Origin of the sequence: Streptomyces hesseae, assembly GCF_031845785.1 — a bacterium.
Classification (GTDB): Bacteria; Actinomycetota; Actinomycetes; order Streptomycetales; family Streptomycetaceae; genus Streptomyces; species Streptomyces hesseae.
Window position 1 is genome coordinate 114,024 of sequence record NZ_JAVRFI010000008.1, and the last position, 57,112, is coordinate 171,135.

Annotated in this window: 50 protein-coding genes and 4 tRNA genes (2 of these 54 only partly in view); 37 read left to right on the forward strand and 17 right to left on the reverse strand. The window is 72.6% G+C overall.

The window, feature by feature from the left end:
• Positions 1 to 349: the 5' end (the start) of an EamA family transporter gene (locus tag RM609_RS15120; RefSeq protein ID WP_311611220.1), read on the reverse strand. 650 nt of this gene lie to the left of the window's left edge; 349 of the gene's 999 nt are visible here — the first part of the coding sequence; the start codon lies at positions 347 to 349; its stop codon lies off the left edge, out of view.
• Between the two features lie 111 nt (positions 350 to 460).
• On the opposite strand from RM609_RS15120, the gene RM609_RS15125 reads away from it, so the two are divergent.
• From RM609_RS15125 to RM609_RS15135, 3 genes are all read left to right on the forward strand, one after another.
• On the forward strand, positions 461 to 1,366 hold the full coding sequence (locus RM609_RS15125) for a LysR family transcriptional regulator (RefSeq protein ID WP_311611222.1): 906 nt from the start codon (positions 461 to 463) through the stop codon (positions 1,364 to 1,366).
• A 46-nt stretch (positions 1,367 to 1,412) separates the two neighbouring features.
• Positions 1,413 to 2,054, forward strand: a complete 642-nt coding sequence (locus RM609_RS15130; RefSeq protein WP_311611223.1) for a TetR/AcrR family transcriptional regulator — start codon at positions 1,413 to 1,415, stop codon at positions 2,052 to 2,054.
• Positions 2,055 to 2,370: 316 nt separating this feature from the next.
• Complete coding sequence (locus RM609_RS15135) at positions 2,371 to 3,015, forward strand: hypothetical protein (protein ID WP_311611225.1); 645 nt, start codon at positions 2,371 to 2,373, stop codon at positions 3,013 to 3,015.
• 12 nt (positions 3,016 to 3,027) lie between these two features.
• Here the strand turns inward: RM609_RS15135 and RM609_RS15140 are convergent, their stop codons facing one another.
• The 4 genes from RM609_RS15140 to speB form a co-directional block, all read right to left on the reverse strand.
• The gene (locus tag RM609_RS15140; protein WP_311611226.1) at positions 3,028 to 4,458 is read right to left on the reverse strand and encodes a S28 family serine protease; all 1,431 of its coding nucleotides are present in this window, start codon (positions 4,456 to 4,458) and stop codon (positions 3,028 to 3,030) included.
• Positions 4,459 to 4,582: 124 nt separating this feature from the next.
• Positions 4,583 to 8,341, reverse strand: coding sequence for an ABC transporter ATP-binding protein (locus tag RM609_RS15145; RefSeq protein WP_311611228.1), 3,759 nt, complete (start codon positions 8,339 to 8,341; stop codon positions 4,583 to 4,585).
• A 165-nt stretch (positions 8,342 to 8,506) separates the two neighbouring features.
• Positions 8,507 to 10,615 carry a potassium-transporting ATPase subunit KdpB gene (gene kdpB / locus RM609_RS15150; protein ID WP_311611229.1) on the reverse strand — a complete coding sequence of 703 codons (2,109 nt, stop codon included), beginning with the start codon at positions 10,613 to 10,615 and terminating at the stop codon, positions 8,507 to 8,509.
• Positions 10,616 to 10,802: 187 nt separating this feature from the next.
• Positions 10,803 to 11,774, reverse strand: coding sequence for an agmatinase (gene speB, locus RM609_RS15155; RefSeq protein WP_311611231.1), 972 nt, complete (start codon positions 11,772 to 11,774; stop codon positions 10,803 to 10,805).
• Between the two features lie 185 nt (positions 11,775 to 11,959).
• Between speB and RM609_RS15160 the strand changes: the two genes are divergently transcribed.
• The gene (locus RM609_RS15160) at positions 11,960 to 12,745 is read left to right on the forward strand and encodes a phosphatase (protein ID WP_311611232.1); all 786 of its coding nucleotides are present in this window, start codon (positions 11,960 to 11,962) and stop codon (positions 12,743 to 12,745) included.
• On the opposite strand, the gene RM609_RS15165 is transcribed toward RM609_RS15160, so the two are convergent.
• The 4 genes from RM609_RS15165 to RM609_RS15180 form a co-directional block, all read right to left on the reverse strand.
• Positions 12,742 to 12,984 carry a hypothetical protein gene (locus tag RM609_RS15165; RefSeq protein ID WP_311611233.1) on the reverse strand — a complete coding sequence of 81 codons (243 nt, stop codon included), beginning with the start codon at positions 12,982 to 12,984 and terminating at the stop codon, positions 12,742 to 12,744. The genes RM609_RS15160 and RM609_RS15165 overlap by 4 nt on opposite strands.
• 75 nt (positions 12,985 to 13,059) lie before the next feature.
• Positions 13,060 to 13,986 (reverse strand): acyl-CoA thioesterase II, encoded by a 927-nt coding sequence (tesB, locus tag RM609_RS15170; protein WP_311611234.1) that lies wholly within the window; start codon positions 13,984 to 13,986, stop codon positions 13,060 to 13,062.
• Between the two features lie 46 nt (positions 13,987 to 14,032).
• On the reverse strand, positions 14,033 to 15,190 hold the full coding sequence (locus RM609_RS15175) for an acyl-CoA dehydrogenase family protein (RefSeq protein WP_311611235.1): 1,158 nt from the start codon (positions 15,188 to 15,190) through the stop codon (positions 14,033 to 14,035).
• 170 nt (positions 15,191 to 15,360) lie between these two features.
• Positions 15,361 to 15,969: an SACE_7040 family transcriptional regulator gene (locus tag RM609_RS15180; protein WP_311611236.1), complete on the reverse strand. Its 609-nt coding sequence runs from the start codon at positions 15,967 to 15,969 to the stop codon at positions 15,361 to 15,363.
• A 101-nt stretch (positions 15,970 to 16,070) separates the two neighbouring features.
• Between RM609_RS15180 and RM609_RS15185 the strand changes: the two genes are divergently transcribed.
• From RM609_RS15185 to glmS, 7 genes are all read left to right on the forward strand, one after another.
• A complete protein-coding gene (locus RM609_RS15185) occupies positions 16,071 to 17,702 on the forward strand; it encodes a carboxyl transferase domain-containing protein (protein WP_311611237.1) in 1,632 nt (543 codons plus the stop codon).
• A gap of 8 nt (positions 17,703 to 17,710) precedes the next feature.
• Complete coding sequence (locus RM609_RS15190) at positions 17,711 to 19,792, forward strand: acetyl/propionyl/methylcrotonyl-CoA carboxylase subunit alpha (RefSeq protein ID WP_311611239.1); 2,082 nt, start codon at positions 17,711 to 17,713, stop codon at positions 19,790 to 19,792.
• The gene (locus tag RM609_RS15195) at positions 19,789 to 20,727 is read left to right on the forward strand and encodes a hydroxymethylglutaryl-CoA lyase (RefSeq protein WP_311611240.1); all 939 of its coding nucleotides are present in this window, start codon (positions 19,789 to 19,791) and stop codon (positions 20,725 to 20,727) included. The genes RM609_RS15190 and RM609_RS15195 overlap by 4 nt, the downstream gene beginning before the upstream one ends.
• A 9-nt stretch (positions 20,728 to 20,736) precedes the next feature.
• Complete coding sequence (locus RM609_RS15200) at positions 20,737 to 21,900, forward strand: acyl-CoA dehydrogenase family protein (protein ID WP_311611443.1); 1,164 nt, start codon at positions 20,737 to 20,739, stop codon at positions 21,898 to 21,900.
• 63 nt (positions 21,901 to 21,963) lie between these two features.
• A complete protein-coding gene (locus RM609_RS15205; RefSeq protein WP_311611241.1) occupies positions 21,964 to 22,902 on the forward strand; it encodes a DUF4429 domain-containing protein in 939 nt (312 codons plus the stop codon).
• Between the two features lie 87 nt (positions 22,903 to 22,989).
• Positions 22,990 to 23,265 carry a hypothetical protein gene (locus RM609_RS15210; RefSeq protein WP_311611242.1) on the forward strand — a complete coding sequence of 92 codons (276 nt, stop codon included), beginning with the start codon at positions 22,990 to 22,992 and terminating at the stop codon, positions 23,263 to 23,265.
• A 123-nt stretch (positions 23,266 to 23,388) separates the two neighbouring features.
• Positions 23,389 to 25,209, forward strand: coding sequence for a glutamine--fructose-6-phosphate transaminase (isomerizing) (gene glmS, locus RM609_RS15215; RefSeq protein WP_311611244.1), 1,821 nt, complete (start codon positions 23,389 to 23,391; stop codon positions 25,207 to 25,209).
• 463 nt (positions 25,210 to 25,672) lie between these two features.
• Here glmS and RM609_RS15220 read toward each other — a convergent pair whose 3' ends face one another.
• The gene (locus RM609_RS15220) at positions 25,673 to 26,194 is read right to left on the reverse strand and encodes a universal stress protein (protein ID WP_126918008.1); all 522 of its coding nucleotides are present in this window, start codon (positions 26,192 to 26,194) and stop codon (positions 25,673 to 25,675) included.
• Positions 26,195 to 26,528: 334 nt separating this feature from the next.
• Between RM609_RS15220 and RM609_RS15225 the strand changes: the two genes are divergently transcribed.
• From RM609_RS15225 to RM609_RS15265, 9 genes are all read left to right on the forward strand, one after another.
• Positions 26,529 to 26,861, forward strand: coding sequence for a hypothetical protein (locus RM609_RS15225; protein WP_311611246.1), 333 nt, complete (start codon positions 26,529 to 26,531; stop codon positions 26,859 to 26,861).
• A 368-nt stretch (positions 26,862 to 27,229) separates the two neighbouring features.
• The gene (locus RM609_RS15230; RefSeq protein ID WP_311611247.1) at positions 27,230 to 28,567 is read left to right on the forward strand and encodes a helix-turn-helix domain-containing protein; all 1,338 of its coding nucleotides are present in this window, start codon (positions 27,230 to 27,232) and stop codon (positions 28,565 to 28,567) included.
• Between the two features lie 5 nt (positions 28,568 to 28,572).
• Complete coding sequence (gene orn / locus RM609_RS15235; RefSeq protein WP_311611249.1) at positions 28,573 to 29,178, forward strand: oligoribonuclease; 606 nt, start codon at positions 28,573 to 28,575, stop codon at positions 29,176 to 29,178.
• Between the two features lie 125 nt (positions 29,179 to 29,303).
• Positions 29,304 to 29,376 (forward strand) — tRNA-His (locus RM609_RS15240).
• A 146-nt stretch (positions 29,377 to 29,522) separates the two neighbouring features.
• Positions 29,523 to 29,732, forward strand: a complete 210-nt coding sequence (locus RM609_RS15245; RefSeq protein ID WP_311611251.1) for a cold-shock protein — start codon at positions 29,523 to 29,525, stop codon at positions 29,730 to 29,732.
• Positions 29,729 to 31,054, forward strand: a complete 1,326-nt coding sequence (locus tag RM609_RS15250; RefSeq protein ID WP_311611253.1) for an ABC transporter substrate-binding protein — start codon at positions 29,729 to 29,731, stop codon at positions 31,052 to 31,054. Before RM609_RS15245 ends, RM609_RS15250 begins: the two co-directional genes overlap by 4 nt.
• Positions 31,051 to 32,028, forward strand: coding sequence for a carbohydrate ABC transporter permease (locus RM609_RS15255; protein ID WP_311611255.1), 978 nt, complete (start codon positions 31,051 to 31,053; stop codon positions 32,026 to 32,028). Before RM609_RS15250 ends, RM609_RS15255 begins: the two co-directional genes overlap by 4 nt.
• A gap of 9 nt (positions 32,029 to 32,037) precedes the next feature.
• Positions 32,038 to 32,919 carry a carbohydrate ABC transporter permease gene (locus RM609_RS15260; RefSeq protein WP_311611257.1) on the forward strand — a complete coding sequence of 294 codons (882 nt, stop codon included), beginning with the start codon at positions 32,038 to 32,040 and terminating at the stop codon, positions 32,917 to 32,919.
• A gap of 40 nt (positions 32,920 to 32,959) precedes the next feature.
• On the forward strand, positions 32,960 to 34,360 hold the full coding sequence (locus RM609_RS15265) for a GH1 family beta-glucosidase (protein ID WP_311611258.1): 1,401 nt from the start codon (positions 32,960 to 32,962) through the stop codon (positions 34,358 to 34,360).
• Here the strand turns inward: RM609_RS15265 and RM609_RS15270 are convergent.
• Complete coding sequence (locus RM609_RS15270; protein ID WP_311611259.1) at positions 34,353 to 35,222, reverse strand: spermidine synthase; 870 nt, start codon at positions 35,220 to 35,222, stop codon at positions 34,353 to 34,355. The two genes, RM609_RS15265 and RM609_RS15270, sit on opposite strands and share 8 nt — an antisense overlap.
• Positions 35,223 to 35,350: 128 nt before the next feature.
• Positions 35,351 to 35,809, reverse strand: a complete 459-nt coding sequence (locus RM609_RS15275) for a hypothetical protein (protein ID WP_438828449.1) — start codon at positions 35,807 to 35,809, stop codon at positions 35,351 to 35,353.
• A gap of 284 nt (positions 35,810 to 36,093) precedes the next feature.
• Here RM609_RS15275 and RM609_RS15280 point away from each other — a divergent pair, with 284 nt between their 5' ends.
• Positions 36,094 to 37,470: an NsdA family TPR-like regulatory protein gene (locus RM609_RS15280; protein WP_311611261.1), complete on the forward strand. Its 1,377-nt coding sequence runs from the start codon at positions 36,094 to 36,096 to the stop codon at positions 37,468 to 37,470.
• Between the two features lie 69 nt (positions 37,471 to 37,539).
• Here RM609_RS15280 and RM609_RS15285 read toward each other — a convergent pair whose 3' ends face one another.
• Entirely contained in the window at positions 37,540 to 38,133 is a 594-nt protein-coding gene (locus RM609_RS15285; protein ID WP_311611262.1) for a histidine phosphatase family protein, read from the reverse strand.
• A gap of 264 nt (positions 38,134 to 38,397) precedes the next feature.
• On the opposite strand from RM609_RS15285, the gene RM609_RS15290 reads away from it, so the two are divergent.
• The 7 genes from RM609_RS15290 (at position 38,398) to RM609_RS15320 (ending at position 44,886) form a co-directional block, all read left to right on the forward strand.
• Entirely contained in the window at positions 38,398 to 39,390 is a 993-nt protein-coding gene (locus RM609_RS15290) for a phosphatase PAP2 family protein (protein ID WP_311611264.1), read from the forward strand.
• Positions 39,314 to 40,546, forward strand: a complete 1,233-nt coding sequence (locus tag RM609_RS15295; protein WP_311611445.1) for a hypothetical protein — start codon at positions 39,314 to 39,316, stop codon at positions 40,544 to 40,546. Before RM609_RS15290 ends, RM609_RS15295 begins: the two co-directional genes overlap by 77 nt.
• A complete protein-coding gene (locus RM609_RS15300) occupies positions 40,537 to 42,123 on the forward strand; it encodes a hypothetical protein (RefSeq protein ID WP_311611265.1) in 1,587 nt (528 codons plus the stop codon). The genes RM609_RS15295 and RM609_RS15300 overlap by 10 nt, the downstream gene beginning before the upstream one ends.
• Positions 42,120 to 43,472, forward strand: a complete 1,353-nt coding sequence (locus RM609_RS15305) for an AAA domain-containing protein (protein WP_311611266.1) — start codon at positions 42,120 to 42,122, stop codon at positions 43,470 to 43,472. The genes RM609_RS15300 and RM609_RS15305 overlap by 4 nt, the downstream gene beginning before the upstream one ends.
• Before the next feature lie 147 nt (positions 43,473 to 43,619).
• Positions 43,620 to 43,988 (forward strand): DUF8844 domain-containing protein, encoded by a 369-nt coding sequence (locus tag RM609_RS15310; protein ID WP_438828440.1) that lies wholly within the window; start codon positions 43,620 to 43,622, stop codon positions 43,986 to 43,988.
• Positions 43,989 to 44,132: 144 nt separating this feature from the next.
• A complete protein-coding gene (locus RM609_RS15315) occupies positions 44,133 to 44,756 on the forward strand; it encodes a bifunctional DNA primase/polymerase (RefSeq protein ID WP_311611270.1) in 624 nt (207 codons plus the stop codon).
• Between the two features lie 56 nt (positions 44,757 to 44,812).
• Positions 44,813 to 44,886, forward strand: a tRNA-Lys gene (locus RM609_RS15320).
• Positions 44,887 to 44,948: 62 nt separating this feature from the next.
• Here the strand turns inward: RM609_RS15320 and RM609_RS15325 are convergent.
• Complete coding sequence (locus tag RM609_RS15325; protein WP_311611446.1) at positions 44,949 to 46,184, reverse strand: M6 family metalloprotease domain-containing protein; 1,236 nt, start codon at positions 46,182 to 46,184, stop codon at positions 44,949 to 44,951.
• A 418-nt stretch (positions 46,185 to 46,602) separates the two neighbouring features.
• Between RM609_RS15325 and RM609_RS15330 the strand changes: the two genes are divergently transcribed.
• Positions 46,603 to 48,549 (forward strand): putative bifunctional diguanylate cyclase/phosphodiesterase, encoded by a 1,947-nt coding sequence (locus RM609_RS15330; RefSeq protein WP_438828441.1) that lies wholly within the window; start codon positions 46,603 to 46,605, stop codon positions 48,547 to 48,549.
• A gap of 34 nt (positions 48,550 to 48,583) precedes the next feature.
• On the opposite strand, the gene RM609_RS15335 is transcribed toward RM609_RS15330, so the two are convergent.
• Entirely contained in the window at positions 48,584 to 49,693 is a 1,110-nt protein-coding gene (locus RM609_RS15335; RefSeq protein ID WP_311611272.1) for an LLM class flavin-dependent oxidoreductase, read from the reverse strand.
• Positions 49,694 to 49,950: 257 nt separating this feature from the next.
• Between RM609_RS15335 and RM609_RS15340 the strand changes: the two genes are divergently transcribed.
• The 6 genes from RM609_RS15340 to RM609_RS15365 all read left to right on the forward strand — a co-directional run bounded on the left by RM609_RS15340 (position 49,951) and on the right by RM609_RS15365 (position 53,728).
• Complete coding sequence (locus RM609_RS15340) at positions 49,951 to 50,709, forward strand: IclR family transcriptional regulator (RefSeq protein WP_311611273.1); 759 nt, start codon at positions 49,951 to 49,953, stop codon at positions 50,707 to 50,709.
• Positions 50,710 to 50,806: 97 nt separating this feature from the next.
• A tRNA-Lys gene (locus tag RM609_RS15345) sits at positions 50,807 to 50,880 on the forward strand.
• 143 nt (positions 50,881 to 51,023) lie between these two features.
• Positions 51,024 to 51,470 carry a hypothetical protein gene (locus tag RM609_RS15350; protein ID WP_311611275.1) on the forward strand — a complete coding sequence of 149 codons (447 nt, stop codon included), beginning with the start codon at positions 51,024 to 51,026 and terminating at the stop codon, positions 51,468 to 51,470.
• Positions 51,471 to 51,622: 152 nt separating this feature from the next.
• Positions 51,623 to 52,024 carry a hypothetical protein gene (locus RM609_RS15355; RefSeq protein WP_311611276.1) on the forward strand — a complete coding sequence of 134 codons (402 nt, stop codon included), beginning with the start codon at positions 51,623 to 51,625 and terminating at the stop codon, positions 52,022 to 52,024.
• Positions 52,025 to 52,100: 76 nt separating this feature from the next.
• Entirely contained in the window at positions 52,101 to 52,865 is a 765-nt protein-coding gene (locus RM609_RS15360; RefSeq protein ID WP_311611278.1) for a DsbA family protein, read from the forward strand.
• Positions 52,862 to 53,728 carry a cytochrome c biogenesis CcdA family protein gene (locus tag RM609_RS15365; protein WP_311611280.1) on the forward strand — a complete coding sequence of 289 codons (867 nt, stop codon included), beginning with the start codon at positions 52,862 to 52,864 and terminating at the stop codon, positions 53,726 to 53,728. The genes RM609_RS15360 and RM609_RS15365 overlap by 4 nt, the downstream gene beginning before the upstream one ends.
• A 72-nt stretch (positions 53,729 to 53,800) precedes the next feature.
• Here the strand turns inward: RM609_RS15365 and RM609_RS15370 are convergent, their stop codons facing one another.
• Positions 53,801 to 54,391 carry a lytic polysaccharide monooxygenase auxiliary activity family 9 protein gene (locus RM609_RS15370; RefSeq protein ID WP_311611281.1) on the reverse strand — a complete coding sequence of 197 codons (591 nt, stop codon included), beginning with the start codon at positions 54,389 to 54,391 and terminating at the stop codon, positions 53,801 to 53,803.
• A 116-nt stretch (positions 54,392 to 54,507) separates the two neighbouring features.
• Positions 54,508 to 55,284: a C40 family peptidase gene (locus RM609_RS15375; RefSeq protein WP_311611283.1), complete on the reverse strand. Its 777-nt coding sequence runs from the start codon at positions 55,282 to 55,284 to the stop codon at positions 54,508 to 54,510.
• Between the two features lie 173 nt (positions 55,285 to 55,457).
• Here RM609_RS15375 and RM609_RS15380 point away from each other — a divergent pair.
• Positions 55,458 to 55,531, forward strand: a tRNA-Lys gene (locus tag RM609_RS15380).
• 343 nt (positions 55,532 to 55,874) lie between these two features.
• Positions 55,875 to 57,112, forward strand: partial view of a glycosyltransferase family 2 protein gene (locus RM609_RS15385; RefSeq protein WP_311611284.1) — the 5' portion only. It continues 613 nt past the right edge of the window; only the first 1,238 of its 1,851 coding nucleotides appear in the window; its start codon is at positions 55,875 to 55,877; its stop codon lies beyond the right edge, outside the window.

Below are 57,112 nucleotides of genomic sequence, written 5' to 3' on the forward strand. Positions count from 1 at the left end.
GCCTGACGCGGCCGGGGCGTTCGGCCAGGGCGAGCACGGCGAAGAGGGCGGTGAAGACCGCCTGGGCCTGGAGCACCAGCGAGGACAGCCCGGTGGGCATCCCGGCGTGCATACCGACGAACAGCAGCCCGAACTTGCCCACCCCGAGCGCCAGCCCCACCCCGATGATGTACCGCCACTTCACCGGAGGCCGACCGGCGAAGAAGACGGCGGGGACCGCCGCCGCGAGGAAGCGCAGCGCGCAGAAGAGCAGGGGCGGGAAGTGGGCGAGGCCGACGTGGATGACGACGAAGTTGACGCCCCAGAGGGCGGCGACAGAGACGGCCAGGGCGAGGTGCTGAGGACGCATGTGACGAGAATCCGATGCGACGACCATGTAGCACCAGCACACGTTTCTTCATGATGGGATTCAGTGACGCTCAACAATGAGGGGCGCTCAACAATGAGGGGTCGGAAGACCATGCTGGATCTGTCCCGGCTGCGCGCGCTGCACGCCGTCTCCGTGCACGGCTCCGTCAGCGCGGCCGCCATCGCCCTGGGCTACACGCCCTCGGCCGTGTCGCAGTCGATAACCAAGCTGGAGCGGGAGACCCGCACCACCCTGCTGGAGCGCAAGGGGCGCGGGGTCGCGCTGACCGACGCGGCGGTCCGGCTGGCTCAGACGGCGCACGAGCTGCTGTCACTGGTCGAACGGGCGGAGACCGAGCTGGAGGAGCGGCGCGGGCTGCCGACGGGCCGGCTGACGATCGGGGCGTTCGCGTCGGCCGCGCGCGGCCTGCTCCCCGGCGTCCTGGCCGCGCTGGCCCAGGCCCACCCCTCTCTGGACACCCGGCTGACCGAGGTCGACCCGCACCTGTCCGTCGGGCTCGTGGAGCGGGGGGTGCTCGACCTGACCGTCACGTTCGAGTGGGACATCTCGCCGCTGCCCGCGCCGGACGGCCTGGAGCGGCTGCGGATCGGCGCCGACCTCTGCGACGTCCTGGTCCCCCGGGGCCACGCGCTGGCCGGATACGCCCGGCTGTGCCACGCGGACCTGGAGGGGGAGCGCTGGGTCGGCCAGCCGCCCGGCACGGTCTGCCACGACTGGCTCGTACGGACCCTGCGCGCGTCCGGGGACGAGCCGGACCTCGCCTATCAGGCCGCCGAGAACCACACCCACGTCGCGCTCGTCGCGGCGGGCCTGGGCATCGCCGTGGTCCCGCGGCTCGGGCGCGGCCCGCTGCCCCCGGAGGTCGTGGCGCTCCCCCTGGAGCCCGTGCCCGTACGTCACCTGTTCGCCTACTGGCGCAAGGGCGCGGCCCGGCGCCCCGCGATCCGCGAAACGCTGCGCATGCTGCGGGAGCAATGGCCGGACCGATCGTTTTGAGCAACCGCTCAAAACGTATGATGAACGCTCTTCGAGGGGGCGGCGGATGACAGTGGAGACCAAGGAACGGCTGATCACCGCGGCGGGCACGGTCCTGCGCACCCAGGGCTACGGCAAGGCCAGCGCGCGGACGATCGCCAAGGAGGCCGGGGTCAACTCGGCGTTGGTCTTCTACCACTTCGGCGGCGTCGACCCCCTGCTGTTCGCCGCTCTCGACCGCTCCTCCGCCGAGCGGATGACGCGCCACACCGCCACCGTCGCGGACGCGCGCACGCTGGAGGAGCTCGCCGAACGGGCCACCCGCATCTACCGCGACGACCTGGAGGGCGGCCACATCACCCTGCTCTCCGAGCTGGTCGCGGCGGCCGTGGCCAAGCCGGAGCTGCGTGAGGAGATCAGGGTCCGGGTCGAGCCGTGGATGGCGTTCATGGAGGAGACCCTGGAGCGGGTCATCGGCGGCACCCCCCTCGCCCGGCTCACCCCGCCGCGCGACCTGGCCAACGCCGCCGTCGTCTTCTACCTCGGGGTGAACCTCTTCACGGTGCTGGACGCCGACCGCACCCGGACGGAATCGGTCTTCTCGATGGTCCGCCGGCTCGCGCCCCGCGCGGGGCTGCTGGCCCGGCGCGTCCCCGTGCGGTTCGGCAGGGCACGAGGCTTCGGCAGGGCGCGGCGCCGGGCCCGCTAGGCGCCGGGCCCGCCGGCCCGGTGCGCCGCGGCGCGGAACCGCTCCGGCGCGCGGCCCGTCCAAGAGGCGTGCTGCCGCCGGTCCCCGCAGAGCGGTACCGGCCCCGCCGTACCGACGGCGCGGGCCACTCCCTCTCCGCCGCCTGTGGCCGGTAGCGCGCCGTCGCCGGTGACACCCCCTCTACCGCGCCGGTGGCGGACGCCGGCGGGCGGGAGCGGGGCGCGCGGTCACCCTCCGCAAACCCTCCCGCACGCCTGGCGTGCGCCGGTGGCCGTCGGGTAACTCTGGACGCTCGCTCGGTGGGTTGGGGGAGATCATGCGCCATCGCGCGCTACCGAAGGCGCTGTTCGCTCTCGCCATGCTGTGCGGGTCCGGGGCGCTCGCCGGCTGTCAGCTCCAGGAGGGGAACCCAGGAGCGGAGATCGTCACCCAGGGCGAACAGGCCGGGCAGGGCGCGCTCGAGCGGGCCGAGCCGGGCCGGAGCGCCACTTTCCTGGGTCAGGGGTCGTGCGCGGGCCGGGGCAGGACGACGGCCTTCACCGAGCTGGACTGCGCGGACGAGCGCGCCACCGCCAGTGTCCTCGCCCGCTACTACGGCCCGCGGGAGGACGGTCCGCGCTGCCCCGACAGCACCGATTTCGTGCTGCACATCACGGCGGTGAACACCGGCACGTCGGAGTCGGAGAGCGCCCCCGAGGGCTACGCCTGTATGCGCGATCTGCGTCCGCCGCACCCGGGCGACCCGGGCATGGGCGGCGGCCCGCTGACGGTGGCGGGCGACTGCGTGTACACCGAGCGGCACGGGGTCGTGAAGGAGACGGCCTGCGAAGGATCACGGGGCCACGCGCCGGAGTTCCGGGTGGACTCCACGGTGCGCACGCGGGAGGACTGTCCGCCCTCGACGGACCTGTATGTACAGGTGGGCGGCGGGCGCCCCGTGGGGTGCGCCCGCCGCCTCTAGACCGTCAAGCCGTTACGGCCGGAGCGTGGACTGCCGCTCCATGGTCTGCTGGTCGAGCTTGGCGTTGAAGGGCGCCAGCGGCTTGGCCTGCTTGTCGTCCTTCTGGACGGCCGCGGGCGCGACACCCGCCCAGCGCAGCACCTCGGCCGTGGCCACCGTCCGCTCGTCGGCGACGAGCTGGGAGATGTTGGAGCCGTGGTTGCCGCCCGGGGCGTAGAAGCGGTAGTCGTGGCGGGCCGCGGCGTTCCTGCCGAGGCGGAACGGCTCCGAGCTCCACGGGTCGTTCTGCCCGTAGACGAACAGCATGTTCCTGCTCTCCTCGCGCACCCAGCGGTCGACGTCCGCCATGGCGCCCGGCCGGAACTTCATCGGGATGTCACGCGGCACATAGGTGCGCGGCTTGTAGCTGTCGGGGTACCGCAGCAGGCCCTTGAGGTTGGCGAACTTGGGGCTCGGGGAGCCCAGTTCGGTGCCCGCCTGGTAGTAGTACGGCGTGAACTTCTCCAGACCCTGGTCGGTGTAGCCGTCGAAGCCGGAGATGTCGTCGATGAACTTGTACAGCTCGTCCGTCGACGCCTTGGTGGCGGGCACGGTCTTGCAGTCGCTCTGGAGGTGGTACTGCCAGAACGCCCACACCAGGTCCATGACGACGTTCTCGTAGGCCTTGTCGGCGCTGCCCACGGTCTTGAAGGTCTTGCCGTTCTCGCCGGCCCACTTCTGGTAGCGGCCGACGATCTCACCGCGGCGGACAAGGGCCTCGCGCTGCACCGAGTTCAGCTGGGTGCGGCAGGCCTGGTCGCCGACGGTCGCGAAGAACCGGTCGTAGGCGGAGTCCTCGTCGTTGACCACGTCGTTGGGCGCGACGTAGGCGACGGTGCCGTTCATGTCCTTGGGGAAGAAACGGCGGTAGTACGTCGCCGTCATGCCGCCCTTGCTGCCGCCGGTGGCCAGCCAGTTCTTGTCGTAGACCGGCTTGAGGGCCGCGAAGAGGCGGTGCTGGTCGCTGGCGGCCTGCCAGATGTCGAGCTTGGACCAGTCGGCGGGCTGCGGCCGGGACGGGGTGAAGAAGCGGTACTCCATCGACACCTGGTTGCCGTCGACGATCCGGGTCGGCTCGCTGCGCGACGGAGTGGTGTTGACGTTGTAGCCGGAGGTGTAGAAGACCGTCGGCCGGTCGGTGTTCTTGTGCAGCAGCGTGAAGCGCTGCGCGAAGGTGCCCTTCGACGGGTTCCGGTGGTCGACCGGCTGCTGATAGGTCATCACGAGGTAGCGGTAGCCCTCGTAGGGCTTCTCCTCGACGAAACTCATCCCCGGGATCTTCAGGACGCGTTCCTTGATGTCCGGCTCGGTGGCGGTCCCCGCCGCCCCCGCCGCCGCGCTGCCGGCGCCGACCGTGCCGATGGACATGGTCAGCGCCAGCAGGAATCTGACGGCCTTGCGCATACACCCTCCCCTGGTTCGCAAAAGTCGCCGCGAACCTACCGGGGGCAACATCCGCCACGCCAGAGTCAACCCAGGGTGACCTTGCTCCCTCTCTCCGGGCTCCCCTCCCGCGCCGGGCGGTACATCAGGCCGCGACGGCCTCGCCCGTGAACGTCCGCCACAACTCCGCGTACCGTCCGTCCAGCGCCAGCAGTTGGGCGTGGGTGCCGTCCTCGACGACCCGGCCGCGGTCCAGGACCACCACACGGTCCGCGCGCGCGGCGGTCGTCAGGCGGTGCGCCACCACCAGCGTCGTACGGCGCCCGGCCAGCCGCTCCGTGGCCCGGTTGACCAGCGCCTCGGTGGCCAGGTCCAGGGCGGCGGTGGCCTCGTCCAGCAGCAGGACGTCCGGGTCCACCAGCTCGGCGCGGGCCAGCGCGATCAACTGCCGCTGTCCGGCGGAGAGATTGCGGCCGCGCTCGGCGACCTCGTGGAGGTAGCCGTCGGTCAGCGTGGCGATCATCTCGTGCGCTCCGACCGCCCGCGCGGCCGCCTCGACCTCGGCGTCGCTCGCCTCCGGCCGCCCGTAGGCGATCGCGTCGCGCACGGTGCCCGGGAAGAGGTACGACTCCTGGGGGACGACGCCCAGGCGGTGCCGGTAGGAGACCGGGTCCAGCTCGCGCAGGTCGTGGCCGTCGACGAGGACGGCGCCGGAGACCGGGTCGTAGAACCGCGCGACCAGCTTCACGAGCGTGGACTTGCCCGCGCCCGTCTCGCCCACGAAGGCCACCGTCTGCCCGGCGGGGATGGTCAGCCGTATCCCGGCCAGCGCCTCGTCCTTCTCGCCCCCGTACCGGAAGCCGACATTGTCGAAGACGACCTGGCCCTTGAGCTCACGCACCTCGCGCGGCCGCTCGGCCACCGGCGTCGTCGTCGGCTCGCGCAGCAGCCCCTGCACCCGGCCCAGGGACACCGTCGCCTGCTGGTAGCCGTCGAAGACCTGGGAGAGCTGCTGGACGGGCGCGAAGAACAGGTCGATGTAGAGCAGGTACGCCACCAGGGCGCCCGTCGTCAGCGTCCCGTCGCCCACCCGGCCCGCGCCCACGATCAGCACGGCGGCCGCCGCGACGGACGACAGCAACTGGACGAACGGGAAGTACACCGATATCAGCCACTGGCCGCGCACCCGCGCCTGCCGGTACTCGGCGCTGCGGGCGGCGAACCGGCGGGCGCCGGACTCCTCACGGCGGAACGCCTGCACGACGCGCAGTCCGGCGACGCCCTCCTGGAGGTCGGCGTTGACGGCGCCGACGCGCTCACGGGCCAGCTCGTACGCCTTGACGCTCTGCCGGCGGAAGAAGACCGTGCCGAGGACCAGCGGCGGCAGCGTGGCGAAGACGACCAGGGCCAGCTGGACGTCGATGACGACGAGCGCGACGAGGATGCCGAAGAAGGTGAGGACGGAGACGACGGCGGTGACCAGACCGGTCTGGAGGAACGACGACAGGGCGTCGATGTCCGTCGTCATCCGCGTCATGATCTTGCCGGTGAGCTCGCGCTCGTAGTAGTCGAGGCCGAGCCGCTGGAGCTGGGCGAAGATCTTCACGCGCAGGGCGTAGAGGACGCGCTCACCGGTGCGCCCCGTCAGCCGGGTCTCGCCGACCTGTGCCGCCCACTGCCCGAGGACGACGAGCAGCGCGATCCCCGAGGCCGCCCAGACGGCGCCGAGCGCCAGGCGCTGGACGCCCTGGTCGATGCCGTGCCGGATCAGCACGGGCAGCAGCAGGCCCGCGAGCGCGTCGACGGCCACCAGCAGCAGGCTCACCGCCAGCGGCGCCCCGAAGCCGCTCAGCAGCTTCCGCAGCCCGTACGACTCCTCGGCCCGGGCGGCGCGCTCCTCGTCGACGTCCGGGGTGTCGTCGGCCGGGGGCAGCGCGGCCACCTTGGCGAGCAGCTCCGGCGTCGCGGTCGTCCCGGCGAGCGCGCCGTGCTCCCGCGCGGGGTCGTCGGTGTTCTTGCGGACCCACAGGTGCGGGGTGACGCCGTCGACGGGACGACGCTCCGCCTCGGCGTCCGTGCCGAGCGGGGCGACGGGCTCGGCGAGCCCGGTGGCGAGCGCCTCGCCACCGAAAACGGCGCCTGCCGGGTCCTGCGGGACGCCCGCCAGCTCGTCGGGGTCCGTCAGCAGCTCGCGGTAGCGCGCGCAGCGCGCCTCCAGCTCCTCCGCCGTGCCCACGTCGACGAGGCGTCCGCCGTCCAGGACGGCGATACGGTCGGCCAGGGCCAGGGTCGAGGCGCGGTGGGCGATCAGCAGGGTCGTACGGCCCGCCATGACCCCGCGCAGCGCCTCGTGGATCTCGTGCTCCACCCGGGCGTCGACGGCCGAGGTCGCGTCGTCGAGGAGCAGCAGCCGGGGGTCGGTGAGGATGGCCCGGGCGAGCGCGACGCGCTGGCGCTGGCCGCCGGAGAGGGTGAGGCCCTGCTCGCCGACCGTGGTGGCGTATCCGTCGGGCAGCGCGGAGATGAAGCCGTCGGCCTGGGCGGCCCGGGCGGCGGCCCGGATCTGCTCGTCCGTGGCGTCGGGGACGCCGTAGGCGATGTTGTCGCGGATGCTGTCGGAGAACAGGAAGCTGTCCTCCGGTACGAGCCCGATGGCGGCGCGCAGCGAGGGCAGCGTCAGCTCGCGGACGTCCTGCCCGCCGACGCGTACCGCGCCGCCGGTGACGTCGTAGAAGCGCGGCAGGAGCAGCGCGAGGGTGGACTTGCCGCTGCCGGAGGCGCCGACGACGGCGACGGTCTCGCCGGGCTCGATGCGCAGGGAGACGCCGTCGAGGACCGGGCGGCGGGGGTCGTAGCCGAAGGTGACGTCGTCGAACTCGACGGTGGCGGGGGCGTCCGCGGGCAGTTCGCGCGCGTCCGGGCGCTCCCGGACCGCCGGCTCGGTGTCGATGAGCTCCAGGACGCGCTCCACGCCGGCGCGGGCCTGCTGGCCGACCGTGAGGACCATGGTGAGCATCCGTACGGGGCCGACGAGCTGGGCGAGGTAGGTGGAGAAGGCGACGAAGGTGCCGAGGGTGACCTGGCCGCGGGTGGCCATCCAGCCGCCCAGGGCGAGCATGGCGACCTGGCCCAGGGCGGGCACGGCCTGGAGGGCCGGGGAGTAGCGGGAGTTCAGCCGGACGGCGCGCATCCGCCCGGCGAAGAGCCGGTGGCCGGCCTCGCGGAGCTTGCCGGCCTCCTGGGCCTCCTGGCCGAAGCCCTTGACGACGCGTACGCCCGTGACGGCGCCGTCCACGACACCCGCGACGGCGGCGGCCTGGCCCTGGGCGTACCAGGTGGCGGGGAAGACCTTGACGCGGCTGCGCTGGGCGAGGAACCAGAGGGCGGGTGCCACGGCGAGCGCGACGACGGTGAGCAGCGGGGAGAGGGCGACCATCACGGCGAGCGAGATGACGAAGAGGAGGATGTTGCCGATCATCATCGGCAGCATGAACAGCAGGCTCTGCACGAGCTGGAGGTCGCTGGTGGCCCGGCCGACGACCTGGCCGGTGGAGAGCTCGTCCTGCCGCTTGCCGTCGAGGCGGGCGATGGCCGCGTGCATCTCGGTCCGCAGGTCGTGCTGGACGTCGAGGGCGAGCCGGCCGCCGTAGTAGCGGCGGACGTAGGTGAGGCCGTAGACCACCAGCGCCGCGACGATCAGAAGGATCGCCCAGGGGGTGAGGGGGCGCTGGTGGCTGCCTATGACGTCGTCGATGATGAGCTTGGGTATGAGGGGGACGAGCGCCATGACGGCCATCCCGGCGAGGGAGGAGCCGAGCGCCAGCAGCACCGCATCGCGGTAGCGCCAGCAGTACCCTGCGAGCCGCCTGGCCCAGCCCTGCCCGGTCGATTCCGTCGCGGCCACCCGAGACCTCCGCTGTCTCCCGCTCCCTGTTCTGACGGAAGCCCCCAACGCTCTGGGCTGCGGATTTCATCCCGCTGCAATGAAACGGGCATGTTTTCGGGCGCCCGGAGGGGGCGCGCGGCGTCCTGTGGCGCGCGCTCCTCACCCGGGTACGGCGTATGCCCGTCACATGCCGGGGACGAACTGGAGCAGCAGATCGATGAGCTTGATGCCGAGGAACGGGGCGATCAGCCCGCCCAGGCCGTAGACGCCGAGGTTGCGGCGGAGGAGCGCGTGGGCGGACGAGGGGGCGTAGCGCACGCCGCGCAGGGCGAGCGGGATGAGGGCGATGATCACGAGCGCGTTGAAGACGATCGCGGAGGCGATGGCGGAGGTCGGGCTGTGGAGGCCCATGACGTTGAGCTTCTCCAGGCCCTCGTAGCCGGCCACGCCGCCGAACATGGCGGGGACGATCGCGAAGTACTTGGCGACGTCGTTGCAGATGGAGAAGGTGGTGAGCGCCCCTCGGGTGATCAGCAGCTGTTTGCCCACCTCGACGATCTCGATGAGCTTGGTGGGGTTGGAGTCCAGGTCGACCATGTTCCCGGCCTCCTTGGCGGCGGAGGTGCCGCTGTTCATGGCCACGCCGACGTCGGCCTGGGCGAGGGCGGGGGCGTCGTTGGTGCCGTCGCCGGTCATGGCGACGAGGCTGCCGCCCGCCTGCTCGGCCCGGATGCGGGCGAGCTTGTCCTCGGGGGTGGCCTCGGCGATGAAGTCGTCGACGCCGGCCTCGGCGGCGATGGCCTTGGCGGTGCGCGGGTTGTCGCCGGTGACCATGACGGTCTTGATGCCCATGGCGCGGAGTTCGGCGAATCTCTGGGCGATTCCGGGTTTGACGACGTCCTTCAAATGAACGGCGCCCAGGACCCGGATGCCGTCCGGGTCCTCGACCGCGACCAGCAGCGGGGTGCCGCCTTCCGCCGCGATGTGGTCGGCGATCCAGTGGGCCTCCTCGGGCACCTGTCCGCCGCGCCGGGCGACCCACTCGGTGACCGCGCTCCCGGCGCCCTTGCGGATGCGGCAGAAGTCCTCCTCGAAGGAGAAGTCCACCCCGCTCATCCGCGTCTGCGCGGAGAAGGGCACGAACCGGCCGTGGGCGAAGTCGCCGCTGTGGTGCTGGATCCCGTACTGCTTGGCGAGCTCGACGATGGAGCGGCCCTCGGGGGTCTCGTCGGCGAGCGAGGAGAGCTGGGCGGCGTCGGCGACGAGCTCGTGCGTGACGCCCTTGACGGGGATGAAGGCGGCGGCCTGCCGGTTGCCGTGGGTGATGGTGCCGGTCTTGTCCAGCAGCAGGGTGCTGACGTCGCCCGCCGCCTCGACGGCGCGGCCCGACAGCGCGATGACGTTGCGCTGGACGAGCCGGTCCATGCCGGCGATGCCGATGGCGGAGAGCAGCGCGCCGATGGTCGTGGGGATCAGGGTGACCAGCAGGGCGACGAGCACGGTGATGCTCTGCGGGGCGCCCGACCAGCTCGCCATGGGCTGGAGCGACACCACCGCCAGGATGAAGATCACGGTGAGCGAGGCGAGCAGGATGTTGAGCGCCAGCTCGTTGGGGGTCTTCTGCCGGCTGGTGCCCTCGACCAGGGCGATCATGCGGTCGAGGAAGGTGTTGCCGGCGCGGGAGGTGATCCGTACGACGATCCGGTCGGAGAGCACCGTGGTGCCGCCGGTGACACCGGCCCGGTCGCCGCCGGCCGCGCGGATCACCGGCGCGGACTCGCCGGTGATCGCCGATTCGTCCACGGCCGCGACGCCGTCGACGACCTCGCCGTCGCCGGGCACGAGCTCGCCGGCCTCGACGACCACGAAGTCGTAGGGCCGCAGTTCCGCGGCCGGGACCCGCTCTTCCTCCCAGTCGCGGCGGTCCATGCTCACCCGCCAGGTGCGCAGCCGCCGGGCCACGGTGGTGCCCCGGGTGCGCCGCAGCGACTCGGCCTGGGCCTTGCCCCGGCCCTCGGCGACGGCCTCGGCGAGATTGGCGAAGACGACGGTGAGCCAGAGCCAGACGCTGATCAGCCAGGTGAAGACGGACGGGTCGAGGACGGCGGAGAGCGTGGTGAGGACGGAGCCGACCTCGACGACGAACAGCACGGGGTGCCGGACCATCACCCGGGGGTGCAGCTTGCGGACGGCGTCCGGGAGACTGGCGACGAGCTGCTTGGGGTCGACGAGACCGCCGCCGACGCGGCGGTGGCGGTGGTGGGTGGCTCGTCCGGGGGCGCGGTACAGCATCTGGGGGCGGCCTTCGACGGTTTCGGGGGAGGTGAACGATCACTTCACCCAACCGTCCGGGTACGCACCGTGGCCGCGCCCTTACGCGCCTTTGTCGCGGCCGTGGCCGGGACTTACGCGGTCTTTACGCTCGAACGCCGGGCGGGCCGACACAGTCGGCCCGCCCGGCGTTCGAGGACGGAGCGGATCAGCCGCGGGAGGCGGCGATCTGCCGCGACATGATCGTCGTCAGCTCGTACGCCGCGTGCGACGCCGCGACCGAGGTGATCTCGGCGTGGTCGTACGCCGGGGCGACCTCCACCAGGTCGGCGGAGACCAGGTTGCAGGAGGACAGCCCGCGGATGATCTCCAGCAGCTCGCGGGAGGTCAGGCCGCCCGCCTCCGGCGTGCCGGTGCCGGGCGCGTGGGCCGGGTCCAGGACGTCGATGTCGATGGAGATGTACAGCGGGCGGTCGCCGACGCGCTGGCGCAGCTGGTCGGCGATCTCGTCGACGCCGCGGCGCATGACGTCCGCCGAGGTGACGATGCCGAAGCCCATCTTCTCGTCGTCGGTGAGGTCCTTCTTGCCGTACAGCGGGCCGCGCGTGCCGACGTGGGAGAGCGCGGAGGTGTCGAGGATGCCCTCCTCGACGGCCCGGCGGAACGGCGTGCCGTGGGTGTACTCGGCGCCGAAGTAGGTGTCCCAGGTGTCCAGGTGGGCGTCGAAGTGCAGCAGGGCGACGGGGCCGTGCTTCTTGGCCACCGAGCGCAGCAGCGGCAGCGCGATGGTGTGGTCGCCGCCGAGGGTCATCATGCGGGCGCCGGTGCCCAGGAGGTCGTCGGCCGCGGCCTCGATGGTCTCGACGGCCTCGTCGATGTTGAACGGGTTCGCGGCGATGTCACCGGCGTCCGCGACCTGCGCGAGGGCGAAGGGCGAGGCGTCCTGGGCCGGGTTGTACGGGCGCAGCAGGCGCGAGGCCTCGCGGATGGCGTTGCCGCCGAAGCGGGCGCCCGGACGGTAGGAGACGCCGGTGTCGAAGGGCACGCCGACGACGGCGACGTCGGCGGTGCCGACCTCGTCCAGGCGGGGCAGCCGGGCGAAGGTGGCGGGACCGGCGTAACGCGGGATGCGGGAGGAATCGACGGGTCCGCGCGGCTCACGGGGGGCGGGGGTGCTCATGCTGGGGGCCTCTCGGATCACGGACGGAGCGCCGACGGGTCACGGTCGCGTCAACGTCGGAGCGGACGGTCTGGACGTACCCGAGGGTAGGCAGGGAGGCGGATTCCGCACATGTACGGAACTGAAGGTCCGGCCTCTCCATATGGACACGGCGTCCATCGCGCTTCCCGGGGGAGAATGAGCCCATGCCGATACCACCCAGCCCCGCCGAACTGATCGATCACCTCGTCCGTACGCGTATCGCGGGGAATGTCGCCACCCCCCGCGAGAACAACCTCGATCACTACCGCAAGCTCGCCCAGGGCGACCGGCACTACTGGTTCGGGCTGGAGTTCGGCGACCGCTGGACGGACGAGCAGGACGTGCTGGCGGTCATGGCGGAGCGCTGCGGCGTCAACGACGACCTCGAGCACCGGATGGGCCAGGACACGATCGACCCCCGGCTGACCGTGGCCGCGCTGGAGCGGATGGCCGCGTTCCTGCGGAAGGCGGCGGAGGGCCGGCAGCGGGTGCTGTTCGCCACCGGGCACCCGGGCGGACTGCTGGACGTGCACCGCGCGACGGCGGCCGCGCTGCGGGCGGCGGGCGGCGAGATCGTCGCCATCCCCAGCGGGCTGCGCGCCGACGAGGGCTCGGTGTACCAGGTCGCCGACGTGGCCGTCTTCGAACGCGGGGCGACGCTCTGGCACACCCACTCCCCCGCGCCCATGGCCGCGATCCTCGACGGGCTGCGGCAGGCGGGCCGCCCGCTGCCCGACCTGGTCGTCGCCGACCACGGCTGGGCGGGCTGCGCGGCTCAGCAGGGGATCGACGCCGTGGGCTTCGCGGACTGCAACGACCCGGCGCTCTTCCTCGCCGAGGCGGAGGGCACGCTCCAGGTGGCGGTGCCGCTGGACGACCACGTCGCCGACCCGCGCTTCTACGAGCCGATGACGGCGTATCTGCTGGCGACGGCGGGGCTGGCGGGCTAGGCCCGGGCCCGGGGCCCGCCGTTCCAGCCGCGGACGACCAGCCAGGAGCCGCCGTAGAGCGCGGCGGCTTCACCGGCCCGCATGGCGAGCACCGCCGCCCACCGGTACGAGCCTTCGAAGTCGACGATGCGGCTGTGCCAGACGAACACCCAGGCCACGCCGAGGCCGATGACGGTGACGCCTACGGCCATCAGGAGTGCCCGTACGACATTGGGTACGGGCGTGTTCGTGCGCGGCATGGGGTCCCCTCCCGGTGGATCGCCTTCGATCAGCCTCATGAGGGTAAAGGGCGGGTCATCTCCGGGGTACCCGGATCAGCCCCTCCTGGCGCGAGGAACGCGAATCAGCCCCTCCTGGATCACCGACACCGCCAGCCGCCCGTCCTGGGTGAAGATCCGTCCTCTCGCCAGGCCCCGGCCGCTCTGGGAGGTGGGGCTCTCCTGGTCGTAGAGCAGCCATTCGTCGGCGCGGAAGGGGCGGTGGAACCACATGGCGTGGTCCAGGCTCGCGCCGACGACGTCCCCGACGGCCCAGCCGCCGCGCCCGTGGGCGAGCAGCACGGAGTCCAGGAGCGTCATGTCGGAGACGTATGTGGCCAGGCAGATGTGCAGCAGCGGGTCGTCCGCCAGTTTGCCGTTCGTCCGGAACCAAACCTGCGACTTGGGTTCGCGCGGCTCGCCCACGCGGGCGAACGTCGGCTCCTCCGCGTAGCGCAGGTCGACCGCGCCGCGCGCCTCCAGGATGCGCTCGACGACGTCCTGGCCGCCCAGGTGAGGGGCGTACCGCGACAGCATCTCGGCGGCCGTGGGCAGGGCCGAGGGGTCCGGCGCCGGAGGCATCGGCTCCTGGTGCTCCAGCCCCTCCTCGTACGTCTGGAAGGACGCGGAGAGGTGGAAGATCGGCTGCCCGTGCTGGACGGCGACGACGCGGCGGGTGGTGAAGGAGTAGCCGTCGCGGATGCGGTCGACGGTGTAGACGATGGGCACCGCCGGATCGCCGGGGCGCAGGAAGTAGGAGTGCAGGGAGTGCGCGTGCCGGTCGGCCGGGACCGTGCGCCCCGCGGCGACCAGTGCCTGGGCGGCGACCTGGCCGCCGAAGACGCGCGGCACGAGGACGGGCTGTGAGGTGGTGCCGCGGAAGATGTCCTCCTCGATCCGCTCCAGGTCGAGCAGGCCGAGGAGTTCGTCGAGGGGAGTGGGGGGTTCGGGGGTGGGCGGTTCGGAGGTGAGGGGTTCGTTCATGGTGCCGGTGGTCCTTAAGGAAAGTGTCCTGCCGTCGCGGCGGGCCCTACAGGCCCATCGACTTGGCGATGATCGAGCGCATGACCTCGCTCGTGCCGCCGTAGATGCGGGTGACGCGGGTGTCCGCGTAGAGGCGGGCGATGGGGTACTCCATCATGTAGCCGTAACCGCCGTGGAGCTGGAGGCACTTGTCGACGACGACGGCCGCCCGCTCGGTGGTGAAGAGCTTGGCGGAGGCGGCGTCGGCGGCGGTGAGCTCGCCCGCGTCGTGCGCCTCCAGGGCACGGTCGACGACCGCCTGCATCGCGTCCACCTCGGAACGGCAGTCGGCCAGGACGAACTTGGTGTTCTGGAACGAGGCCACCGACCGCCCGAAGACCGTGCGGTCGCGGACGTACTCCGTGGCGAACCCGACGGCGGCGGCCGCCTGGGCGTACGCGCCGACGGCGATGCCGAGCCGCTCCTGCGGGAGGTTGTGGGTGAGATAGCCGAAGGCCTTCCCCTCCTCGCCGAGCAGGTCCGTAACCGGCACCTTGACGTCGGTGAAGGAGAGTTCGGCGGTGTCGGAGGCCTTCAGGCCGAGCTTCTCCAGCGTGCGGCCGACCGCGTAGCCCTCCGAGGAGGTGTCCACGACGAGGATGGAGATGCCGCCGCGCCGGTCCTCGGCGGTGGCGGGGGCGGTACGGGCGCAGACGAGCACCCGGTCGGCCTGAACGCCGCCGGTGATGAAGGTCTTCGCGCCGTTGAGGACGTAGTGGGTGCCGTCCTCGGAGAGCCGGGCGGTGGTCCGCATACCGGCCAGGTCGGAGCCGGTGCCGGGCTCGGTCATGGCGATGGCGGTCATCAGCTCGCCGGAGACGAAGCCGGGCAGCCAGCGGCGCTTCTGCTCCTCGGTGCCGTATTCGAGGAGGTAGGGGAGGCAGAGGGCGGTGTGCGCGCCGGCGGCGCCGAAGCCGACGCCCGCACGCGCGCACTCCTCGGTGACGACGGCCTGGAACTTGAACGAGCGCTGTCCCGCGCCGCCGTACTCCTCGGGGACCTCGATGCCGAAGACGCCGAGCTCGCCGAGCCTCTTGTAGAACTCACGGGGAACGGCCCCCGCCGCGCGCCACTCGTCGAAGTACGGCACCACCTCGGCGGCGATGACGTCGCGGATCGTCCGCCGGAAAGCCTCGTGGTCCTCGGTGAAGACAGTGCGTCGCACAGCGGCCTCCCCGCTCGGCTGTGTCAGCGCTCGCTCGCGTCGGCGCTCGCTGCATCAGCGCTGCTGTATAAGCGCTTGCTCAGCGGAAGCTACCCGCCGGTCACCGGGGCTGTCCAGATCCGTTCGGCGTGATCTCGCCGGCCCGCGCCGGGTCCCGTCGGCCCGGCCCGTCAGCCCGCCAGGGAGCCGAGCGCGCCCAGCGTCAGGCGGCGCAGCAGCGCGGCCGTGGCCGTCCGGGCGGGGCGAGCGCCCGTGGGGCCGAGGTGGGGGGTGGAGTTCAGCAGACCGAAGACGGCGTGGACGGCGGCCCGGACCTCCACTTCGAGGGTGCCGGGGCACAGCTTGCGGACGACGTCGACCCACAGCTCCACGTACTGGCGCTGGAGCGAGCGCACCAGCTTGCGGTCGCTGTCGCGGAGCTGGCCGAGCTCCCGGTCGTGGAGGATGATCAGCGCCCGGTCGTCCAGGGCGAAGTCGATGTGCCCGTCGATGAGCGAGTCCAGCACCTCGGCCGGGGCCGCGCCCGCCTCCGCCGCCTCGGCGACGCGCTGCCGGCCGCCCGTGAGGAGCCGCCCGCTGATGCCCACCAGCAGCTCGGCGAGCATCGCGTCCTTGCCGGCGAAGTGGCGGTAGAGCCCGGGGCCGCTGATGCCGACCGCCGCCCCTATCTCGTCCACGCCCACGCCGTGGAAGCCGCGCTCGGCGAAGAGCCGCGCGGCCTCCCGCAGGATCTGCTCCCGGCGGGAGAGGGCGGCCGGGGCCGTTCGGGCGGTGCTCACAGCGTCTTCCACAAAGGTAATTGTAGACAGCGGGCGTTAGTGGTCGTTAACCTGAAGGCACTGTGTTAACGCTCATTAACCGAGCAAGGGAGCTCGAGTCCATGCAGCAGGCACCGGTGCTGGGGAGCGCCGCGGATCCGGCGTCCGAGGCCTGGCGGGCCAACGAGGCCGCCCATCGCGAGCTGACGGCGGAGCTGCGCGGCAGGCTCGCCACCGCCCGGCTGGGCGGCGGCGAGAAGGCCCGCGCGCGGCACACCGCGCGCGGGAAGCTGCTGCCGCGCGATCGCGTCGACGCCCTGCTCGATCCCGGCTCGCCCTTCCTGGAGATCGCCCCGCTGGCCGCCGAGGGGATGTACGGCGGGTCCGCCCCGGCCGCGGGCGTGATCGCGGGCATCGGCCGGGTCTCCGGCCGCGAGACGGTGATCGTCGCCAATGACGCCACGGTCAAGGGCGGCACGTACTACCCGATGACCGTCAAGAAGCATCTGCGCGCCCAGGAGATCGCCCTGGAGAACAGGCTCCCGTGCCTGTATCTGGTCGACTCCGGCGGCGCCTTCCTGCCCATGCAGGACGAGGTCTTCCCCGACCGCGACCACTTCGGCCGGATCTTCTACAACCAGGCCCGGATGTCCGGCGCCGGCATCCCGCAGATCGCGGCGGTCCTCGGCTCCTGCACGGCCGGCGGCGCCTACGTCCCGGCGATGAGCGACGAGGCCGTGATCGTGCGCGGCCAGGGCACGATCTTCCTGGGCGGCCCGCCGCTGGTGAAGGCCGCGACGGGCGAGGTCGTCACCGCCGAGGAGCTGGGCGGCGGCGAGGTCCACTCGAAGGTCTCGGGCGTCACCGACCACCTCGCCGAGAACGACGAGCACGCCCTGCGCATCGTGCGGACCATCGTCTCCACCCTCCCCGAGCGCGGCTCGCTGCCTTGGTCGGTGGAGCCGGCCGAGGAGCCCAAGGCCGACCCGGCGGGGCTCTACGGCGCGGTCCCGGTGGACTCCCGCACCCCGTACGACGTGCGCGAGGTCATCGCCCGGATCGTCGACGGCTCGCGGTTCGCCGAGTTCAAGGCGGAGTTCGGGCAGACGCTGGTGACCGGCTTCGCCCGGATCCACGGCCACCCGGTGGGCATCGTCGCCAACAACGGCATCCTCTTCTCCGAATCCGCCCAGAAGGGCGCCCACTTCATCGAGCTGTGCGACCAGCGCGGCATCCCGCTGCTCTTCCTCCAGAACATCTCCGGCTTCATGGTCGGCCGGCAGTACGAGGCGGGCGGCATCGCCAAGCACGGCGCCAAGATGGTCACGGCCGTCGCCTGCACCCGCGTCCCCAAGCTGACGGTCGTCATCGGCGGCTCGTACGGCGCGGGCAACTACTCCATGTGCGGCCGGGCCTACTCCCCCCGCTTCCTGTGGATGTGGCCCAACGCGAAGATCTCGGTGATGGGCGGCGAGCAGGCGGCCTCCGTCCTCGCCACCGTCAAGCGCGACCAGCTGGAGGCGCGCGGCGAGGAGTGGGGCGCGGAGGACGAGGAGTCCTTCCGGGCGCCGATCCGCGAGCAGTACGAGACCCAGGGCAACGCCTACTACGCGACCGCCCGGCTGTGGGACGACGGAGTCATCGACCCCCTGGAGACCCGGCAGGTGCTGGGCCTGGCCCTGACCGCCTGTGCCAACGCCCCGCTTCCCGCCAGGGACGGCGCGGCGCCCGGCTACGGCGTCTTCCGGATGTGAGGCGGAGCATGTTCGAGACAGTCCTTGTCGCCAACCGGGGCGAGATCGCCGTACGCGTCATCCGTACGCTGCGCGCGCTCGGCATCCGGTCCGTCGCCGTGTTCAGCGACGCGGACGCCGACGCCCGGCACGTCCGCGAGGCCGACACCGCCGTACGCATCGGCCCCGCGGCCGCCACGGAGAGCTATCTGTCCGTGGAGCGCCTGCTGGACGCCGCCGCCCGCACCGGCGCGCAGGCCGTCCACCCCGGCTACGGCTTCCTCGCGGAGAACGCCGCCTTCGCCCGCGCCTGTACGGACGCGGGGCTCGTCTTCATCGGCCCGCCCGCCGGGGCGATCGAGCTGATGGGCGACAAGATCCGGGCGAAGGAGACGGTCCAGGCGGCGGGCGTGCCCGTCGTGCCGGGCTCGTCGGGCAGCGGCCTGACCGACGCCGAACTGGCCGACGCGGCGCACGCGATCGGGATGCCGGTCCTGCTGAAGCCCTCCGCGGGCGGCGGCGGCAAGGGCATGCGGCTGGTGCGCGACGCGGCGCTGCTCGGCGAGGAGATCGCCGCCGCGCGGCGCGAGGCACGCGGGTCCTTCGGCGATGACACCCTGCTCGTCGAGCGCTGGATCGACCGCCCCCGGCACATCGAGATCCAGGTGCTGGCCGACGGCCACGGCGGCGTCGTCCACCTGGGCGAGCGCGAGTGCTCGCTCCAGCGACGCCACCAGAAGATCATCGAGGAGGCCCCCAGCGTCCTGCTGGACGAGGCCACGCGCGCCGCGATGGGCGAGGCCGCCGTGCAGGCGGCGCGCTCCTGCGGCTACACGGGCGCCGGGACGGTGGAGTTCATCGTCCCGGGCGGCGACCCGTCCGCGTACTACTTCATGGAGATGAACACCCGTCTCCAGGTCGAGCACCCGGTCACGGAGCTGATCACCGGGCTGGACCTGGTCGAGTGGCAGATCCGGGTCGCGGCCGGCGAGCGGCTGGGCTTCGCCCAGGAGGACGTGACGCTCACGGGCCACGCGGTGGAGGCGCGCCTCTGCGCCGAGACCGCCCGGGTGAGCGGCGACCGCGTCGACTTCCTGCCCTCGGCGGGCACGGTCCTGGCCCTGCGCGAACCGGCGGGCGAGGGGATCCGGGTGGACTCCGGGCTCGTGGCGGGCGCGGAGGTCGGCACGTCGTACGACCCCATGCTCGCGAAGATCGTCGCCCACGGCCCGGACCGGGCCACGGCCCTCCGCCGCCTACGGGCCGCCCTCGCGGAGACGGTCGTCCTGGGCGTGGACACGAACGTGGGCTTCCTGCGGCGACTGCTGGCCCACCCCTCCGTCGTCTCGGGCGACCTCGACACGGGGCTCGTCGACCGCGACGCGGCGACGCTCGTTCCGGCGGAGGTGCCGGAGGAGGTGTACGTGGCGGGTGGGTTGCTGCGCCGGCAGGGGCTGAGCGCGGGGCAGGCCCCCCGGCCCCCGGCCGAGTGGGTGGACCCGTTCTCGGTGCCGAGCGGCTGGCGCCTCGGCGGCGAAGCCGCCTGGACGGCCCACCACTTCCGCGCCCCGGGCCACGCCCCGGTCACGGTCCGCGTGCGCGGTGACGTCGACGGGGCGGAGTTCCTGCTGGCCCCGTCGGACGAGACCGCGCCCACCGTCCCCGGCAGCGCGAAGCTGCTGCCCTCCCGGGGGCCCGGGGAGCAAACCACCCTCCAGCTCGACGGCCTCACCCACCCCTTCGCCATCACCACCACCCCGCAGGGCATCTGGCTCGCCCGCCAAGGCGACACCTGGCATCTGCTGACGCACGACCCCGTCGATGTCGGTGGCGGCGGCGCCGGTGCCCACGCCGGCACCCTCACCGCCCCCATGCCCGGCACGGTCACCGTCGTCAAGGCCGCCGTAGGGGACGAGGTCGAGGCCGGGCAGAGCCTCCTCGTCGTGGAGGCGATGAAGATGGAGCACGTCATCGCCGCCCCCCACGCCGGCACCGTCACCGAGCTCGATGTGACGCCCGGCAGCACGGTGGCGATGGACCAGGTCCTGGCCGTCGTCACACCAGTCGTCTCACCCGACGTCACCCCCGCCGCGCCCCTGGAGGAGTCATGATCGGCGGACTGCCCATGGCCGTCCCGGACCCCGCCCTCCCCACCCGGGTGCGGATCCACGAGGTGGGCCCCCGCGACGGTCTCCAGAACGAGAAGACGATCGTCCCGACCGAGGTCAAGGCGGAGTTCATCCGCCGGCTGGCCGCCGCCGGCCTGGACACCGTCGAGGCGACGAGCTTCGTCCACCCCAAGTGGGTGCCCCAGCTGGCCGACGCCGAGGAGCTGCTGCCGCTGCTCGAGGGCGTCCCCGCCCGGCTCCCCGTGCTCGTGCCCAACCGGCGCGGGCTCGACCGCGCCCTCGCCCTCGGCGCCCGGGAGATCGCCGTCTTCGGCAGCGCCACCGAGTCCTTCGCCCGGGCCAATCTCAACCGCTCCGTCGACGAGTCACTGGAGATGTTCGCCCCCGTCGTGGCGACGGCCCGGGAGGCGGGGCTGCGGGTGCGCGGCTATCTCTCCATGTGCTTCGGCGACCCCTGGGAGGGCGCCGTCCCCCTGGAGCGGACCGTCCGGGTCAGCCGCCGCCTCCTCGACCTGGGCTGTGACGAGCTGAGCCTCGGCGACACCATCGGCGTCGCCACGCCCGGCCATGTCACGGCGCTGCTCACCGCGCTCAACGAGGCGGGGGTGCCGACCGACCGGCTCGCCGTGCACTTCCACGACACCTACGGGCAGGCGCTCGCCAACACCCTCGCCGCCCTGCGCCACGGCGTGACCACGGTCGACGCCTCCGCCGGCGGTCTCGGCGGCTGCCCGTACGCCAAGAGCGCCACCGGCAATCTCGCCACCGAAGACCTCGTCTGGATGCTCGACGGCCTCGGCATCGCCACCGGGGTCGATCTCGGCCGTCTCACCGCCACCAGCGTCTGGATGGCCGGCCACCTGGGCCGACCCAGCCCGTCCCGCACCGTCCGTGCCCTCTCCCACCAGGAGCCCTGAGCCATGTCCCTGGACCACCGCCTCTCCCCCGAGCACGAGGAACTCCGCCGCACCGTGGAGGAGTTCGCCCACGAGGTCGTCGCCCCGAAGATCGGCGACTTCTACGAGCGCCATGAGTTCCCGTACGAGATCGTGCGGGAGATGGGCCGCATGGGCCTGTTCGGGCTGCCGTTCCCCGAGGAGTACGGCGGCATGGGCGGGGACTATCTGGCCCTCGGGCTGGTCCTGGAGGAGCTCGCCCGGGTGGACTCCTCCGTGGCGATCACCCTGGAGGCCGGGGTCTCGCTGGGCGCGATGCCCATCTTCCGCTTCGGCACCGAGGAGCAGAAGCGCGAGTGGCTGCCGAAGCTCTGCTCCGGCGAGATGCTGGGCGCGTTCGGCCTGACGGAGCCCGACGGCGGTTCCGACGCCGGGGCCACCCGCACCACGGCCCGCCTCGACGAGACGACGAACGAATGGGTGATCAACGGCACCAAGTGCTTCATCACCAACTCCGGCACCGACATCACCGGCCTGGTCACCGTCACCGCCGTCACCGGCCACGCCGAGAACGGCAAGCCGCTGATCTCCTCGATCATCGTGCCGTCCGGCACCCCCGGCTTCACGGTCGCCGCCCCCTACTCCAAGGTCGGCTGGAACGCCTCGGACACCCGGGAGCTGTCCTTCTCCGACGTCCGGGTGCCGGCCGCCAATCTGCTGGGCGAACAGGGCCGCGGCTACGCCCAGTTCCTGCGGATACTGGACGAGGGCCGGATCGCGATCTCCGCGCTGGCCACCGGGCTCGCCCAGGGCTGTGTCGACGAGTCCGTCGTCTACGCCCGGACCCGGGAGGCCTTCGGCCGGCCGATCGGCGCCAACCAGGCCATCCAGTTCAAGATCGCCGACATGGAGATGCGGGCGCACACGGCCCGGATCGCCTGGCGCGACGCCGCCTCCCGGCTGGTGCACGGAGAGCCGTTCAAGAAGGAGGCGGCGCTGGCCAAGCTCTACTCCTCCGAGATCGCCGTCACCAACGCCCGTGAGGCCACCCAGATCCACGGCGGCTACGGCTTTATGAACGAGTACCCCGTGGCCCGGATGTGGCGGGACTCCAAGATCCTGGAGATCGGCGAGGGCACCAGCGAGGTGCAGCGGATGCTGATCGCCCGCGAGCTGGGCCTGCCCGGCGCCTGACGTCCCCCGATACGCCCCCACTCCCCGCCCCGCGCCCCCGGCCCTGCTGCGAGAATTCAGCCCATGGCAGAGATCCTCCAGAAGGACGGGACATGGACCTTCGACGGCGACACGATACGCATCGTGCCGGGCCGGGAGCGGGGAGTGCACCCGCTGCGCCAGACCCTGGGTGAGCTCGCCGTTCCGCTGAGCGCGGTGGCGGGCGTCGCCTTCGAGCCGGCCCGCCGGGGCGGACGGCTCCGGCTGCGGCTGCGCGACGGGTCCGACCCGCTGACCCAGGCCGCCCGCGGCCGGCTTCCGGAGGCGGCGGATCCGTATCAGCTCGCGGTCGAGCAGGACCGTACGGGCGTCGCGGAGTACTTCGTGGACGAGGTGCGCCACGCCCTGCTGCTGGAGCAGCTGCCGGACGGCCCCACCGGCCGCTATCTGATGCCGGGCCCGGCCGTACCACTGTCGGTGAGCGCGGGCGACGGCACCGCCTCCTTCGACGGCGAGAGCGTCCGCCTCGAATGGAACTGGGTCACCGCCGAGGGGAAGAAGTCCGCGGGGACGCGTGTCCTGCCCGTCTCCGACATCGCCTCGGTGGAGTGGCAGCCCTCCGCGGGCCTGGAGAACGGCTACCTCCGCTTCACCGTCCCCCAGGCGCCCACGAAAGCGCCGCCCAAGCACGACCCGCACGCCATCGAGCTCTACGGCTTCAAGAAGGACCCGCTGATGGCGCTGGTGGCCGCCGCCGTGACCGCCCGGCTGCCGCACCCCTCCGCCGCCGGAGCCGCGCGGTCCGCCGTCACCTCGCCGGGCGTCCCGGCCCCCGGCGCCCCGAAGGCCCTGGAGGGCACGCCCCCGGCCGGGCCCGCCGCCCCGGAGCAGGGCGACCCCGCCGCCGACGATCACGACACCCTGCTGCGCCGGCTGCGGGAGCTGGGTGAGCTGCGTCACGCCGGGATCCTCACGGACGAGGAGTTTGCCGCGGCGAAACAGGCCGTCCTGCGCCGTTTCTAACCCTTTCCCCCTCACATTCCCCCGCGCCCCTGCCCGATATCGGGCAGGATTCTTGCGAAAGGCTCGACTTCCCCTCACTATCGACGGGTGCTCGAACGCCGCATGTCCCATGACGACCTGGTCGACCACCTGGTGCGCAGCACGCCGCTACAGCGCGGCGAGGCCGCCCGGGTGGTGCTGGACGTGCTGGCGTACTTCGACGAGACGGCCGAGGAATTCGTGCGCCGCCGCCACCGCGAGCTTCAGTCCGGCGGACTGAACAACGCGGAGATCTTCGAGCGCATCGCGACGGAGCTGCCGCACCGCGCGGTGGCGCCACCCGAGCTCTCACTGCGGCAACTGCGCCGCATCGTCTACGGCTGAGCCGCCGGGACGTCGACGGGCCGGGGCCGGCTCCGCACCGCCGCCCCGTTCCGTCCTCGCAACCGCCACCGAGTGCCGCCGTAGTGCCGGGCACCACGAACGCTTTACCTGGGAGGGTCATCTATGTGTGGAATCGTCGGATACATCGGCAAGCGTGATGTCGCACCGCTGCTGCTGGAGGGTCTCCAGCGCCTGGAGTACCGCGGCTACGACTCCGCCGGCATCGCCCTGCACGCGACCGGCAAGACCGGCGGCCTGAAGTCCGCCAAGGCCAAGGGCCGCGTCCGCGAGCTGGAGTCCCGGCTGCCCAAGCGCTTCAACGGCACCACCGGCATCGCCCACACCCGCTGGGCCACCCACGGCGCGCCGAACGACGTCAACGCCCACCCCCACCTCGACGCCGAGGAGAAGGTGGCCGTCGTCCACAACGGCATCATCGACAACGCCTCCGACCTGCGCGCCAAGCTGACGGCCGAGGGCTTCGTCTTCGTCTCCGACACCGACACCGAGGTGCTCGCCCACCTCATCGCCCGCTCCGAGGCCGGCACGCTGGAGGAGAAGGTCCGCGAGGCCGTCAAGCACATCGAGGGCACCTACGGCATCGCCGTCCTCCACGCCGACTTCCCGGACCGCATCGTCGTCGCCCGCAACGGCTCCCCCGTGGTCCTGGGCATAGGCGAGAAGGAGATGTTCGTCTCCTCCGACGTCGCGGCCCTGGTCTCCCACACCCGCCAGGTCGTCACCCTCGACGACGGCGAGATGGCCACCCTGCGCGCCGACGACTACCGCACGTACACCACCGAGGGCTCCTCCACCTCCGCCCAGCCGACCACCGTCGAGTGGGAGGCCGAGTCCTACGACATGGGCGGCCACGACACGTACATGCACAAGGAGATCCACGAGCAGGCCGACGCCGTGGACCGCGCGCTGCGCGGCCGCATCGACGACCGCTTCTCCACCGTGCACCTCGGCGGCCTCAACCTGGACGCCCGTGACGCCCGCGCCGTGCGCCGGGTGAAGATCCTCGGCTGTGGCACCTCGTACCACGCCGGCCAGATCGGCGCCCAGATGATCGAGGAGCTCGCCCGCATCCCCGCGGACGCCGAGCCGGCCTCCGAGTTCCGCTACCGCAACCCGGTCGTCGACCCCGACACCCTCTACATCGCGGTGTCCCAGTCCGGTGAGACCTACGACGTGCTCGCCGCCGTCCAGGAGCTCAAGCGCAAGGGCGCCCGCGTCCTGGGCCTGGTGAACGTGGTCGGCTCGGCGATCGCCCGCGAGACCGACGGTGGCATCTACGTCCACGCCGGCCCCGAGGTCTGCGTCGTCTCCACCAAGTGCTTCACCAACATGGTGGTCTCCTTCGGCCTGCTCGCCCTCCACCTGGGCCGCACCCGCGACCTGTCCGTCGCCGACGGCAAGCGGATCATCGAGGGCCTGCGCAAGCTGCCCGGCCAGATCGAGGAGATCCTGGCGAACGAGGCGCAGATCGAGGAGCTGGCCAAGGAGTACGCCGAGGCCAAGTCGATGATGTTCATCGGCCGTGTGCGGGGCTACCCTGTGGCCCGTGAGGCCTCGCTGAAGCTCAAGGAGGTCTCGTACATCCACGCCGAGGCCTACCCGGCCTCCGAGCTGAAGCACGGCCCGCTGGCCCTGATCGAGCCCGCGATGCCGACCGTCGCGATCGTGCCGGACGACGAGCTGCTGGAGAAGAACCGCGCCGCGCTCGAGGAGATCAAGGCCCGCAGCGGCCGCATCCTCGCCGTCGCCCACCAGGAGCAGGAGAAGGCCGACCACACGATCGTGGTGCCGAAGAACGAGGACGAGCTGGACGCCATCCTCATGGGCATCCCGCTCCAGCTCTTCGCGTACTACACGGCGAAGGCCATGGGCCGCGACATCGACAAGCCGCGCAACCTGGCGAAGTCCGTCACCGTCGAGTAGTCCGCCCCCGGGCCCGCCCGGCCGACCGGCCGCGGGCCCCGCAAGCCCTCTCGGACCTGTCCGCACCTGTCCGCGACAGGTACGAGAGAACGGCCCTCCCCACGCGTGCCACCACGCGCGCGGGGAGGGCCGCCTCCTTATCTCGCCGGCGTCGCCCTCACACCGGCGGTGATGCCACCGGCCCCGGGAACCGTCACCTCCCGTCCGGCGGCACGCCCTGGGGGACGTGCTGCCGGAGTTGTACCCATCCGGGATGCTCCCGGCACCCCTACGCGCGAGTAGATTCCGGGGGAAGTCAAGGGATCGGCGGGGCCATTCCCCTACGGCGCACGGCAGTTGACGTTCCGCCAGTTCCTGTCGCACCCCTCGCACCAGCGGCATCGCACGGCCGCATGCGTCACCGGGGGAACGGCCGAGAACTCATGACGCCCCCGGGAAACCGCCGGCGGCCTTCGCCCGGCCCTTACGGGATGACGACCACCGGCCGCTGCGCCCGGCGCGCCAGCCGGCCCGCCACGGAACCGAAGATCCGGCCGACCAGGCCATGGGTGGAGCCCACCACGATGGCGTCGGCGGCGTATTCGCGCCCGACTTCTTCAAGTTCGTGGCAGATGTCCCCGCCGCGCTCCACCAGGATCCAGGGCACCTCGGAGAGATGGTCGGCGCAGGCCAGTTCCAGGCCCAGGACCTCCGTGCGGTGGTCGGGGACGTCCACGAAGACCGGCGGCTCACAGCCCGCCCAGACGGTCGTCGGCAGCCGGTTGGCCACATGGACGATGATCAGCCCCGAGCCCGAGCGCCGGGCCATACCGATTGCATACGCAAGCGCCCGCTCACTCGACATGGAACCGTCGAAGCCCACCACGACGCCGTGCCGGAACGCCGGATCGCAGGAATGACGTGTTTCTTCCGCCGCTTCGGGATTCGCCGCCTGATCGGCGATCCGCTTGCGGTCCGCGGGTTCGGAGAATTCGTGACCGGCCATCGGTGTCTCGGCGAAGGAAGCCTCTGGTCGAGGGGATCGGCGGTGGACTGGTTGGAGTTGTCGAGGGGCGCCCGCTGATGGATCTTGGACGGCCAAATCCGTCCGGGATTCATCTTTTCAAGTGCTTACCCCCCAGGGTACGGCGACAGTCGTTGCCTGCCCAGAGGCCGCCCGCCGGGCCGGCGGCCCGTGGGCGGTTCCCCGGAGCATGCACGAGCGCGGCGCGTAGCGCAATGGCCCGGGCTCACACCCCCTGCTACCCACTCCCCAGTGACCCACGCCCCCGGCCGGCCGTTGTTAGTACCGCCATCAGCCGCCAGCAGGGAGCCCTTCCGTGCCCGGAACCCATGATTTCGCCCGCGAGGAGAAGCCCGAGGGGCCGTCCCCCGATCCGGTGAGCGACGTGGTCCGCTGGGCGGCCTTCAGCTGTGCCCTGGTGCCGGTCGTCCTGCTGATGTGCGGTCAGTCCTTCGGCGGCGCGGCCGGCACGGCCGCCGGTCTGGTGGCACTCACCTGCGTCTGCCACGCGCTCCTGCGTCAGTCCGAGCGCACCGCCGCAAAGGTGTCCGCGGAACAGGCGTCTCCACACCGGGGCCGGCACGGCCGGACGGGCGCCGGAAGCCATCGCGGAGCCCGTCGGCAGGGGCCCGGTAGCCCCGTCGACTGACGCCCTCGCACGCCTGCACCCATATGTTTTCAGCCAACTTCGGTCCGAACTTCATACCTCGGCCGGAACCCCTCTCATCAGCCGGTCGACCAGCAAGGAAACAACCGCTGAGGGCGGTTGCCGACTGAGGAGTGTGGGCAGGGGCGAGAGGCGTACTTTTCACCGGAGCCTGCAAGTGCAACGCTTCGTGATCGAACGCTTCACGCCAAGTTGTCATGTCGATTTAGAGGCGGGTGGTGAACTGGTCACCGCGTCTCCAAGCGACGCAGTAGATTCGATCTTGGCCATGACCGGCGGGGGAACCGTTCAGGACCGAGGGGAAACGTGCAGGACCGAGAGGACTCGACCGCCGAGGGGGGCTTAGCGCCATGAGCCAGGACTCCACGACCGTACCGGAGACCGCGCGCAAGCTCTCCGGACGCCGCCGCCGGGAGATCGTCGCCGTACTGCTTTTCAGCGGCGGCCCCATCTTCGAAAGCTCCATCCCGCTCTCCGTGTTCGGCATCGACCGACAGGACGCGGGAGTCCCCCGCTACCGATTGCTGGTGTGCGCGGGCGAAGATGTGCCATTGCGAACGACCGGCGGCCTGGAATTGACCGCACCGTACGGCCTGGAGGCGCTCTCCAGGGCAGGCACCGTCGTCGTACCGGCCTGGCGGTCGATCACCCAGCCGCCGCCCGCCGCCGCGCTCGACGCGTTGCGCCGGGCCCATGAGGAGGGCGCCCGCATCGTCGGGCTGTGCACCGGTGCCTTTGTACTGGCCGCCGCGGGCCTGCTCGACGGCAGGCCCGCCACCACCCACTGGATGTACGCGCCCACGCTCGCGAAGCGCTATCCGTCGGTCCATGTGGACCCGCGGGAGCTCTTCGTGGACGACGGCGACGTACTGACGTCCGCGGGCACCGCGGCAGGCATCGACCTGTGCCTGCACATCGTCCGCACCGACCACGGCGCCGACGCCGCGGGGGCCCTGGCCCGCCGGCTCGTCGTACCGCCCCGCCGCGCCGGCGGGCAGGAGCGCTATCTCGACAGGTCTTTACCCGAGGAGATCGGCGCCGACCCGCTGGCCGAGGTCGTCGCCTGGGCGCTGGAGCACCTCCACGAGCAGTTCGACGTGGAGACCCTGGCCGCCCGCGCGTATATGAGCCGTCGCACCTTCGACCGGCGGTTCCGCTCGCTCACCGGGAGCGCCCCGCTTCAGTGGCTGATCACTCAGCGGGTGCTCCAGGCCCAGCGGCTCCTGGAGACCTCGGACTACTCCGTGGACGAGGTCGCCGGACGCTGCGGCTTCCGCTCGCCCGTGGCCCTGCGGGGCCATTTCCGCCGGCAGCTGGGGTCCTCCCCCGCCGCCTATCGGGCCGCCTACCGGGCACGCCGGCCGCAGGGCGGGCCGGTGGACCGGGTGGAACGGGGCGAACGACCGGAGCGCGCGGAGCGCGGCGACCGGTTCGACCGGCCGGATCCACTGGATCCCCGGCCGGGGGAGCCGTCGCTGATGGCGATGCGCCGTGCGGCGATGCCCGCCCACGCGATGACGGGCGCGCCTCTGGGCGCTCCCCCGCCACCGGGTGGACATAGCGGGCATATCTCTCACTCGCCAGGACATGGCGGTGGGCACGGGGTGGGGCCGGGGGATCCGGGGAAGCCGGATACGGACCTCTACGCTCCGCGCCTGCCCGGACAGCGGGAACGCCCCGTAGGGTGAGACGTATGAACGATCGCATGGTGTGGATCGACTGCGAGATGACCGGGCTCTCGCTGTCGTCCGACGCGCTCATCGAGGTGGCCGCGCTGGTCACCGACTCTGAGCTGAACATCCTCGGGGACGGCGTGGACATCGTCGTCCGCCCGCCCGCCGAGGCGCTCGCCACCATGCCCGAGGTCGTGCGCGAGATGCACACGGCCTCCGGGCTGCTCGCGGAGCTGGACGGCGGGACCACCCTCGAGGACGCCGAACGGCAGGTCCTGGAGTACGTCCGCAAGCATGTCCCGGAGCCGGGCAAGGCCCCGCTGTGCGGAAACTCGGTCGGCACCGACCGCGGTTTCCTGCTGCGGGACATGCCCGCGCTCGAAGGCCACCTCCACTACCGGATCGTGGATGTGTCCTCGGTGAAGGAGCTGGCCCGCCGCTGGTTCCCTCGCGCCTACTTCAGCAGCCCCAAGAAGAACGGCAACCACAGGGCGCTCTCGGACATCCGCGAGTCGATCGCCGAGCTCCGCTACTACCGCGAGGCGATCTTCGTCCCCCAGCCCGGTCCGGACTCCGACACGGCGAAGGCCATCGCGGCCAAGCACGTCCTGCCCGACGAGGCGTAAAGCCGCAGCCAGGCATAGTGACGCAGCTCGCTCCCGGCGAGGCGAAAGCTGGGAGCGAGCACCCCCAAAGACCCTGTAGACTTCTTCTCGGCCGGTGGGAAACACGGAAACAAACGCCGGACGTGGTGGGTATAGCTCAGCTGGTAGAGCACCTGGTTGTGGTCCAGGATGTCGCGGGTTCGAGTCCCGTTACTCACCCTGATCGGGAGGTCCCGGTCCGCGCAAGCGGACCGGGACCTTTTCGTTTTGTAGTCCTCAGGGGTGACACAGGGGGCGGTCGGGAGACGTCGGCCCTCTGTCCGGGCAAAGCTGATGTGCCGGTACCGGACGAAGGGTCATGACCGATGGCACAAGGCACAGTGAAGTGGTTCAACGCCGAAAAGGGATTCGGCTTCATCACCCAGGACGACGGAGGCCCGGACGTGTTCGTCCACTTCTCCGCCGTCCAGGGCACCGGGTTCAAGGAGCTGCACGAGAACGACAGGGTCGAGTACGACGTCACCCCGGGACAGAAGGGGCCGCAGGCGGAGAACGTCGTCGTCCTCCAGTCGTGACCGCCTGGTCGAACGGCCCCTACCGCCGACGGATCCTGCTGTTCGTCGTCGCCGCCGTCCTCGTCCTCGGAGTGAGCCTGCTCGACGGCTGTGCCCGCGACGGCGAGGACGGGGACGCCCGGAGTGCCCGGCGGACCACGATCACCATCGGCACCTTCGGTGTCTTCGGCTATAAACAGGCCGGCCTCTATGTGGAGTACGAACGGCTCCACCCGGGCGTCACGATCAAGGAAACCGTGATCGACCGGAACGAGGCCTACTACCCCCAGCTCCTCACCCACCTCGCGGCAGGCAGCGGCCTCGCCGACATCCAGGCCATGGAGGTCGCCAACGTCCATGAGCTCGCCACCGCGCGGGGCGACCTCTTCGAGGACCTGTCCCGCGCGAAGGGCGTCCACCGGGGCGACTGGCTCTCCTGGAAGTGGGCGCAGGCCACCACCCCCGACGGCCGGACCATCGGCCTCGGCACGGACATCGGGCCGATCGCCGTCTGCTACCGGAAGGATCTCTTCCGGAGCGCCGGGCTCCCCACGGACCGGGAGGCGGTCGGCCGGCTGTGGGCCGGGGACTGGCGGCGCTATCTGGAGGCCGGCCGGGCCTACCGCCGCCGGGCCCCGGCGGGCACGGTCTTCACCGACTCGGCGGCCGGGCTCTACAACGCCGCCGTGCACGGCTACCCCGAGCGCTACTACGACCGCGGGGGCCGCCCCCGCTACCGGAACGGCCCCGCCGTCCGGGCCTCCTGGGACCTGGCGACGCGGGCCGCCCGGGACGGGCTGACGGCCCGGCTCAAACAGTTCGAGAAGCCCTGGGACCAGGCGTACGCCAACGGCCGCTTCGCCACCGTCGCCTGCCCGCCCTGGATGCTCGGCTACATCAAGGAGAAGTCGGGCCCGGCGGGCCGGGGCCAGTGGGACGTGGCCGCCGCGCCCCGGCCGGCCAACTGGGGCGGCTCCTTCATCGGCGTCCCCAGAGCCGCCCGGCACCGGACCGCCGCGATCGACCTCGCGGTCTGGCTGACCGCCCCCGCCCAGCAGGCCAAGCTGTTCGAACGGCAGGCGGGCATCCCCTCCACCCCGGCCTCGTACGCCATGCCGGAGGTCAGGGACGCGCGCAATCCCTACTTCGGCGACGCGCCCATCGGGCGGATCTTCACGGAGGCGGCCCGGCACGTCCCGACGCTGTTCTTCGGGCCGCGCGAACAGCAGATCGGGCTCGCGTTCACCGAGGTCGGCATCCCCCAGGTCGAACAGCAGGGCAGATCGCCCCGGGACGGCTGGCGGGCCGCACAGCGGGAGATCGACAACGCGGTGGACGAATGACGGCCACGACCACGGTCGTCGAGGGCGCGGCCAGTGCCCCCGGGGACCGGCGGCGCGGCAGGGACGACCCACGCGGCCGCCTCCACCGCTGGGACCTCCGCTACAGCCCCTACGTCTTCGTCGCCCCGTTCTTCCTGTTCTTCGCCGCGTTCGGGCTCTTCCCCCTCCTCTACACCGGATGGACCTCGCTGCACCGCGTGGAGCTGACGTCCCCCGACCGCATGGAGTGGGCGGGCCTGACCAACTACGCCCGGCTGCTCGGCAACGACTTCTTCTGGAACGCGCTGCGCAACACCTTCACCATCGGTGTCCTGTCGACCGTGCCCCAGCTGCTGATGGCGCTGGGCCTGGCGCACCTCCTCCACTACCGGCTGCGCGCCGCCACCTTCTGGCGGGTCGCGCTGCTGACCCCGTACGCCACATCGGTCGCCGCCGCCACGCTCGTCTTCGTCCTGTTCTACGGGCGGGACTACGGGATGGTGAACTGGGCACTGGAGGCCGTGGGCATTGGGCCGGTCGACTGGCAGAACGGCACCTGGAGCTCGCGGTGCGCGGTCTCCTCGATCGTGATCTGGCGGTGGACGGGCTACAACGCGCTGATCTATCTGGCCGCCATGCAGGCCGTGCCCGACGAGCTCTACGAATCGGCGGCGCTCGACGGCGCCTCGCGCGCACGGCAGTTCCTCCACATCACCGTGCCGGCGCTGCGGCCGACGATCCTCTTCACGGTCGTCGTCTCCACCATCGGGGCGACCCAGCTCTTCGGCGAGCCCCTGCTGTTCGGCGGGGCGGGCGGCCAGAAGGGCGGCGCCTCGCACCAGTTCCAGACCCTGGGGCTCTATCTCTACGAACAGGGCTGGTTCAACTACCACCTGGGGCGCGCCTCGGCCGTCGCCTGGACGATGTTCCTGCTCCTGCTGCTGATCGCCGCCGTGAACGCGCTGCTCGCGCGGTGGCTGGGGAAGGACCGGTGAGGGGGCGACGTGACCACCGGCATCGGTACCGGCATCGGCGGACCGCGGGGCCCGGCGGCGCGGCTCGCCGGGCGGCAGCTGCGCGCGGGACCCGTCACCTACGCCGTCCTGGCGCTCTTCACCGCCGGCTCGCTCTTCCCGCTCGTGTGGACGGCGGTGGCCGCCTCCGGGGACAGCGCCCGGCTGGCGCACACCCCGCCGCCGCTGTGGTTCGGCGGCAGGCTGCTCACCAATCTCGGCACGGCGTGGACCGACGCCCGGATGGGACTCGCCCTCGCCAACACCTCGCTGGTCGCCGGGACGGTGGCGCTGGGCACGGTGCTCTTCTGCACGATCGCCGGCTTCGCCTTCGCCAAGCTGCGGTTCCGCTTCCGGCGGGCGCTGCTCCTGCTGACGGTCGGCACGATGATGGTGCCGCCGCAGCTGAGCGTCGTCCCCCTCTTCATGATCGTGGCGCGGCTGGGGTGGACCGACCAGCTGCGGGCCGTCGTCCTGCCGGCGCTGGTGAGCGCCTTCGGGGTGTTCTTCATGCGGCAGTACCTCGTCGAGGCGCTGCCCGACGAGCTGATCGAGGCGGCCCGTGTGGACGGGGCGAGCAGTGTGCGCGTGGTGTGGCACGTGGTCTTCCCCGTCGCCCGGCCCGCGATGGCCGTGCTGGGGCTGCTCTCCTTCGTCCAGGCGTGGAACGACTTCTTCTGGCCCGTCATCGCGCTGACGCAGGAGAACCCGACCGTGCAGGTGGCCCTCACCGGGCTCGGCCGCGGCTATGTCCCCGACCAGGCCGTGGTGATGGCCGGGGCGCTGCTGGGCACGCTGCCGCTGCTGCTGGCCTTCACGTTCTTCGGCCGGCAGATCGTCGGCGGCATCATGCGCGGCGCGCTCAAGGGCTGACTCCCCCACCGTTCTCTCCTTTCCTTCCGGAGCGTGCGACATGACCGTGGACTTCCCGCCCGGCTTCCTCTTCGGCGCCGCGACCGCCGCCTACCAGGTCGAGGGCGCGGCCGCCGAGGACGGCCGCACCCCCTCCATCTGGGACACCTTCTGCCGGGCGCCGGGGCGGGTGCTCGGCGGTGACACCGGGGACACGGCGACGGACCACTACCACCGCCGCGCCGAGGACGTCCGTCTCATGGCGGAGCTGGGCCTGGGCGCGTACCGCTTCTCCGTCTCGTGGCCCCGGGTCCAGCCCACCGGCCGGGGCCCGGCCTCGCCACGCGGGCTCGACTTCTACCGTGCGCTCGTCGACGACCTCCTCGCCCATGGCATCCGCCCGGTGCTGACGCTCTATCACTGGGACCTGCCGCAGGAGCTGGAGGACGCGGGCGGCTGGCCCGAGCGCGACACCGCCCACCGCTTCGCCGACTACGCCCGGCTCGTCGGCGAGGCGCTGGGCGACCGCGTCGAGCTGTGGACCACCTTGAACGAGCCCTGGTGCAGCGCCTTCCTGGGCTACGCGGCCGGGGTGCACGCCCCGGGCCGTACGGACGACGAGGGCGCGCTGCGGGCCGCGCACCATCTCAATCTGGCGCACGGCCTCGGCGCCCGGGCGCTGCGTACCGTGCTGCCCCCGGGGGCCCGGCTGTCCGTGGCGCTCAACCCCGCGGCCGTACGGGCCCGTACGGCCTCGCCCGGGGATCAGGACGCGGCGCGGCGGGTGGACGCCCTGGCCACCCGTATCTTCACCGGGCCCATGCTGCGCGGGGCGTACCCCGAGGACCTCCTCGCCGACACGGCGGCCATCACGGACTGGTCGTTCGTACGCGGTGACGACACGGACGTCATCCGGCACCCCCTCGACGCGCTGGGCATCAACTACTACGCACCCACAGTCGTATCAGCCGCCACTGACAATCCCCCGCCGCGTGCCGACGGCCACGGCGGAGGGGAAGCTTCTCCCTGGCCGGGCGCCGGTGGTGTGGCCTTCCACCGGCCGCCGGGCAAGCTCACCGCGATGGACTGGGCCGTCGACCCCACCGGCCTGTACGACCTGCTGACGCGGTTCGCCCGGGAGGCCCCGGGGCTGCCGTTGATCGTCACCGAGAACGGCGCCGCCTACGACGACAAGCCCGGTGCCGACGGCACGGTCGACGACCCCGAGCGGATCGCCTATCTCCACGCCCACCTCGAGGCCGTGCTGCGGGCCCTCGGCGACGGCGCCGACGTCCGGGGCTACTTCCTCTGGTCGCTGCTGGACAACTTCGAGTGGGCGTACGGCTACAGCAAGCGCTTCGGCGCGGTGTATGTGGACTACGCCACCCTGGCCCGGACGCCCAAGTCCAGCGCGCGGTGGTACGCGCGGCTGGCGCGGACGGGCCGGCTGCCCATCAGCTGAAGACGGAGGGCGGCGGGGCGGGCGAGGGGCGGGCGCTCGCGTCGGTGACGGGCACGGCGCCACCGGTGAAGTCGAGGAGCGCGCGGCCGTGTTCGACCCGGCCCTGGTGGGGGTCGGTGGCCGCCCGGCGGGTGAGCTCGGCGACGGGCAGTTCACGGTCGGAGGCCAGCAGCACGGCGTTGCCGAAGCGCCGGCCGCGCAGCACCGCCGGGTCGGCGGTCAGGCACAGCTCGGGGAAGACGGTGCGGACGGTCGCTATCTGGGCCTTGAGGTGGGCGAGGGGCGGGCCGTCGGCGAGGTTCGCGGCGTAGTGGCCGCCGGGGCGCAGGGCGCGCCGTACGTCGGTGACGAATTCCGTGCTGGTGAGGTGGGCGGGGGTGCGGGCGCCGCTGAAGACGTCGGCGATGATCAGGTCCGCCCAGCCGTCCGGGATCCTGGCGAGCCCTTCCCGGGCGTCGGTGCCGCGCACCCGGATGCGCCAGCCCGTCTCCAGCGGCAGCTCGGTCCGTATGAACTGGACCAGGGGCGCGTCTATCTCGACGATCTGCTGGGTGGAGCGGGGCCGGGTGGCGGCGATGTACCGGGCGAGGGTGAAGGCGCCACCGCCCAGGTGGACGACCTGGACGGGCTTGCCGGGCGGTGCGACGAGGTCGGCGATGTGGCCGAGCCGCCGCTGGTAGGAGAAGTCCAGATACGCGGGGTCGTCCAGGTCGACATGGGACTGCGGGGCCCCGTCTATCAGCAGGGTGCTGCCACGGGGCCGGTCGCGGTCGGGGACGAGCTCCGCGAGACCGCCCGCCACCTGCGCGGATATCGATTCCGCGGCGCGTCCGCGCCCTTGCTTCTGCTTGCCCTTCGCCACCCCTCCAGTATCGCCCGTGCGGGCGGTGGGCCCGGCCGGGGCGCCAAGGCGCCCCGAAGGGGCGCGGGGAACCGCGCGACCGGCCACGACGCACCCGCGGATGGCGTACTGGACTTCCGGCGGAGCGCTCAGCGGCAGCGGTCGACGGCCTCGATGGTGCGGGCGGCCTCGCCGAGGGCGGCGCGCAGCACGGCGGGGTCGGTGGCGGAGGCGTAGGCGGCGTCGGGGGCGACCAGCCAGCCCGTGCCGTTGACGGGGGGCTCGGCGACGCCCGTCCGCAGACCGCGGCCGTAGGTCTGGGTGCAGGCGCTGCCGGGCAGGTCCCAGCCGTCGGCCGTGCCGGGCGGGACGAGGAAGCCGAGGGTGTCGCAGTCGCCGTCGTGGAGGACAGGGCCCACTCCGTCGCGCAGCCGCAGGATGTCGACGGCCTCCAGGCCCTGGCGCGCGGGGACCGTGACCAGGTCGCAGGGCCGTCCCTCGGCGCCGTCCGTGCCGGTCCGCGGCGGATACGGGGACGTGCTGTGGTCCTGGAGCGGCTGGTGCAGAGCCGTCGTCCGCGAGCCGCCGATGTCCACTCCGGCCTCCACCACGGGAAACCCCTCCTCACGCCGCGCCTGTGTCCAGGTCGGGATCCACGCCGAGCGCGCTCGCGCTCTTCGGGAACAACGCGTGGACGCGTCAACGGCTACGGCGCCATGCCGCCGCAAAGGATGGCAGTTCATGGCGGATGGCAGGTGGGATATCCGTTTTGTAGTCAAACCGGATGTAGTGGAATCGCCACAGCCGGTACGGTCATCACGCCACACGGCAAGCACAGCCGCCCGCCCCGCGGGTTGCCCGTCGGGGCGGCTCGCCAGGAGAGGGTCCGGCCATGGCGTCGCCCCACGCGTCCTCGTCACCCCGTCCGAACCTCGCGTTCCGGCAGTTGCGCGGGCCGCGTTCACCAGGGGAATTCGCGGCCGCCGTGCGTCGTGCGGCCCGGGAGATCGGCGAACACGTCTCGTGCGACGCGCGCTACATCGGGCGTGTGGAGTCCGGGGAGATCCGCTGCCCCAACTACGCCTACGAGCGAGTGTTCCGGCACATGTTCCCCGGTCGTGAGCCGGCGGACATGGGCTTCGCACCCCGCGAGACCGTGCGTGGCAGGGGGGCGCGCAAGAAGGGCTCCGCGCCGCCCGGTCTATCCGAGAGCCCCGCCGAAAGCCGTACCTCCTCCGGTGCGGCGGAGAGCTCCACCGAGAGCAGCGAGGAGAGCGACGTGTTGCGTCGCGCGTTCATGACCTCCGGTACGGCCGCCGTGGCCGCCACCTCCCTGGGCGCCGGCCCGCGCGGGACCCACCGGCGCCACGCGGGAGAGACCGAGGCCGCCGCCGTCGAACAGGCGGTGCGGCACATCCGGCTGCTCGACGACCGGCACGGCGCGGACGGGCTCTACCGGCGCGCCGCGCGCCCCCTGAAGGCGGCGTACGAGCTGCTGGACGCGGAGACCAGACGGCGGTCGGTGGCCGACCGGCTGCACTCCGGCGCGGGCGAACTGGCGATCTCCGTGGGCTGGCTGGCGCACGACTCCGGCCGCTTCGCCGACGCCCGTTCCCACTACGCGGAGGCCCTGGCCACCGCGCGCGTGGCCGGGGACCCGGCGCTGGAGACCCACGCCTTCTGCAACATGGCCTTCCTCGCCCGGGACGCGGCCCGCCCCCGCGAGGCGATCCGCGCCGCGCAGGCCGCGCAGCGGGCGGGCCGGCAGCTGGGGTCGGCACGGCTGATGTCCCTGCTGACCCTGCGGGAGGCGGGCGGCTGGGCGCGGCTGGGCGACCGGCCGGCGGCCGAGGAGGCGCTGGTGCGGGCCCGGACGCTCTTCGGCCGTGGCGCGACGGAGGCCGACCCGGAGTGGATGACCTTCTTCGGCGAGGCGGAGCTGGAGGGCCTGGAGGCCCAGTGCTGGTCCGCCCTCGGCGACTGGCGCCGCGCGGCGGACCACGCGGAACGGGCGGTCGCGCTCCAGGACCCGCACTTCGCCCGGAACATCGCGCTATACACCGCGCAACTGGCGGGCGACCTGGCCCGTGGCGGTTCCCCGGACGAGGCGGCCTCGGCCGGGGAGAAGGTGCTGGGACTGCTGGACCAGGTCCAGTCGGCCCGCATCAGGACGATGCTGTCGTCGACCGCCCGTATGTTGCGCCGTCACGCGTCAAACGCGGCGGTGTCGGGCTTTCTGGCCCGCCACGAGGCCGTGCGGCCCGCTTGAGGGTGGCCCCGGGGGCGAGGTCGTTCGGCACCGCCCACAGGGGGCGCGCCCGGTGAGCCCACCGAGCCGTCAGGCGAGGTGACCCGTGTCGTTCCAGCGCTCGATCGCCGGCGCCCCGTACGCCCAGCCCAGGATGGACAGGGAGGTCGGGTCGAGGCGAATGCGGGAGCCGAAGAAGATGTCCTCGCCCATCCAGCGGGCGGCGATGGTCCGCAGGATGTGGCCGTGGGCGAAGACGAGCACGTCGCGGTCGGCCGAGCGGGCCCACTCCACGACCTCGTCCGCGCGGGCGGCGACCTCCGCCCGGGTCTCGCCCTCCGGGACGCCGTCGCGCCAGATCAGCCAGTCGGGGCGGCCCGCCTTGATCTCGGCGGGGGTCATGCCCTCGTAGGCGCCGTAGTCCCACTCCATCAGCGCGTCCCATTCGGTGGCCCGGTCACCGAAGCCGGCCAGCTCGCAGGTCTCCTTGGCGCGGACGAGGGGGCTCGTCCGGATCTCCACGTCCGGCAGGCCCTGCCACGGGGCGCGGTGCAGCCGCTCGCCCAGCAGCTTGGCGCCGCGCCGCCCCTCGTCGAGGAGGGGGATGTCCGTACGGCCGGTGTGCTTGCCGGACAGCGACCACTCCGTCTGTCCGTGCCGGGCCAGCAGGATGCGCGGTGCCATGGCGAGAGTCCTTACGAGGTGCGTGCGGTGATGATCGCGAACCCGGGCGAAAGGCGTGAAATCGGTCACCTCGGGCCCGGGTGAGTTTCGCTCTCCATCATCACTCACTTCACCAACGGGCAACCCTCCGGCCACTACCGGCGTCTCCACCCCCACACCTCGGGGTTCGGGTGGACCCACGGGGCGGTGTGCGAGAGATGTGGCGTACGTCGTACGGTTGCATATTGCGCTTATTGGCCGCCTGAACACATGGAGAGCGTCCGGATGTACACCGCACCATTGGGGAAGCGGCCGCGCTGGTGGACCGAACTGCCACTCATAGCCGTGGTGTACGGGCTCTACTCGGCCGGGCGGCTGCTGGTCAGAGGCGATGTGCAGTCCGCCATGGATCATGGCGCGGCGATACTCGATCTTGAAAAAACGTTCCGGATAGACATCGAGCCCTCGCTCAACCGGCTGTTCACCGAGCACTCCGCGATAGGCATACCCGCCGATTTCGCCTACGCGGCCCTCCACTACCTCCTCACCCCCGCGCTTCTGATCTGGCTCTTCAGGCGACGCCCCGACCACTACCGCCGGATGCGCACCTGGCTGATGATCTCCACGCTCATCGGTCTCATCGGTTTCACCCTTCTGCCCACCTGCCCGCCCCGCCTCCTCGACCCGTCCTTCGGTTTCGTCGACACGATGCGGCAGTACTCCGAGTACGGCTGGTGGGGCGGCGACGCCAGCGCCCCTCGTGGCCTGGGCGGGCTGACCAACCAGTACGCGGCCATGCCGAGCCTCCACGTGGGCTGGGCCCTGTGGTGCGGGGTCGTGCTCTGGGCGCAGGGCCGCAGGACCTGGACCAAGGTCGCGGGTGTCGCCTATCCGCTGGCGATCACCCTCGTGGTGATGGGCACCGCCAACCACTACCTCCTCGACGCCGTCGCCGGCGCCGCCGTGATGGGCGCGGGCTTCCTGCTCTCCCGCCCGGCGCTGCGGCTCGCCGACCGGATCCGCGCCCGCCTCGTCCCGGCGGCGCCTTCCGTACCTGCGACGCCCCCCGTACCTGCGGAAATGGCCGTGGCAACGGCGAATGTCAGTGCCGGGTGCGAGACTTCGGCGGGTACAGCGGGTACTGCGCCGTCCCGGGTTCGCCCGGGGGCGCCGGAGAGACTTCGCGAGGCGGACGCCAGTGATCAGATCCCCCGACAGCCGGCCCGGGACGGGGCCGGGGACAGCCGCACCGACGGCGCTGCGACAGCGGCTCGCTGAGCTGCGCGGCCCCTCCGTCGCGCCCGTCCCGCTCGACGCCCGCGCGCTCGCGGCGCTCGCCGCCAATCCCGGCTGTCACCGCCGCGCCCTGCTCGACGGGGCGGGGGTCGACAAGGCGGCGCTGGCGCGGGCGGTGGGCGCGCCGGTGACGTTCGGGCAGTCGCAGTTCGCGTTCGTGCGCGGCCATTCCTTCGAGGCCCGCGCCAAGGCCGACGGCGGCGCGGAGCTCGTCCGCCTGCTCCACGAGCGGCTGGCCGACGGCTCCCCCGAGCCCGGCCCGGGCTCCGTGGACACCCCCGATCTCTCCGCCACCGGCCTTGAGGGCCGTACGGCGCGTACGGCCCTCGCCCTGCGCGAGGCGACCGCCGCCGGGCGGTGGGCCGTGCTGGACCACCCCCTGCTGGCGCTGCCCGTCGCTGGGACGCCGGCCCATCTGGAGCCGGACGCGATCGTCGTCCATCCCGACGGCGGCTGGACGGTCGTCGAGATCAAGTCCTTCGCGATGATCGACGGTTCCGCCGACGCGACGAAGGTCGGCGCGGCCGCCCGGCAGGCGGCGGTGTACGCGCTGGCGCTCGAGGCCGTGGCCGAGCGGGTCGCAAAGGGCGCGGCGGTGCGCGACCAGGCCCTGCTGGTCTGCCCGAAGGACTTCTCCAACCTGCCGGACGCCGCCCTCGTCGACCTCCGCAAGCCGCTGGCCACCACGCGCCGTCAGCTGGAGCGGCTGACGGGCGTGGCGGAGATCGCCGCCGGGCTCCCGGAGGGCACGACCTTCGATCTGTGCCCGTCCGACGACGGCCGCACCCCGACCCGGCCCGCCGGCGAGCTGGCCGAGGCGCTGGACGCGGTCGCGGCGGCGTACGCGCCGGAGTGCCTCGCGGCGTGCGAGCTGGCCTTCCACTGCCGGGCCCGGGCTCGTGCGGCGGATTCGGTCCAGACCCTGGGGCGCGGCGTCCGCGCGGAGCTCGGAGGTCTGACCACCGTCGCGTCGGTCCTCGCCGCCGCGTCGGGTGAGGCGGGCTCCCCCGACGACCCGGCGGTCGCGGCCCTCCGCCGCGCCGCCGCGCTCCGTTCGGAGACGCTGGCGCAGGCCTCGGCCGACGGGAGCGCGCCGACGGGGGCGGGCCACCGGAAGGAGGTCACCGCATGTCGCTGATCGGTACCCTCGCGCGGATGGAAGCCGTGCGGGACGGGCGGGCTCGGCCGGTCGTCACCGTGCGGCATCGGTATGTGGCCGAGCGGCCTTGTGTCTTCGTGCCGTTGACGACCGCCGGTGAGGCCGGTGCGCCGCTCGGGGCGATGGTGGGGACGGAGCGGGACGCGCCCCGGCTGTTGTTCGTGGCGCAGCCGCGCGACAGGGATCTGCGGTCCGCGTTCCTCGCCGGGCTCGCCGACGTGCTCCTGCCGTACTTCGAGGAGTTCGGCGACGCCGTCGAGCTGGAGCAGCGCAAGGAGACCGACCCCGGCACCGGGAAGAAGGTGCCCGTCGAGGTCGAGCTGTGCGCGGACGCCCCGCAGCTGCTGGTGCCGGGCGCGGCGGGCGTGGAGTACGTCCGGCTGCTCGGCCGGTCCATGCGCTTCCGGCGCACCGCCGAGCAGGATCCGGACGCGCCGCATCCCGCGCCGCCGCGCGTGCCGATGCTGGGGCGCTGGCTGACGCACTTCGGGGAGCGTGCCCGGGTGCCCGGGTCGTCGCTGCTGCTGGCGATGACCCAGGCGCTGGGCCGGCACTGGGCGACGGGCCAGAGCGTGCTGGAGGACCAGCACCTCGGCTCCCTGCTGGCCTGGATCGACCCGCCGCACGGCGTGCCGGCCCCGGAGGCGGCGCTGCGCGTGGAGCTGGAGCGCGGGCCGGACGGGCTCCTGGTCCACCCGCCCGCCGGCCCCGCCACGGACCCGGTCTTCGACAACAAGCGGCTGGCCCCCGCCGTCGCCCGCTACGACCGGGCCCGCGCGGCCGTCCTGGAGGCGACGGCGCACCGGTTCGCGCCCGCCCGGGACGAGCTGGCCGCCGCCGAGAGCGAGATCGGCGAGCTACTGGCGACGCAGTTGCGCCCCACCTGGGACGCCGTCTGGCACGGCGTCGACCTGCTGCGGACGCTGCCGGAAGGCGCGCGGGTCGCCGAGCGCTGGAAGCGCGACCGCTGGTCGTACACCGCCCACCGCGACCGCGTACGCGCCGGGGAGCCGCCGCAGCCCCGGCGGGACGACGCGGTCACGGCCGCGCGCAAGCTCGCCTCCCGCGAGACCGCGCAGTCGCAGCTCGACGCCCAGGAGGCGCTGGACGATCCGCTGGTGATGGCGGGCCGGCGGCTGGCCGGGGAGGCGTTCGCGGGGGAGGTCGCCGAGGCGGTGATGGAGTACACGGAAGCGAAGGTCCCGCGTCCGCGCCCGCTGGTGACCGTCCGTACGGCCGACACCCCGCATCTCGCGGAGGGCGTCGCGCTCCACCGCGCCCTGCCGGACGGCAAGACGCAGTCCGCCGAGTTCGTGGCGTACGGCCCCGGCACCCTCACCGTGCGGCTGACCGGTGGCATGGGGCGTGGCAAGGTGCCCGACGCGGGTTCCGTGCCCGAGGCGGGCGACCGGGTGTGCTGGACCCTGTTCGAGCACGCGCCCCGGGGCGGCCCCGAGCTGCCCGATCCCGAGCGGACGCCCTGGACCCATGGCGGCCCGCCCGCCGAGGGCCCGGCCGAGGCTCCCGACCCGGTGACCGCGGAGGACCTGCTGTGACCGTTCCCCTGGCGCGCAAGCGCGCCTTCGACCCCGCCGCGGCGGCCGCGGCGGCCACGGACGCGATCCTGCGCGACACGCTGCACGGCCCGCACCGCGGTGTCGTGGTGGACTCGCCGCCCGGCGCGGGCAAGTCGACGCTGGTGGTGCGGGCGGCCCGCGAGCTGGCCGCCGCCGGCCGCCCGCTGATGATCGTCGCGCAGACCAACGCCCAGGTCGACGACCTGGTGCTGCGACTGGCCGAGCAGGACCCCGGACTGCCGGTGGGCCGGCTGCACAGCAATGAGCGCCACCCCTACGACCCGGCGCTCGACGCGCTCGACTCGGTCGTGACCTCCGCGAAGGCGGCGGACCTGGCCGGGCTGGACGTGGTGGTCTCCACGGCGGCGAAGTGGGCGCACACCAAGGTGGCCGAGCCCTGGGGCCACGCGATCGTCGACGAGGCATACCAGATGCGCTCGGACGCGCTCCTGGCGGTGGCGGGGCTGTTCGAGCGGGCGCTGTTCGTGGGCGACCCGGGCCAGCTGGACCCGTTCAGCGTGGTGGGGGCGGAGCAGTGGGCGGGGCTGTCGTACGACCCGTCGGCAAGCGCCGTGAGCACGCTGCTCGCCCACAATCCGGGGCTGCCGCAGCACCGGCTGCCGGTGTCGTGGCGGCTGCCGGCGTCGGCGGCGCCGCTGGTGTCGGCGGCCTTCTACCCGTACACCCCGTTCCGCAGCGGCACGGACCACGGCGACCGGCTGCTGTCCTTCGGCGTGCCCTCCGACGGCTCGGGCCCGGACCGGGTGCTGGACGAGGCGGCCGAGTCGGGCTGGGGCCTGCTGGAGCTGCCCGCGCGGCACACGCCGCGTACGGACCCGGAGGCGGTGGGCGCGGTGGCGCTGGTCGTCCGCCGGATGCTGGACCGGGGCGGGGCCGTGACCAGCGAGCGTTCGCCGGATCCGGCGCCACTGACCGCGGACCGGATCGCGGTGGGCACGGCCCACCGCGACCAGGCCGCGGCGGTACGGGCGGCCCTTGCGGAACAGGGGGTGACCGGGGTGACAGTGGATACGGCGAACCGGCTCCAGGGCCGTGAGTTCGACGTCACGGTCGTGCTCCACCCGCTGTCGGGGCGCCCGGACGCGACGGAGTTCCACCTGGAGACGGGCCGCCTGTGCGTGCTGGCCTCACGGCACCGGCACGCGTGCGTCGTGGTGAGCCGCGCCGGCGTCGACCGCCTGCTGGACGAGCACCCGTCGACGGAGCCGGTACGGCTGGGGGTGACGGTGAAGTTCCCCGATGGCTGGGAGGCGAATCACGCGGTGTGGGCGCATCTGGCCGAGCACCGCGTCCCCTGGCGGCCGTGAGCCGGTACCGCCGGGCTTGCCCATCGGCGCTGCCCACCGGCGCCGCCGGGTGGTGCGGGGCGGGCCGTGGGGCCGGGGCGGGGCGGGGGCGCACTTGCGCGCGGCAGGACAATGGATGACGGTGCAGACGATTCTGGAGGTATGTACATGTGCGAGCCGAAGCAGGCTCCCGGGGCGCGGGGCGGTGAGGGCCCGCGCCGCCTGAAGCCCGCGCAGCTGCTCTTCGAGCCACCCGAGGCCGTCGCCGACCCCGAGCACTTCTTCGACCTCGAATCGATCGAGGACCCGCGTGAGCTGCTGGCCCGCTCCACCGAGCTGGCCCTGGCCTTCCGCGCGGCAGCGGACCGGGCGACGGAGTTCCAGGCGGTGGCGGCGGCTCAGCTCGCCGATCCCCGGCGCTTCGACAGACTGCCGACGGCGGTGATCGCCGAGCGGGCGGAGTGGAGCGAGGACTACACGAAGAAGATGGTCGAGTTCGGCCGTGACCTGCTGCGCGGCAGCGTCCAGGCCGACTGACCGGCCCACGACCGGACGGCCCATGGTCCTCGATCATGGGCCGTTGGCATATGCGGCGCATAAGGTAGCGCACCGCTTCCGCCCCTGTCCCGGTTTCCCGGAACTACCCCGGACGGCCCCCCGTCCTGCCAGGAGCATGGGGCCATGAGCTCCCGGCCGTACGACCCGCGCCCCGTCCGCCACCGGCCCACGCCCGTCCCCTCGCCCGCACCCGCGCCCTCCCCCTCCTGGGCGCCGCCCGTCCCCGCCTTCGTCACCCTGGCCGGGGCCGACTGGCTCGCGTCCGCCGGCAGAGCGCCGCACGAGGTGCACGCCCTGTGGGCCGACGACCCCATGGCCCCGGTCGCGCTCCCCTGCGGCAAGGTGTTCGACGTGATCGACGCCCCGGCGCTCTTCGGCCGCCGGATACTGGCCCGGCTGTGGTCGCCCGGCGGCCCCGGTTCCGGGCCGGTGGCGGCCCAGCGCGGCAGGCTGCTGCTGTTCGCGGCGCCCGGCACGGCCCAGCGGCTGCCCGCGCTGCTGGCCTGGGAGGAGTGGGGCCGCCGGGACCGTACGGCTCCCCCGCTGCTCTGCTACGGCACGGGTGACGCCGTGACCGTCCCCCCGCTCTACCCCCCGCTTGAGGGGAGCGAGCCCACGCCGACCGTCGCCCGCTGGCTGATCGCCCCCGAGGTGCGCCGTCCCCGGCTACCCGGCGCCGACGCCCTGCTCTGGGCCTGTGTCCGGGCCGCCCGGGCGAGTGCCTTACCCATCTCCACCGGGGGCTAAAACATACGGATTTTCTTTACACCGGATCGGGGTGCTAAAGTCTTCCACGTCAGCAGGCGCCGCTAGCTCAGTTGGTTAGAGCAGCTGACTCTTAATCAGCGGGTCCGGGGTTCGAGTCCCTGGCGGCGCACAGACGGTCGAAGGCCCTCACCACACGGTGAGGGCCTTCGGCGTATGACGGACGACGCGGGATCAGCCCCGGGTCACCCGGACCGTCCACGCCCCGGTCGCCATGTGCCCACGCGTCTCCACCCGCACCCCGTCCGCCTCCAGGGTCTCCCCCGCCCCCAGGGGCGCGTCCGCCAGCGGTGGATAGACGGACTCGCCCCAGCAGGCGTGCCCGCCCGGATGGCCGTCCAGCACCTGGATGGGCCCACCGCCCGAGGCGGTGTCGCTGCGCACCCGGTAGACGAGGACGCCCTCGGTGCAGGTGCCCGAGTCATTGCCGGTCGCGCTGCGCGCCTCGACGACGATCGCGCTGGTCACCCCGGTACGGACCACCACCATGCGGGTGCGGGCGTCCAGGCCCGGGTGCATGGGGGACTCCAGCGGCGCGACGGTGTGCACGGTGGTGCCGGGGCCGCTGACGCAGTCCACCTGGCGCGGGGCCAGCCAGCCCAGCTTCCACTTGTGCCAGCCGAAGGGTTCCGAGGCGAGCCCGAACTGGCTGCCCATGATGTCCCAGTCGCCCACATGGGTGTCCCAGTCGCCCTTGCCGTCGGTCGGCCGGTGGTAGAGGTCAGGCAGGTCGAGGACGTGACCGGTCTCGTGCGCGAGGACGTTGCGGTCCGGTGGATGGTGCTCGAAGACCGTGACCACCCGGCGCAGCTCGGTGCCGTCGACGGAGATGGGCTCCTCGAGGTTGACGACCTTGGTCGCGTCGGAGTCCACACCGGGGGCGTCGGGGTCGGCGACCAGATAGACGAGGTTGTAGCGCCGGAAGTCGACCTCCTTGTCGACGGCGGCGATGGCGTCCCGCAGATAGGCGGAGCGCTGCTCCCCGTCCCAGTCGCGCTGTATGTGGTAGTCGCCCGAGGGACGGGGCATCCGGAACCACTTCTTCAGCGGGTGGACGCGGAGGGTGAACCGTCCATAGGAGGCACGCTCGAAGAAGCGGGAGGTGCCGGGGAAGTGGTCGGCGGCGAGCCGGTCGGGGGTGACGAAGGGCTTGGAGTCCGGGAAGGACAGGAAGACCATCACGGCGTCGAGCCGCCCGACCGGCCGGGGGTAGTCCGGATTCCAGGTGTCGAGGCCCTCCGAGTGGTGGGCCTGGCTGCGGGGCAGCGCACAGGGACCGCCTGGTCCCGCGGCGTGCGCCGGCCCGGCGACCACGGTCGTGGCGATCGCGCACAGGCAGGTGAGCACCGCGCCCACGCGGCGCAGCCGGGACCGTTCCACGCGGCGCGGCCGCGGCCGGTCCACTCCCATGGGTGTCAGCGGACGCACCACGTCGACCTCCGGGGACGGAATCGGGAGACCTCACCCACCCTCTTGTTATTTGCGGTGTTATGCCCCGTTTCACTACCCCAGTCGAGTGACTAAGCCGACTTCTGGGTACATCACACTCAGTCACTGACGGTCAATCGACTAGACGCAACCATCCAGCCTCAGGCGTGAGTGTGCGCGGACGCGCATGGACGGACAGAAACGGTCGGACCCAAGCCGACGGCTCCACCCCTCGCGGCCGGGCCGCTGGAACGGTCCCTGCGCGGGCTCTATGCTCGCCACACTTCCAGCACGGAATCCCCCTACAGACGGCGATTTGCCGTCTTTTCCACCACGCGTACGAGCCATACGACTCCCCGCACGGACCCCGTGCGGAACCACTGTCACGCGGGAGCGAGCGTTGAGCGGAACACTCGACGGCCATGGCGGTCCGCCCGACCCCACGCCGCCAGTCGTCACGCAACGTCATGCCATTTCGGATGGCGCTTCGAATGGTTCGAACGGTTCGGATGTCACGCCGGATGTCACGCTGGACGAATTCCGCGCCGCCTTCCGGGCCGCACAGCTCGGTATGGCCGTCGTCGGCGACGACGGCCTCGTACGCACCGCCAACGACGCCCTGGGCGCGCTCCTGGGCGCCGACGCGGATCTGCTGAGGGACTCCCCCGCCGCCGAACTCGCCGGACTGCGCGAGGACCCCCGTGTGTGGAGCGCCTATCGCGAGGTCCTGCTCGGCCGCCGCGACCGGCTGCACTGCACCCGCAGGCTCAGACGGCCCGGCGGGCGGGAGATGTGGGCCGAGGTGACGGTCACCTCACTGCCGGAGACCCACGACGCGCTGCTGTCGATGGCCGACATCACCGACCGGCGCGATCTGCGCGCCCGGTTGCGGCATCTGCGGATGCACGACCCAGTGACCGGGCTGCCCAACCGGAGCCTGTTCTTCGAACGCCTGGCCGCCGCCCTGGCGGCCACCGCGATCCCCCCGGCCGCCATGCCCCGTCCGTCCGCCATGCCCCGTCCGGGCGACGCGCCCCGCCCGGAGGGCGTACCGCCTCCGGACGCCCTGCCGCACCCCGACGCCCTGCCGCACCCCGATGGCGTATCGCGCGGCGGCCGCCCCCGCAGCGGGCGGATCGGGCTCTGCTATCTCGACCTCGACGGTTTCAAGGCGGTCAACGACACCCTCGGCCACCGGGCCGGGGACCTGCTGCTGGGCGCGGTCGCCCGGCGGCTGATGGAGTGCGCGGCCCCGGACGGGCATCTGGTGGCCCGCCTGGGCGGGGACGAGTTCGCGCTGCTGGTCGAGGAGTCGGCGGGCACGGAGCAACTGGTCGACCTGGCGGCGGCCGTCCAGGCGGCGCTCACCCGCCCGTTCGAGGTGGCGGGGCAGCGGCTGGCGGTGTCGGCGAGCATCGGCGTCGTCGAGCGCCCGGCCGCGGGGACGCACGCGACCGAGCTGATGCAGGCCGCGGACACCACGCTCTACTGGGCCAAGGCCGACGGCAAGGCCCGCTGGACGCTCTTCGACCCCGAGCGCAACGCCCACCGGATGACCCGGCAGGCGCTGTCCAACACCTTGCGGCCGGCCGTGGAGCGGGGGGAGTTCGTCCTCCAGTACCAGCCGCTGGTGGGGCTCGGCGACGGTGTCGTACGGGGGGTGGAGGCGCTGGTGCGCTGGCGTCACCCGCAGTACGGGACGCTCGCGCCGAATCGGTTCATCGGACTGGCCGAGGAGACCGGCGCCATCGTGCCGCTCGGCCGCTGGATCCTCGCGACCGCGTGCCGCCAGGCGCGCCGCTGGCAGCTCGACCACCCCGGCGAACCGCTCGTGGTCAGCGTCAATGTGGCGGTACGTCAGGTGTGGGACTCCGACCTGGTCGCGGACGTCGCCGGGATCCTCGCCGAGACCGGGCTGCCGGCGCGGCTGCTCCAGCTGGAGCTCACCGAGTCGGCGGTGATGGGCTCGGCCGGCCGGCCGCTCCAGCAGCTCCAGGCGCTGCGCGACATGGGCGTCGCCATCGCCATCGACGACTTCGGCACCGGCTACTCCAACCTCGCCTACCTCAGCCGGCTGCCCGTCTCCACCCTCAAGCTCGACGGTTCCTTCGTCCACGGCTTCCGCGCCGAGGAGCACCCCAACCCCGCCGACGAGACGATCGTCGAGGCGCTGGTGCAACTGGCCCACCGCCTGGGGCTCACGGTGACGGCGGAGTGCGTGGAGAGCGCGGAGCAGGCGGAGCGGCTGGGGCGGATCGGCTGCGACACGGGCCAGGGGTGGTTCTACTCCCGGCCCGTGCCGGCGGACCGGATCTCGGCGCTCCTCAGTACAGGCGTACGCCCTTGAGGCCCGGGGGCTCCGCCCCCGGGACCCCGCGCGTTCACACCCCTGACGCACCCGTGGGGAAGTCGTACGCGTCGGCTATCAGTCCGTAGCTGCGCAGCCGGGTCTCCGGGGTGTGGGTGTTGGCTGTGATCATCAGCTCGTCCACGCCCGTCCGCTTGGCCAGCGCGTCCAGGCCCTCGCGTACCTCGTCCGGTGTGCCGAAGACCACGTTTCGCAGCCAGTCGGCGACGAACTCCTGCTCGGCCAGGCCGAGCGCGGTGGACTCCGCCTCCTCCGGCGACGGGATCAGGCCCGGCCGGCCGGTGCGCAGGCGCAGCATCGACACCGCGCCGGTGAGGACCTGGCGGCGGGCCTCCTTGGGGTCGTCCGCGGCGAGCGCCTGGACGCCGATCTTGGCGTAGGGGCGGTCGAGGACGGCGGAGGGCCGGAAGGACTCGCGGTAGAGCTCCAGCGCGGGGAGCGTATGGGCCGACGAGAAGTGGTGCGCGAAGGAGAACGGCAGGCCGAGCAGCCCGGCCAGGCGGGCGCTGAAGCCGGAGGAGCCCAGCAGCCAGACCGAGGGCCGGTCGGCGCGCTGCACCCCGCCCGGCACCCGTCCCTGGACGGGCCCGGGGATGGCGTGGATCCGGGCGTAGCGGTGGCCCTGGGGGAAGTCGTCGTCCAGGAAGCGGGTCAGTTCGGCCAGTTGCTCGGGGAAGTCGTCCGCCCCCTCCGCGAGCCGGTCCTGTCGGCGCAGCGCGGCGGCGGTGGCGCCGTCCGTGCCGGGCGCGCGTCCCAGGCCCAGATCGACGCGCCCCGGGGCGAGGGCCTCCAGGGTGCCGAACTGCTCGGCGATCACCAGCGGCGCGTGGTTGGGCAGCATCACTCCGCCCGAGCCGAGGCGGATGCGGTCGGTGTGGGCCGCGAGGTGGGCCAGGATGACGGCCGGGGAGGAGCTGGCGACGCCGGGCATGGAGTGGTGCTCGGCGACCCAGAAGCGGTGGTAGCCGCGTCGCTCGGCGAGCCGGGCCAGCTCGACCGTGGTGCCCAGGGCCTGCCGCGCGGTCCGGCCGCTGCCGACGGTCGCGAGATCCAGTACGGACAGGGCAACGGGCGCGCTGCCGAGGGGTTTCGCCCGGATGATGTCGTCCTGTACGTCGGCCACGGTGGCCCGCCTCCCTGGTTGACTGCCTCGGTCCGGAGCGCTCGCGGCGCTCCGACCAGCAGCAACCGGAGAACATCTCCGCTTATTCCGCCGTTCGCGACCGGACTGTCCCGGGACACCGGCATATGCCAAGGTCGCGGCGGGCAGGACCATCAAAACGGCCGCCGTGGCGATTCTCGTCAACTCCCTCTCCCGGCGGTCGGTTTCGCCGTTACCGTGGAGAGCGGTACACCCGCAAGTAACCCAAGGGGGAGACCGTGGCGCTCAGCCCCGAGCCGACCGCACCGCTGTACTCGGCGCAGTGCGCCCTGCGCGTGCTGGAGACGGTCGCCAAGTACGCCGGTGGCGTCAGCCAGGCCCAGATCGCCCGCGAGACGGCGCTGCCCATGGGACGACTCGCCCATCTGCTGGCGATGCTCCACCGCGAGGAGTACGTGGAGCTGACCGGCGACGGCGGCTACGTCACCGGCACCTCACTGGTCCTGCTGAGCGCGAGCGGCGACCGCGCGGCCGCCCTGGAGGGCAAGCTCCAGCGCTCGCTGTCCACGCTGCGCGACACCTTGGGCGCCGCCGTCTACCTCAGCGCCTACATCGACGGCGAGATCCGGATCACGCAGTACGCGGACGGACCGCGCGCCCCCAAGGTCCACGAGTGGGTCGACTTCCGCTCCGCCGCCCACGCGACGGCTCTCGGGAAGTGCCTGCTGACCCAGCTCGACCACGACGACCGGCGCGACCACCTCGCCCGGCACCAGACCGCCCGGCTCACCTCCAAGACGATCACCAACCAGCGGGTCCTCTTCAGCAAGCTGGACGCCCAGCCCTCGACCGTCCCCGTCCTGGACCTCCAGGAGTACGCCGTGGGCACGGTCTGCGCCGCCGTCCCGATGTCCGCCGGGCGCTCGGTGGGCTCGCTGGCGCTCTCGCTCCCGGTCCGCCACGCCCACCGGCTGCGCGAGGCCGCGGACACCCTGAACCGCCACGCGGCCCCGATGCTGCTCTCCCTGGCCCTCTAGAGGCCCGGAGACCCCCTACGGACGGGGCGGCAGGGGCCCCTGTGACCCATGGTTCGGAGCACCCCCGGACATCGGGTAGAGTTCTCTCTGTCAGCAGGCGCCGCTAGCTCAGTTGGTTAGAGCAGCTGACTCTTAATCAGCGGGTCCGGGGTTCGAGTCCCTGGCGGCGCACAGACAGTCGAAGGCCCTCACCACGCGGTGAGGGCCTTCGACGTATGCCACGGCCCCGGCGGGACGGCCGATGACTTATGTCATCGGCGGCCGGTGATTCACGGATCTGCCCGCGCTCCGCCCGCCCCGGAAGACTTCTTCCCATGACGACCGAGACCATCACCGCCGCCGAAGCGACCACCACCGGCACCGCCGTCGAGGCCGGCGAGGAGATCAAGCCTCTCCCCACCTGGTTCTTCTGCTTCGAGGGCCTGATGTCGGCCGCCTACGACCTGTTCAAGGCGTACCCGCAGAGCCTGTGGGTGCTCGGCGCCCTCGCCCTGGTCAACCTCGTCGCCTCGCTGACCGTGCTGCGCTCCCGGCTGAAGCTGGCCAAGCGGCTGTGGCGCGGCAAGGGCACCCGCAAGATCGCCCTCGGTCTGGTCGCCCTGCGCCTCGGCAGCCACCTGGCGCTCGGCGCGGCGGGCCTGGCCGTGACCGGGATCGGGGGCCACCTCGGCTTCGCCGTCGTGATGGCCGCCACCACGGTCTCCCTGCTCTGGTTCGGCCAGCGCGCGGCCCTGCGCGCGATCGCCGCCGGCCGGGCGTGATCCGGCGGGCGTACGGACGCGCGTCCCGGCCGGCCGTAAGGACGCGCGGTCGCGGGAGGGCGGACGGCCCGTAGCATGGAAGGCCGTCCCCGGCGCCGGTTCCGGGGCGCCCGGCCAGGACAAGGCCTGCCAGGACAGGGAGGAGGGGGCACGTGCCGCAGCACCGCCGCCCGACGGCAGCCGCAGCGCTGCTGCTCCTCCTCGCGGTCCTCTTCGGCCCGGTCGTCTGCGGCGCCGGCTCGTCCGCGTACGCGACGGGCAGCGGCTCCGTCCCGGCCGTCTCCGCCCGGGCCGGGCACCCGGCCGTCCCGGTCTCCCCCGAGCTCCGGCCCCGTACCGACGTCACGGACACCGGCGGCAGCTGCCGCCAGCAGGACACGCCCCTCAAGGGCGCCGAGGCCGCCGTCGCGCACACCCAGGCCGACCCGCTCACCGCCCCCGGCACCGCCCGCACGGCGCTCCCCCGCGCCCGGGCCCCGCAGGTCACCGCCCCCAGGGCACCGCCCGTGACGGCGGCCGACCGCGCCGAGCTGCTCCCCGTCCTACGGATCTAGACCGCCCGACCACGGCCCGCGCCGGGCCGTGCTCCGGCATACCCAGATTCCGTACGACCCAGGGAGTCCCCTCCTCATGTCCGCACGTCCCGCACGCCTCTCCACGCCCTCCCGCCGCCTGGCGGCCATCGGCGCGGTACTCGCCCTCGTCGTGGCGGTCGTCGCCGCCGGCATCGCCATCGCCAAGAACACCGGCGGCTCCGGCAAGGACAAGCCCGCCGCCGGCTCCGGGCCGTCCTTCGACCCCAACCAGGCCACCTACGACAAGTTCGAGCAGGCCACCAGCCGCCGCAAGGACGGCGACCCGCTCGCGATCGGCAAGGCCGACGCCCCCGTGGTGCTGGTCGAGTACGCCGACTACCAGTGCTCCTACTGCGGCCGCTTCACCCGGGAGACCCAGCCCGAGCTGGTCAAGAAGTACGTCGACGCGGGCGTCCTGCGCGTCGAGTTCCGCAACTTCCCGATCTTCGGCAAGGACTCCGAGCGCGCCGCCCGCGCCTCCTGGGCCGCCGGGCAGCAGGGCCGCTTCTGGCAGTTCCACGACGAGGTCTTCGCCAAGCTCCGCAAGGGCGACGCGCTCGCCGAGGACAAGCTCGTCGACATGGCCGGCAAGGCCGGTGTGAAGGACCTCGACAAGTTCCGCGCGGACCTGTCCGGCGCCGAGTCCGAGGCCGCGGTGAAGAAGGACCAGGACGAGGGCTACGCCCTCGGCGTGCAGAGCACCCCCTCCTTCCTCGTCGGCGGCCGGCCGCTCGCGGGCGCCCAGCCGATGAAGGAGTTCGAGGCCGCCATCGCCCAGGCGAAGGCGGTCAAGGAGGCCGCCGGGAAGTCGGGCAAGTGACCGACATCGGCTACCTCGCCGCCTTCCTCGGCGGCGTCCTCGCCCTGGTCAGCCCGTGCAGCGCGCTGCTGCTGCCGGCGTTCTTCGCCTACTCCCTGGCGACCCCCACCAGGCTCCTCGCCCGCACCGGCGTCTTCTACCTGGGGCTCGCCACCACGCTCGTCCCCCTCGGGGCCGCCTCCACCGCCGCCAGCCGGCTCTTCAACGGCCACCGCGATCTGCTGATCACCGCCGGCGGCTGGGTGGTGATCGCCCTGGGCGCGGCCCAGATCGTGGGCCTCGGCTTCGCCTCCAAGAAGGCGCAGGCGGCGGCGGGACGGATCACTCCCCGCACGGCCGCCTCGACCTTCCTCCTGGGCTGTGTCTACGGACTGGCCGGCTTCTGCGCGGGGCCGATCCTCGGCGCCGTGCTGACCGTGACGGCCGTGGACGGCGACCCCCTCCACGGGGCGTCGATGCTCGCCGTCTACGCGCTGGGCATGGCGCTGCCGCTGTTCGTACTGGCCCTGCTCTGGGACCGCTTCAAGCTGGGGCAGCGGCGCTGGCTGCGCGGGCGTGAGCTGCGCCTGGGCCGGCTGCGGCTGCACACCACCTCGCTGGTGTCGGGCCTGTTCTTCATCGCCATCGGGGTGCTCTTCCTCGGCTGGGGCGGGACGACCGGGCTGCCGGGGCTCGTCGACGCCGAGCAGGAGTTCCGCCTGGAGGAGCTGGTCTCCCGGGTGGGCGGCGCGGTGCCGGACTACGCGCTGCTGGCCGTGCTCGCGCTGGTGGCGGCGGGCGCGCTGGCGTGGTTCGCGCTGCGGCGCCCGGCCGGCGGGGCCGACGACGGTCCGGAAGGGTCCGGCGGCACCACCGGCGTGTGAGCCCGGCGGTGCCGTGGGGGTGCCCGGCGGACGGGCACCCCCACGGCGGGCCCCATGAGGCCTCGGCGACCGTCAGAACTGGACGTCCGAACAGGCGTAGAACGCGTTGCCCGTGTCGGCGACGGTCCAGACGGCGAGGACCAGCTGCTTGCCGCTCTTCCCCGCCGGGAGCGTGCCCTGGTGCGTGACCGTGGCGTCGGGGATCCGGCCGCCGTAGGGGATGGTCAGGAACGGCTGGGGTTCGAGGTCGGACCTGGTGAGCGGCCGGTTCGGGTCGTAGTGGTCGTTGGTGATGTAGTAGCGGAAGTCCGTGGTGGCGTGGCGGGCCGTCAGCTTCCAGCGGAACGAGTAGTCCTGCCCCGCCGTGACCTTGGTGGCCGGCCACTCCCCGCCGCGCGGGTCGTCGAGCTCGGCGAAGCGGCTGTTGCCGCCGGCGCAGAGCGTGCCGTCGGACGGGCCGTGGGACGGGAAGCCCTTGGGGCCCTCGACGGACTGGGGCTCCCACTGGATCGCACCGCAGTCGCTCACCGCGCCCTGGGCGCAGAACACCTGCCGGCTGGCGGGCGCGTCGGTGTAGCCGTGGCTGTTGGCACTTCCGGTGGAGACGAGGGAGATACAGGCGACGCTCAGGCCGATGATCGCCGCACTGATCCTTTTGCGCATACGTCACTCCTCGAGAACGTGGGGGGTTCTGTGAGCCGAGTGGATTGCGGTCTAGACCAAGAGCGACGCTAGTACCGGCCAACGGTCATGTCCAGGCCAAAATTGCGGTCTTGACGTCACCCTCGGTCGCAGCGCTCCTCATCGCCCGTACAGGTGACCGGCGATCCGGCCTCCTCGTCCCGGCCGAGACCGTCACGGTCGGGCGACTCGATCCGGCCGTACATGCGCGCGTCGAAGTACGCGAGGCTGGAGATCCGCACCCGGGTCCCCGGGCGGGCCGCCTCGACATAGCGCCCGCCGCCCAGGTAGATCGCGACGTGGTGCACCCCGGAGGCCCGGCCGTCGCTGGACCAGAAGACGAGGTCGCCACGGGCGAGGGCGGTGCGCGGAATGCGCCGGGTGGCGCGGTACTGGTCGGCCGCCAGCCGCGGCAGCCGGACCCCCGCCCGCTGGTACGCCTGCTGGACGAGCCCGGAGCAGTCCCAGCGGTGGGGGCCGGCGCCGCCGTAGGCGTAGGGGTCGCCCAGATGGCCCAGCGCGAAGGCGATGGCGGGCTCCAGCCCGCGGATCCTGGCGCTCTCGCCGGTCCCGCCGCCCTGATCGGCGACATCGTCGCCGTCGACGACGGTCGTGTCGTCGGCGTCGGTGTCGGCGAGGACCTCGGGGGGCACGTCGGCGGGCAGGTCCTCGGGAGCGGTGTCGGGCGGGCCGCCGTCCGGGTCGTCGGCGGCGACGGCCACCGGGTCCGGAAGGGGGTCGGGCCGCTCGGTCGCGAGGGCGAACGTGCCCGTGCCGGCGAGCAGCACGGCCCCTGCGGCCGCCATCGCCGCCCGGCGCCCGGTGCGCCGGGGGCGCCGGTGCCGACCGCGCCCGGCGGGTATCTCCTCGGGCATCTCCCCGCCGCCTTTCCCTCGGTTCCGCTCGGCACAGCTTCTCAGCGACCAAGGAGAACCGCATGTCGCGAGAGAGTCACCCTCCGTAATAAATATCGCCCGATTTTCGGGCATAGCGACCGCAGCGGTCGGAGGCACTCCCGGGCATCGGGTAGAGTTTTCTCTGTCAGCAGGCGCCGCTAGCTCAGTTGGTTAGAGCAGCTGACTCTTAATCAGCGGGTCCGGGGTTCGAGTCCCTGGCGGCGCACGCGAGACTCAGGGCTCCTCACCATCGGTGAGGAGCCCTGAGTCGTTCTCTGTTCGATGCGAACATCTACACGCATCATTGATGACCGCTTCCGCAACATTCGCAAGCATCTTCGTTCGGCGTACCGCTTTGCCCGGTAAACACCTTGTTTCACCCTTGCGATCATGATGCGCGGTCCGAGATCCTAAAGCGCACGACTTCACCCAATGTCACGTCGCCAACGGGGAGTTGGGTGGCGCCGCAAGGAGCCGGCACGGGCCATGCCCGCGCGCGGCCAGGGGGGCCGGGGGGCCCGCGAAACGGCACACACACGCAGCGAGCATGCGTGCGGGGGGAATGACTCATGACGTCCACGCCTGCCGACGCCCGGCAGCAGCCCTACGACCCATCGGTGACGGCACGCCCGCGCCTGCCGGCCCCGGCCGGCGCGGACGACTCGCCGCCGGGGCCCCACCCGCCCAGACGGGCCTCGCCGCCCCGCCGCCGCGAGCCCCTCCCCCGTTTCGACTACGAGCACTACAGCCGGCTCGCCGGCCCGCTGAGCCGGCCACCGCAGGACCCCGGCCCGTACCGGGTGCGCTACCGCAGCCTCCTCGCCGACGAGCCGCACCGCGTCCAGGCGGCGCTGCTGCTCGGCGCGGCGCCCGTGGTCTCGCTGGGCCTGCTGATCTGGCTGATGCAGCCCGCCCACTGGACCCAGCGGGAGCACGGCACACCGCTGATGCGCGCCCTCGACACCGTGATGCTCGTGTCGATCGGGCTGATCGAGCTCTTCCGCACGCTGAACGTGACGTCCAACGCCCACGCCACCCTCGTCGCCCGCGACCCGATACCGGTCGTCCCCGAGACCGGCACCAAGGTGGCCTTCCTGACCTCCTTCGTGCCGGGCAAGGAGCCCATCGAGATGGTCACCAGGACCCTGGAGGCGGCGGTCAAGGTCCGCCACCGGGGGCCCGTGCACGTCTGGCTGCTCGACGAGGGCGACGACCCCGAGGTCAAGGCCGTCTGCGCGCGCCTGGGCGTCCGCCATTTCTCCCGCAAGGGCGTGGAGAAATGGAACCAGCCGAAGGGCCCGCACCGGGCGCGCACCAAGCACGGCAATTACAACGCCTGGCTCGACGCCCACGGCGACGAGTACGACTTCTTCGCGTCCGTCGACACCGACCATGTCCCGCTCCCCAACTTCCTCGAAAGGATGCTCGGTTACTTCCGTGACCCGGACATCGCCTTCGTCGTCGGCCCCCAGGTGTACGGGAACTACGAGGCGGCGGTCACCAAGGCCGCGGAGAGCCAGCAGTTCCTCTTCCACGCGCTGATCCAGCGCGCCGGGAACCGCTACGGCGCACCCATGTTCGTGGGCACCAACAACGCCGTGCGGATCAGCGCCCTCAAGGGCATCGGCGGGCTCTACGACTCGATCACCGAGGACATGGCCACCGGCTTCGAGCTGCACCGGCACCGCAATCCGGGGACGGGCCGGAAATGGCGCTCGGTCTACACCCCCGACGTCCTCGCAGTGGGCGAGGGGCCGAACGCCTGGACGGACTTCTTCACCCAGCAGCTGCGCTGGTCCCGGGGCAC

Excerpts from the sequence above, each read along its gene's own strand:
- RM609_RS15125 (WP_311611222.1), top strand. The coding sequence starts at position 461 with ATGCTGGATCTGTCCCGGCTGCGCGCGCTGCACGCCGTCTCCGTGCAC.
- RM609_RS15130 (WP_311611223.1), top strand. The coding sequence starts at position 1,413 with ATGACAGTGGAGACCAAGGAACGGCTGATCACCGCGGCGGGCACGGTC.
- RM609_RS15135 (WP_311611225.1), top strand. The coding sequence starts at position 2,371 with ATGCGCCATCGCGCGCTACCGAAGGCGCTGTTCGCTCTCGCCATGCTG.
- RM609_RS15140 (WP_311611226.1), bottom strand. The coding sequence starts at position 4,458 with ATGCGCAAGGCCGTCAGATTCCTGCTGGCGCTGACCATGTCCATCGGC.
- kdpB (WP_311611229.1), bottom strand. The coding sequence starts at position 10,615 with ATGCTGTACCGCGCCCCCGGACGAGCCACCCACCACCGCCACCGCCGC.
- speB (WP_311611231.1), bottom strand. The coding sequence starts at position 11,774 with ATGAGCACCCCCGCCCCCCGTGAGCCGCGCGGACCCGTCGATTCCTCC.
- RM609_RS15160 (WP_311611232.1), top strand. The coding sequence starts at position 11,960 with ATGCCGATACCACCCAGCCCCGCCGAACTGATCGATCACCTCGTCCGT.
- RM609_RS15165 (WP_311611233.1), bottom strand. The coding sequence starts at position 12,984 with ATGCCGCGCACGAACACGCCCGTACCCAATGTCGTACGGGCACTCCTG.
- tesB (WP_311611234.1), bottom strand. The coding sequence starts at position 13,986 with ATGAACGAACCCCTCACCTCCGAACCGCCCACCCCCGAACCCCCCACT.
- RM609_RS15185 (WP_311611237.1), top strand. The coding sequence starts at position 16,071 with ATGCAGCAGGCACCGGTGCTGGGGAGCGCCGCGGATCCGGCGTCCGAG.
- RM609_RS15190 (WP_311611239.1), top strand. The coding sequence starts at position 17,711 with ATGTTCGAGACAGTCCTTGTCGCCAACCGGGGCGAGATCGCCGTACGC.
- RM609_RS15195 (WP_311611240.1), top strand. The coding sequence starts at position 19,789 with ATGATCGGCGGACTGCCCATGGCCGTCCCGGACCCCGCCCTCCCCACC.
- RM609_RS15205 (WP_311611241.1), top strand. The coding sequence starts at position 21,964 with ATGGCAGAGATCCTCCAGAAGGACGGGACATGGACCTTCGACGGCGAC.
- glmS (WP_311611244.1), top strand. The coding sequence starts at position 23,389 with ATGTGTGGAATCGTCGGATACATCGGCAAGCGTGATGTCGCACCGCTG.
- RM609_RS15220 (WP_126918008.1), bottom strand. The coding sequence starts at position 26,194 with ATGGCCGGTCACGAATTCTCCGAACCCGCGGACCGCAAGCGGATCGCC.
- RM609_RS15230 (WP_311611247.1), top strand. The coding sequence starts at position 27,230 with ATGAGCCAGGACTCCACGACCGTACCGGAGACCGCGCGCAAGCTCTCC.
- orn (WP_311611249.1), top strand. The coding sequence starts at position 28,573 with ATGAACGATCGCATGGTGTGGATCGACTGCGAGATGACCGGGCTCTCG.
- RM609_RS15245 (WP_311611251.1), top strand. The coding sequence starts at position 29,523 with ATGGCACAAGGCACAGTGAAGTGGTTCAACGCCGAAAAGGGATTCGGC.
- RM609_RS15255 (WP_311611255.1), top strand. The coding sequence starts at position 31,051 with ATGACGGCCACGACCACGGTCGTCGAGGGCGCGGCCAGTGCCCCCGGG.
- RM609_RS15265 (WP_311611258.1), top strand. The coding sequence starts at position 32,960 with ATGACCGTGGACTTCCCGCCCGGCTTCCTCTTCGGCGCCGCGACCGCC.
- RM609_RS15280 (WP_311611261.1), top strand. The coding sequence starts at position 36,094 with ATGGCGTCGCCCCACGCGTCCTCGTCACCCCGTCCGAACCTCGCGTTC.
- RM609_RS15285 (WP_311611262.1), bottom strand. The coding sequence starts at position 38,133 with ATGGCACCGCGCATCCTGCTGGCCCGGCACGGACAGACGGAGTGGTCG.
- RM609_RS15290 (WP_311611264.1), top strand. The coding sequence starts at position 38,398 with ATGTACACCGCACCATTGGGGAAGCGGCCGCGCTGGTGGACCGAACTG.
- RM609_RS15300 (WP_311611265.1), top strand. The coding sequence starts at position 40,537 with ATGTCGCTGATCGGTACCCTCGCGCGGATGGAAGCCGTGCGGGACGGG.
- RM609_RS15310 (WP_438828440.1), top strand. The coding sequence starts at position 43,620 with ATGTGCGAGCCGAAGCAGGCTCCCGGGGCGCGGGGCGGTGAGGGCCCG.
- RM609_RS15315 (WP_311611270.1), top strand. The coding sequence starts at position 44,133 with ATGAGCTCCCGGCCGTACGACCCGCGCCCCGTCCGCCACCGGCCCACG.
- RM609_RS15325 (WP_311611446.1), bottom strand. The coding sequence starts at position 46,184 with ATGGGAGTGGACCGGCCGCGGCCGCGCCGCGTGGAACGGTCCCGGCTG.
- RM609_RS15350 (WP_311611275.1), top strand. The coding sequence starts at position 51,024 with ATGACGACCGAGACCATCACCGCCGCCGAAGCGACCACCACCGGCACC.
- RM609_RS15360 (WP_311611278.1), top strand. The coding sequence starts at position 52,101 with ATGTCCGCACGTCCCGCACGCCTCTCCACGCCCTCCCGCCGCCTGGCG.
- RM609_RS15370 (WP_311611281.1), bottom strand. The coding sequence starts at position 54,391 with ATGCGCAAAAGGATCAGTGCGGCGATCATCGGCCTGAGCGTCGCCTGT.
- RM609_RS15375 (WP_311611283.1), bottom strand. The coding sequence starts at position 55,284 with ATGCCCGAGGAGATACCCGCCGGGCGCGGTCGGCACCGGCGCCCCCGG.